The organism is Methanomassiliicoccales archaeon (assembly GCA_013415865.1).
Taxonomy (GTDB): Archaea; Thermoplasmatota; Thermoplasmata; order Methanomassiliicoccales; family UBA472; genus MVRC01.
Genome location: CP058896.1, coordinates 980415 through 1035655 on the forward strand (window position 1 = coordinate 980415; position 55241 = coordinate 1035655).

Consider the following 55241-nt stretch of genomic DNA (forward strand, 5'->3'; position numbering starts at 1 on the left):
AGACATCCATTGGGTTATTACAGGATAAGGTCCATGGAACAAAAAAGGAGGCCCCGTCCTGAAGAGAGCGAGCAGATAGCTGCTCAGAGACCGTCAGGGCATTGAAGAGCGCTACCTGCCCCCCAGCGCCCTCCATGTGTAAAGGGCCCTTTGGACCGCGGTGATGTTCCCGATGACCGCGAACCAGGCCATCATCAGCTCGAAGATCGATATTTCAGACCCCAGGAGCGAGAACGTCATATCTCCCGTGATGGCAGTGAACGATAATTGTAACATTGGGACAAAGAACATCAGGACTATCCGGTCGGCACGGCCCAGCAGGCCTCCGTACATACGACCGATGCCCAACGCTTGGGCCTGTGTGCCCATGTATGAGGTCATCAGTACGCCGAGGAGCGCCAGGATCCCTAGATGGATGTCACACCACCCGCTCAATGCGACACCGCCTATCATGAAGATGTCCGCATACCTGTCGAACACGTGGTCGATGAAGTCGCCGCGCTTGTTCGCCTTTCCAGATATCCTGGCGACCTTACCATCGACAGCATCGAGATATCCGCTGGTGATGACCAATACCGATGTTGATGGAAGAAGCAGCCTCCAATGTTCATAGCTGTAATAAGCAGAGATGCCTGTCAGAAATGCCAATATCAATGCCATCAGTGAGATGACGTTAGGGTCCACTTTCCTCAATGCCTTTGCCGCTGGCATCAGGAACCTCTCGGCCTTGTCCCTCTTCGCATCTAGTACCACTTCAGCACCTCGTCGCTCCAGTCGATATTTCCAGGCGCGTACTTGTCTGTTATCCCGTTTATGATGGACAACACGGCATCCACGATGTCCTTTCTCGGTCTGTCGGTCGTGTCTATCTCATAGACCTTTCCTGCAGTGCTCAATGATTCTATAAGGACCGCGTCGACCGCCTCTGCCTCGATGTTCTCACGGACCTTCCTATCGCTCCACCCACGTGATGCCAATCTCTTTCCGAGCACGCTTGGCCTACATCTCAGGACAATGGCCACTTCAGGACCGACCAGGTGGGCTAGGTGGCCAACCAAGATGACCACCCCCTCACCTCTCAATGAAATAGCGGCTGCTTTGAGCTCGCCCACATCGACGTTATAACTATTACGGTCTACATCCATCTCCCCGAGCATCCCATGTTCCTTTGCCAGATCTGATACTTCTACCACGCGCAGACCTCTTTCCCGAAGATCGGAGGCTATGGTGGATTTCCCTGTCCCGGGGGTACCTGTCAGAGCGATGAGCACACCATCTGAATGCACGTTGTGATTAAAATATAGGAGGTACGGAGGCACCTATGTGAGATGCCCCTCCCCCGTGGTCCTTCTCCCCAAACCTTACTAATGACTCAGAGCACGGGAACGATATTAAAATAATGATTGAGCATGCTACAGTCTGCTTTATATACTAGAATGTCGAGAAAGAGCATGCCACATTTCCAGGTCATTTGTCATCGTTACCGATATCTAGCAGAGAATCGTAAAAAAATAATTCGAGAAGGGCCTCTTCCCTTTTCTCACCTACCTTTCTTTTCATAGGCTCGGTGCTCTCCGCCTTGAAATCGATGTCATAAATAATGTCCATCAAGCACAGGCCATATGGGTCTGCAAGGCCGAAAGATATGTCCCTTCCCTCGAGCGCTTCCCTGATGTCCGCTACGGTGACCGTCCCCCTCCCGGCCTTTTCCATCGCCGCCACCATCCTTCTGACCATGTTCCTGAGGAACTCCCTGGCATATAGGTCGATGATGAACAGCCCACCTGCCTTGGTAACGACTATGTTGTTCACTGTTTTCACCGTTGCCCTGCCTTCAGGCTTGCAAAAGCGTCGAAAATCGTGCCTTCCGACGAATAGCCGAGAGGCAGATATCAGTAGGTCCATATCGATCCCGTCGTCCGCAAGGAAGTACCTGTACCATCGTTCCTTGGCCCTTCTAGGGGAGAATGATGGTGCCACTTCCCTGCAAGCGATGAAGTAAACGTCATCGCATACAGCGTTCAGGGCATGAAGGATCCTGTCCCTGCTGAACTCTGTGTCAAAGCATACAAGATTGCCCAACGCGCTCACACCTGCATCGGTCCTGCTCGCCACCTTGAACCTGGCCGTGACCGGGTCGTCCATAGCGCCTATCTTCTTGAGCCCCCTGATGACCTCGCCCTCGACCGTCCTTACCCCTGGTTGCCTCTGAGAGCCGTTGAAGTTCTTCCCTTCATATGCGAACTTGATGGCGGCGCGCCACATCCGCATCCAATCTCTGTCCTGCATTATAATCGTTTTCCGATGTTATGCGAAATAATGGTGAAAAGACAAATAATCCATCAGGCTCTCCTAGAAAAAGATGGTCTCCTTCAGAGTGGTCTTGGTAGAGCCGCAGAACGACGGGAATGTGGGTGCTGTCGCAAGGTCCATGGGTAATTTCGGTTTCAAGGAGCTGTGCATGGTCTCCCCATGTGAGATAACCGATGAGGCGTTCAAGCGCGCGAAGCACGCTGGCGACATACTCAGGAGCGCGAAGGTCGTGTCGAGCTTTGAGGAGGCGGTCAGGGACTGTTACCTTGTGGTCGGGACCTCAGGGATAATCACCTATGGCGATGCCCATTTTGTAAGGATACCGATAACACCAAAGGAATTCGCACAGAAGACCGTGGGCTTGGAGGAGAACATTGCCTTGGTCTTCGGTCGGGAGGACATAGGCCTTACCCAGGAACAGCTGCATAGATGTGACCTGTTGGTCAACATCCCGGCCCATGAAGAGTATCCCGTCCTCAACCTTTCACATGCGGTCACCATAATACTCTATGAGATCTTCGCCCTCCAAGGGAAACCGAGCAACACGAGGCCTTCGACCGACGAGCAGAAGGAGCTCATGTTCAAATTCTTCGCAGAGGTCCTTGAGGCCATCAACTATCCTAAGTTCAGAAGGGAGAAGACCGACGTCATGTTCCGAAGGATGATGGGACGTGCCGTCCCGTCCAGATGGGAGTTCTATACTATCATGGGGGTGCTTGGCGGGGCGGCCAAGAAGATCAGGAGGCTCGAGGCGGAGAATGAAAGGCTCCGACAGACGACCGGGAAAAAATGACCTAACGGCCATATTTCTTGAGCAATACTGAAAGGTCCCTTGTCATCTCAGGGCCGCTCGCCGGTTCATCAGGGATGTCGGTTATCCCCGTGATGACGGCTATCAGGCGGATCGTCGATTCGTTATCGTCCTCTATCCTCACACCAAATTTAATGTTCGCGTCTGGATCAAGATGTCCGGTTATGCCTTGGAAGACCTTGTAGGCCTTCCTGAGGGTCAGCGTGCTACCTCCTGACAGATGGACCAGCGCTCCCGTCCCTCCTTTGATGTCAATGTCAAGGAGGGGATTGTTGATCGCATCATTGACGACCCCATCAGGGTCAGCGTTCTCGGCATATAATATGGTAGATACCCCACCATGGGAAATGACCGTCTTCAGGTCGGCGAAATCGAGATTGATGAGCGATGGTTTGGTAAGCGCGTCCACTATGCCCCTAATAAGTTCGGCGATGAGCTGGTCCATGACCCCTAATGCCTGATTGAAGGGGATGTTCCCACATATTTCAATGAGCCTGTTATTGTCCAACACCAGTAACGTGTCGGATGATTCGCTCAGACGCCGCAGGCCCTTGAGAGCGTTGCTCTTCCTTACCCCCCCTTCGATATGGAAGGGCAAAGTGGCGATCGATATCACGACCGCCCCGTTACGCTTGGCCGTCTCAGCGACTATCGGTGCAGCGCCGGTACCGGTCCCCCCGCCCATCCCGACGATGATGAAGCAGAGGTCTACATCCCTTAGGGTCTGGTCGATGATCCCGCCTGCATTCATTGCGCATGTCTCTCCTACATCGACCCTTCCACCCGCGCCACGCCCCTTTGTGTACTCAGCACCTATGAGAAGGCGGTTCTTCGCGCAAGTTGCCTTAAGGCTGATGGCGTCTGTGTTAATTGCGAGCGTGTCGGCCCCTTCGATCCCTATCTTGTTGAGCCTGTGTATGCTGTTACAACCCGCCCCACCGCACCCCACTACGAGTATCTTTAACCGATGGATATCGTAATCTGATGCTTCGCCTCCGTAGCTGGACCCCATCCCTGTTCCTCCGGAGGGCTTGAGCGAGTCATTTCATCTCGTTCACGGCCCTTTCGAGACGCATGCGAACGTATTCCCGGACCGCGTTCCTGATCGCGTCATCGATCGATACCGAATCACCTTCTTTTACCAAGGCCTCCAGCTCAACAAGTTTACCTTTTGGGAGCTCCACCGTGACCCTTTCGATGTATTCTGGCGTAAAATGGGTCTCGATGAAGTTGTCGATGGCTGCTCGTATGGCGTCCGATATTGTCGGATATTTGCCATCATTGACGAGCCCCTGAAGGGCCTGCAGCTTGTCAGCAGGTAAGCGGATCGTGATTCTCTCGGTATCGCTCATGGCACAACTCTGGAACGATGTGTCTGACATATATAGTTATTTTGTCAGACAAATGCAAGATTATTTTGTAAATATATAAACATTACAACATAGGGATTAGAGATGCACCAGATTGTAGTAGCGATGGATTTTTATTCATCTGCCGAGACCGATGATCGTTCATAATGGTTCCTCATCTGGCGGATCGACCAGCATATACGTTCTGAAGAGGTCTGGCCAGGATGGCGCTGTATTAGATGTCGCGGCGAGGCGCTCAGCCTTCATATCGATGGGTACGTGCCTCCTTTCCTTCATGCCTGAACGTGTCTGCCCATGTGGCAAAATCCTTTATATAAGGTATTTAAATACCACGCAAAAAGGTGACCTTGTAATGGCCAAAATCAAGATAGAGAATGTTGTGGCATCGACCTCCCTCGGGGAGGAACTAGACCTTCAGTCCATCGCGTTGGCCCTCGATGATGCTGAGTACGAGCCCGAGCAGTTCCCTGGCCTCATATACAGATTGAAGGACCCAAAGACCGCGACCCTTCTATTCCGGAGCGGTAAGGTCGTATGTACTGGGGCAAAGTCCCTCGAGCACGTAAAGGTCGCGATCAATAAGGTCGCCAAGCAGATAGAGAAAGCCGGGATCAAGATAAAGATGGAGCCAAAGATCGAGGTCCAGAACATCGTTGCATCTTCAGACCTTGGACAGGAGATCAACCTGAACGCGATCGCGATATCCCTCGGCCTTGAGCGGGTCGAATACGAGCCCGAGCAGTTCCCTGGCCTTGTCTATCGGATCGATGAGCCGAAAGTGGTGGTCCTATTGTTCGGTTCCGGGAAACTTGTCTGCACCGGCGCCAGGAAGCCCCAGGACGTGGAGGCGGCGGTCAACAAGATCACCGAGGAACTAAAAGCAGCTGGTCTGCTAAGGTGAAATCTTTTCCATACATCCTCGACAACCACATTCATCTTCAGCCGAAAGGAAGGGGGGTCGAGGCGATCAAAGAATTCTCAAAGGCAGGAGGCACGCACGCCATCCTGAGCCATATGCCTTATGATGAGGTCTTCATAAAGACCTCCGCCGATTTCATGAGGTCCTATCAGATAACTCTGGAACAAATGGACCTTTGCAATAGAGAGACCCCTGTGAAGATGTTCTGTACCGTCGGGCCCTATCCTGTGCTTCTTATCGAGCTTGCCAAGGATCACGGTCTGGTCAAGGCCAAGGAGATGATGATGGAGGGCATGGACCAGGCAGCCCACCTTGTCGAAGAAGGGAGGGCGGTCGCGATAGGAGAGGTAGGAAGACCTCATTTCCCGGTCGGCGCGGACATGATGGAGGCCTCCAATGAGATCCTGGCCTATGGCATGAGACTTTGTAAAGAGCTTGGATGCGCCATCGTCGTCCATGCCGAGAGCGCTACGCCGTCATCGATGGGGGACCTTGGAAGGATCGCTGATGCAGTCGGTCTTCCCAGGGATAAGGTAGTAAAACATTTTTGTGCACCTTTAGTGCTTCCAGAGGAATCGAGGGGGTTGATGCCCTCGGTGCTGGCCAGCAAGAATGCTGTCCAGGAGGCCCTTTCCAAGGGTGACCGGTTCCTTTTGGAGACCGATTACATGGACGACCCGGCCAGGCCTGGAGCTGTCCTAGGCATCGCGACCGTCCCAAAAAGGATAAAGGGACTTTTGCTCTCGGGGGCGGAAGGGGGCCGGTTAGAAGATGCCTTATGGAAGATCAATAAGGATAATCCTGAGAGGACCTATGGCATCGACATCAGGTGATGATCAATGGATCTCGAAGGTCGAGAACTCATTCTTTGGGGGCAGCCAGATGATGTCTACATGGTCAACTCTGGCATTAGGGTGGTCCTCAGACAATAACCGTATGACCTCTTCGATCGCTTCGCTCTCCCCCTCGAACACAGCCTCCACAGACCCGTCTGGCATGTTCTTGACCCATCCTGTGACGCCCAGCCGCTTTGAGAACCTCCTGGTGAACTCCCGGAAATGCACACCCTGAACCCTTCCCCTGAACCTCACCTCGGCCCTCGAAGTCATTCGATCCCATTTTTAAGAAGGGACTGCATCAGACTTTAATATTCTCATACTTGATGGGGGCCATTGCCGTTGCTGCGAGCACGACCTCTACATGGTGAAAATAATGGGCGTTGGCGGTCGTCAAATCGACCGACCATTTACCAACATGGCCATAAGAAAGCCTATGGATCGATATGGGCCCAGACTGGCCTGGGGTTTACAGTTTCATATCGGCGTCAAATATGTTTATCAAAGGTTTTTTATTAATTCAAATGGATGAGGGTTCAATTTGTGTATTTCACACTAGGATGGGATTGGGATGATGAAATCGCTCGTAGAGGAAGCTTTGGCTAAAGATAATGATGTGCCGATGAGGCCCGAACCCAGGATGCAGATGGCCCCACCGCCGATGATGGACAACACCGATGCAGAGCTGATCGAGCTCTTGCAGAAACTAAGGACGAACATCAAGATAATCGGTGTGGGGGGCGGCGGGTCCAACACTGTCACCAGGATCTCTGAGGAGAACATCGCCGGGGCTGAGACCTACGCGGCGAACACTGACGCACAGCATCTTCTGGCATCCAAGGCACAGCATAAGATATTGCTCGGAAGGAGGAGCACCCGAGGTCTGGGTGCAGGTGCCATCCCGCAGATGGGCGAGGCTGCCGCCAAAGAGGCCGATGTAGAGCTGAAGAAGGCCTTGAGCGACGCAAATATAGTATTCGTCACTGCAGGAATGGGAGGGGGGACCGGTACCGGCGCTGCTGCGGTCGTGGCGGAGACCGCAAAGGAACTAGGGGCCCTGACGATCGCGGTCGTGACGACGCCGTTCAAGGGAGAGGGTAAGCTTCGTTTTGAGAATGCTGAGTGGGGACTACAGCGCCTCAGGAATGCTGCGGACACGGTCATCGTCATCCCGAACGATAAGCTCCTCCAGCTATATCCTAAACTTTCTCTCAATGCTGCCTTCAAGGTTGCCGATGACGTCCTTTACAGGGCCATCAAAGGCATCACCGAGCTCATAACCAAGCCTGGCCTGGTCAACCTGGACTTCAATGACCTAAAGACCATTATGAAGGGCGCAGGGGTCGCCATGATCGGGATGGGAGAGAGCGACGGGGACCCTGCGGACAGGGCCATGGAGGCCATAGAGATGGCTTTGAACTCCCCACTGCTCGAGGTCGACATATCGACCGCCACCGGTGCGCTCGTGAACGTCATGGGTGGGCCGGATATGACCATAGCAGACGCCCAGAAGGTCGCCGAAGAGGTACATAAGCGCATAAGTCCCAATGCCAGGATAATATGGGGAGCGGGCGTGGACCCATCTTTGGAACACAAGATCAGGGTCATGGTGGTGATGTCGGGTGTCAGATCGTCCCAGATCCTAGGAAGGTCAGAGGAAGCGCATAAGATCAAAGGGGCAGACCTCGACTTCATCAAGTGACTCTTGAGGGTTCAACAGACGGTCAAAAAGGCGGCCGGTCAGGCCGCCTTGTGAATTCTTTATCTTCTTCCCTAAACAGAACAGGGCATGATGCAGATGGACATCTGGTCTCGATCGCTCCATCTGACGGTCAGTCAGATGTGAACAATTCCTCGACCCTGACCTTGAACAGCCTTGCTATCCTAATGGCCAATTTCAAAGAAGGATCGGAGCGTTCATTCTCGATCGCGATTATCCGTTGCCTTGTGACCCCCACCTTTTTCGCCAGCTCTTCCTGGGTTATGTTCGTCATCGCCCTGTACATTCTTATCTTATTTTTCATGTCAGCCCAGAAGGAGATGATTGTGATATTAAATTAACATTTTGTTAATTATTATATACAAAATGTTTATCACAATAAACATAATGTTAATTATTATATACATTATTTATTGATTATTAATTATAATATAGCATATTAAATAAATCAATGCCAGTATTTATAATATATATTATAATAATATTATTTAACTGCAAACATGACGCTTGGGACCGAAACTCTTTTTTATATTCGAAACGGTAACCACCATAAGGAGTGATACCTTAGGGTATATCCTTTGTCAAGGGGAGTCTCATATGAAATCATTCATCACAGATGCGATGTCAAAGGCGGGGCCTTCTAGCGCCCCAGAGATGATGAGCAGCTATAGGAGCCCGACCGCGGACGATGAGGAGCTCGAGCGCATACTCATGAGCCTAAAGACCAATGTGAAGATCGTTGGATGTGGTGGCGGGGGATGCAACACCATAAACAGGCTTTATGAAGCGAACATCAGGGACGCGGAGCTGTTCGCGCTCAATACCGATGCACAACATCTGCTGATAGTCCGCGCCAACAAGAAGATACTGTTGGGCCGGAGGAGCACTCGTGGACTTGGTGCTGGCGCATTGCCTCAGGTAGGCGAGGAGGCCGCCCGTGAAGCTGAGGAGGACATACGCAAGGCGCTAACGGGGGCGGACATCGTCTTTGTGACGGCCGGTCTGGGAGGAGGTACTGGGACAGGGTCTGCCCCTTATGTTGCCCAGATTGCAAAGGACATGGGTGCATTGACCGTTGCAATAGTCACATCGCCGTTCAAAGCGGAAGGTGCGATAAGAACTGAGAACTTCGAGTGGGGCCTCGAAAGGTTACGCGGGATCGCTGATACGGTCATCGTTGTCCCGAACGAGAAGCTCCTAGAGCTGTGCCCCAGGTATTCCCTCAATGCGGCGTTCAAGGTCGCTGATGAGGTCCTGATGAGGGCCATCAAGGGCATCACCGAGCTCATAACCAAGCCAGGACTGGTAAACCTGGACTTCAATGACCTTAGGACGATCATGAAGGGCGCAGGGGTCGCCATGATCGGGATGGGCGAGGGCGAGGATGACGACAAGGTCGAACAGGCGGTCAGTGAAGCGATCAACTCCCCGCTCATCGACGTCGACATCACAGGAGCTAGCGGCGCCCTCATAAATGTCACCGGCGGCGAGGACATGACGGTCAGCGAGGCTGAGAAGGTCGCCGAGATAATTCAGTCCAAGATCAACCCGAACGCCAGGATCATCTGGGGGGCGTCCATCGATCCATCCCTTGAGAACAAGATGAGGGTGATGGTGGTCGTCACCGGTGTCAAATCCAAATATGTCCTTGGACATAAAGAAGGACAGGCCCAGAAGGTGATGGGGGTAGACTTCATTAAGTGAGCCCTGTCCGAAAGAAAATTTAATTAAATAGTATCTATTAGGGCCGCAGTCACAGAGCGTAGACCGATGGACATAATCGAGAAATCCCAGGAGGTCCAAGACGGGATCGAAGAGAGGGTCAGGAACCTCGGGAAGGGCAAGTATGGGCGCGTCCTGAAGATGGCGCGCAGGCCCACCAACGACGAGTATTCCAAGATCGTCCTGATAACTGGCATAGGCATAGTCCTGATTGGATTGCTAGGTTTCGCCATATATTGGATATGGAAGTCCGTCTCGCCTTGACATGGCGGAAGGATGTTACGCTCACAAACGAGGTTTGATCATGAATCAAGACGCGGACCAGCAGGCAGCCCCAATATCGACGCGCGGTGGAAGCGTGGTCATGAGCGGAGAGAGCGGAAGGCTCAACGTCACGGCCGGAAGCGTCGCTAACTGGAACATACAGATCAGAACAGAGGACGCTGCCAAGAAGAACGTTGTGGTGCGCGTGAACATCAACTACGAACCAGGCGCGCCCGAATGGGATGTAAAGCTCTCCGATAGGATGGACGTGCTTTACGACTCGGCCTCACTTGGTGAACCGGTAGTGAAGCTTCAGCTTGACAACCGCCCGAAGGACCTCAAGCTGAGCGCCGAGGCGCCACGCGGTGCCAGGATAGATGATGTCGTAAAGATATCATTGGAGGCCTTCCCTGAAGGGGACGCGTCATCGATTAGCAGGATGGAATTCTCGGCCTATGCTGTCCCTTCCGTCCTGATCCTAAAGACCTCGATAGGTCATGAGAGAAATGTTGCAGATGGCGTTGCAAGCAAGGCCAAGGCCGCGAAAGACCTTGGTAACAGCCTTGGCATATTCGCCATCTTGGCCCCTGAGAAGCTGGACGGGTATGTGATCGTTGAAGGGATGAACACAGACCTTGTTCGCGAGACGGTCCGAGGGGTACGGAAATCAAAGGGACTGGTAGAGGGAGAGACCAAGTTCAGCGAGATAGAGCACTTCCTGACGCCGAAGCCGCTGGTTTCTGGTATAATGGAGGGTGATGTCGTCGAGCTGGTGGCCGGACCGTTCAAGGGAGAGAAGGCCAGGGTCCAGAAGATCGATGAGAGTAAAGAGGAGATCACGGTGGAGCTCTTTGAGGCGCTGGTACCGATCCCAGTGACCGTCCGCGGAGACCATGTGAGGGTCCTCGAGAAGGAGAAGTGAGAAAATGCCAGAAACGATCGAGGTGCTGGTGGATGGCGGCAAGGCCACACCAGGTCCGCCGCTCGGGCCCGCATTGGGACCGACGGGGATCAACGTTGTACAAGTAGTGCAGAAGATCAACGAGAAGACAAAGGACTTCGCCGGCATGAAGGTCCCGGTCAAGGTCATCATCGACCCTAAGAACAAGTCGTTCGAGATCAAGGTCGGAACGCCACCGACCTCCGCCCTCCTCTTCAAGGAGCTTGGCATCGAGAAGGGCTCAGGGGCTCCCAAGGTGACCAAGGCAGGGAACATAACGATAGAGCAGGCCATCAAGGTCGCCGAGATGAAGAAGGACAGTCTCATGGGTAAGGACCTGAAGAACCGCGTCCTGGAGGTAATCGGCACTGCTGTCTCCTGCGGCATCACCATCGAGGGCAAGGACCCCAAGGAGATGCAGAAGGAGATAAAGGATGGAAAGTGGGATGCCAAGTTGGTCGGATAAACGCCATCCCATCCAATACCTTTATAAACGGTAGTCCCCTTAAGGGGGGCGCCGTACTGTAGGAGGGCCAAGGGCCCGCAAGGACTACAGGAGGGATAGAATTGGTAGAAAAGACGACACTTGCGGCCGTCAAGGAAGTGCTGGAGAAATCTCCTAAGCGCAATTTTCGTGAGACGGTCGACCTATCGATAAACCTGAAGGACGTTGACCTGTCCATCCCAAAGAACAGGATACAGGAGGACGTCATTCTGCCCCACGGTAGGGGCCGCGACATCAAGGTCTGCGTCATCGGTGGCGGAGAGCTCGCCATGAAGGCACGCGGGGTCGCGGACAAGGTCATAATGCCCGAGGAGCTCGGGACGCTCGCCGACGATAAAAAGGCGGCAAAGAAGATCGCCAATGAGATGGATTTCTTCATTGCGGAGGCGACTTTGATGCCCACTGTCGGTAAGAGGCTAGGTATCGTTCTCGCCCCGAGGGGCAAGATGCCCAAGCCTATCGCACCAGGTGCTGACCCAAGACCTTTGGTCGAGAACCTGCGCAAGAGCGTCACGGTGCGAAGCAAGGACAAGATGACCTTCCACACCACGGTAGGGACGACAGCCATGACGCCGGAGGAACTGGCCGAGAACATCGAGCTGGTGCTCAAGCGCATTTCCGCAAAGCTAGAGAAAGGAACGATGAACATCAGATCGGTCTACGTCAAGACGACGATGGGACCTTCGAGGAAGATAATGTGAGGTGAGCTGAATGGCACACGTTGCAACTTGGAAGAAGGACGTCGTCAAGGACCTGACCGAACAAATGACCTCGCACCAGGTGGTGGCGGTCGTCAACTTGAGAGGCATCCCGTCCGCACAGCTGCAGAAGATGCGCGCCGACCTGAGGAAGGATGCGAACCTCGTGATGACGAGGAACACCCTCATGGACATCGCGATCACCGAGGCTGCAAAGAAGAGGCCTGGCCTGGAGGCCCTGAAGGAGGTCGTCGACGGGCAATGCGCCATCGTGACCACCGACATGAACCCGTTCAAGCTGTTCAGGGCCATGGAGGCCACCAAGAGCCCCGCGCCAGCAAAGCCCGGTGATATCGCCCCCGAGGACATCACCATAAAGGCCGGAGAGACGCCCTTCAAGCCGGGCCCGATCGTTGGCGAACTTCAGAAGGTCGGCATTCCGGCCGGTATCGAGAACGGTAAGGTCGTGTTCAAGAAGGACAAGGTCTTGGTGGAGAAAGGAAAGCCGGTACCTGACGATATCGCCAAGGTACTGCCACGCCTGGAGATATTCCCAATGACCGTTGGTCTTGACCTGATGGCGGCCTTCGAGGACGGTCTCTTGTACCGCAGGGACGTGCTGAACATCCCGGCGGACTACTACACGACGATGCTGTCCACCGCTAGCAGGAACGCGCTCGCTCTGAGCATGCATATCGCATATGTCACGCCGCAGACGATCACACCGCTGCTCGCCAAGGCGTACCGCGAAGCGATGGCCCTGAGCGTAGAGGCCGCGTACCCGACAAAAGATAACATCAAGATCCTCCTGGCCAAGGCCGATGCACAAATGGCAGCTCTGGCCCGAAAGACCGATGGGTTGGAGGATGAACGCCTCAAGAAGAGGATCTAAGGATAGAGCAGAATAATAAGGAGGTAAAAAAATGGAGTACATATACAGCGCCCTGGTTCTTCACGCCGCTGGTAAGCAGATTTCCGAGGACGCCGTCGCTGCCGTATTGAAGGCCGCCGGCGTCGAGGCCGATGCCGCTAAGGTAAAGGCCTTGACCGCATCCCTCGAGGGTGTCAACATCGATGAGGCGATCGCCTCCGCGATGGTTGCCGCCGCCCCTGCCGCAGCCCCGGCCGCCGCCGGTGCAGCACCTGCCGCTGAGCCAAAGAAGGAAGAGAAGAAGGAGGAGGCCGTTTCCGAGGAAGAGGCCGCCGCTGGACTCTCTGCCCTCTTCGGCTGAAGCCTATCAGGCGACGCGCCGACCTTGGGGCATCATGCCCCGGAAAACCATTTACCATTCTTTGTTTTGACTCCACAGATGCATTGAACCGATCAAATGATTACACCTTTTGCTGCTGAAACGACGTATCAAGCCTGTTAGGGCCTCCGCTTTGGGCCAGCTCATATTGGTGAGGCCCTATGGTCCGAACAAGAGGGCCCAATGATTCCTTCTATTTCGAGCTCGGACGCCCGCCTGATATCGTTTCCTTGACGACCTACTTTATTACCAGATGAGTGTTGCCGCCCTTGTCCAAGAAGACATTATATAATCACATGGTTTTTTCAAGGGCATGTCCCTCAAACTCGGGGAGATCTATCGCTTGGCCATTGAAAAGGGGATGGAGAACGACGTCCGCACCAAGGAGGAGATCGCTTCTGACCTCGCACGGGTCCAGAAGAGATATGAAAAGATGGACGTCAAGGAAAAGGACCGTTTTGACACGGACGCGCTATGGAACCCCTATGCGGACTGCCGGGTCCTCTTTGGGGACCTTGAGAAGGAGGTCAGGACCGTCCTTTGGGGCATCGACATCGCGACCCCGGAGGTCCTTCTGGCCGACCGCCTGAGGGAGAAGGGAAGAAGGATAGACGCTCTGATAAGCCATCATCCCATCGGAAGGGCAAGGGCCAGGTTGCATGAGGCGATGCCGGTGCTCGAATACCTTATGCGCTCTGCTGGGGTCCCGATCACTACGGCCGAGGACATCCTCGGGCCGAGGATGAGGGAGATCCGCAATCTTACGGCCGTTGACAATCATATGCAGACGATAGATGCGGCTAGACTGTTGGACATACCATTGATGTGCCTGCACTCTTGCACCGACAATCTTGTGCAGAGGTTCATAGAGAAGCTGGTGGAAGAAAGAAGGCCAGAAAGGATCGAGGATATCCTCGAGCTTCTGCTGGAGCTTCCAGAGTTCGATCGCATGGCACGGAACGGGAACGGCCCTGAGGTCTATGTCGGGGACAGAGGAAGGCGTGCTGGGAAGATCATGGTCAAGATGTGCGGCGGGACCTCTGGCCCTAAGGAGATGTTCGAAGAGCTCTCGGACGCTGGCGTCGGAACCTACATGTGCATGCACCTCCCTGAGAACCAGCTCGAGGAGGCAAAGAAACATCATATCAATATCATCATTACAGGTCATGAGGCCTCGGACTCGCTAGGAGTCAATCTTCTGGCGGACGAGGTCGAGGCCAGAGGGGTGGAGGTCGTCCCGTTCTCAGGGTTGATCAGGGTGAAGAGGAATTGAGCTCAAAACTTAAGCGGCATGGTAGGGTCTTCAAGGACCAGTCGAAGCTTTCCTTCGATTATGTACCTGAAAGGCTGGTCCATCGTGAAAAGCAATTGGAGATATTGAGCTCCATCTTCAGACCGGTCCTGGAGGGACAGATGTCCCAGACCGCCATGCTCGTGGGCAGCGTCGGGACGGGCAAGACGGCGACGACGAAAAGGTTCTGCCTTGATGCGCAGAGGGCATCTGAGGGGTCGGGGCGCGCCATCGATTTCATCATCGTGAACTGCAGACAAAGGAGCTCTGAGAATGCCGTCCTCCAGAGGTTGATCGCTCATTTCGACGACCGCTACCCCGACAGGGGCTTCTCGACCGCTGAGATGCTCAGGGCGATCGCGAAACACATCGAAAAGAGAAAGATACACCTGATAGTCGTCCTGGACGAGGCGGACGTCCTTGTGAGAAGGGGTGCCTCGGACCTCATCTACCAATTGTCGCGGTTCGATGAGGAGAAGATCTGCCCAAGGCCATCGCTCTCCCTGATCCTGATCTCCCAAAAATATGTGCTTGACATGCTGGACCAGGCGGCGGTCTCGACTTTCCGCCGAGCGAACGCCATCCGCTTTGAGAGATACAGCTCTCAGGAGCTGAAGGACATTGTGAGCTCCAGGGCGGAACTGGCCCTGTTCCCAGGTTCGATCGATGATGGCCCCGTCCAACTTATCGCCGATATCGCCTCAGAGTTCGGTGATGCAAGGTTCGCCATCGAGCTCCTGGAAAAAGCTGGGATGATTGCCGAGGAGGGGGGGCATGATTCCATATTGGCCGAGCACGTACGTGCAGCGAAGGCGCTCACATATTCCGTGGTCACCGAATCGAAAATAGAAGACCTGGACAGACAAAGAAAGCTGGTCCTTTTGGCCATATGCCGGTCCATGAAGGACCAGGCCTATGTGACGACCGGGGAGGTCGAGAGGGCATATAAGGTAGTAGCTGAGGAACATGGGGAGAAGGCAAGGGCCCACACGCAGTTCTGGGAATATGTACAGGACCTTTCCAACAATGGGCTGATCAGCACGAAGGTCACGGGAGACCCGTCGGGAGGTAGGACGACATACATCTCATTGCCAGATATTCCTGCGAAGGTCCTCGCCGAAAAATTGGAGTCCGTGCTGCGGCCGTGAGTAAGAAAACTATACATGGACCGTCGTGCCATCGGTCAGTGTGATGATATGAGGAGGACCCCGCTCTACGAGGAGCATCTGGCATCAGGGGCCAGGATGGTCGATTTCGCAGGTTGGGAGATGCCGATACAGTACCAAGGCATAATCGACGAACATCTGGCCATCAGGTCAAGGGCCGGTATTTTCGATGTGTCCCACATGGGGGACGTCCTTATCTCGGGTCCCAACGCAAAGGACCTCCTTCTCAGGCTCCTCACCAACGATATTTCGAAGCTCCCGGTCTGGAAGGCTCTCTATTCACATATATTGAATGAAAGGGGGAAGATAATTGACGACACCATCGTCTATCGGTTGGGCGAGGAAGAGTACCTGCTCATCCCTAACGCTGCCACGACCGACCGGGTGGTCGAATGGATCGAGGAGCACAGAAGCTCGGAGGTCGTTGAGAACATCTCGTCCAGGGTCGCATGCATTGCCCTCCAAGGACCGATGGCGGTCAACATATTGCAGAGGCTGACGTCAGAGGATGTCCCCTCCATCTATCATTTCACATGCAGGTTCCTCGACCTTGGTACGAAGGTGAGCGGGGATGTGATCTGGAACGGAAAGGCCCTGGTCGCCCGGACCGGATACACAGGTGAGGACGGTTTCGAGATAATGCTCGACAGCTCTCTCGCAGTGGAGGTCTGGAGGAAACTTCTCTCGGCTGGAAGGCAGGACGGGCTTGTGCCAGCAGGCCTTGGGGCCAGGGACACCCTGAGACTGGAGATGGGGTATCTCCTGTCGGGAACGGACTTCGACGGCTCACAGAGCTCTGTCCAGACGGGACCGTCGTGGGTCATCAAATGGGACCATGACTTCATAGGGCGCGAGGCCCTGAGGGCAGATGCCGCCAATGGGTCCCTTCCCCGATTGGCCTGCATTCAGCTCGAGTCAAAGGGCATACCTAGACATGGATACTACATCATGCATGATGGGAAGGTCGTGGGGCATGTGACGTCCGGCACATTCTCTCCATCATTGAGAAGGGGGATTGCGATGGGCTATCTGCCCCCTGAGCTGGCGAAGGAAGGGCAGGAGGTGGGGATCGCCATCAGGAACGAGAGGGTGCCCGCCAAGGTGGTCAGGCCGCCCTTCCTGAAGAGGTGATCGTATGGACAAGAACGTCATGGAGACCCTCATAGACCTGTTATTGATAGAGAGCGACCACACCAAGGACAAGAAGGAAATGGTGGATTATGTTGTAGGTTGGCTCCGCAATCTGGGTCTGGAGGTGGATATTGTCGGTGACCCCGCCGTCCCTGCCATCAGCGCCTATAATGGCTACAACGGTATAGCATTGGCGGGGCATCTGGACACTGTCCCGATAGGTATGAACTGGACCTATGAGCAGGGAGAGGTGGAGGGCAACAGGGTCTACGGTCGGGGAGCTGCCGACATGAAGGGCGCCTGTGCCTGCATGCTGCACGCGGCCAAGGCCCTGATGAAAGAGGACGTGGATTTCTATGTCCTGTTCACGACCGACGAGGAGATGAGGATGAGCGGGGCCAAGGCTCTCCTGCACTCGCATGCCGTCAAGAACGCCTGTGGAATGGTCATCGGTGAGCCTACCGACCTGAGGGTGGCATATAAGGAGAAAGGGGTCTCCCAGATAGAGCTGACCACAAAAGGAAGGACCGCCCATGCAAGCATGCCGAAGCTAGGTGACAATGCGATCATCAAGATGAACCGTCTTCTGAGCAGGGTCGAGGCCTATGCTGAAGAGGTGAACGCGGACGGGAGCGGGCTGACCGTCGGTGTGAACGTGATAAGGGGTGGGGAGAAGAGCAACGTGGTACCAGACCTCTGCAGAGCGGAATTGGATGTAAGGACACCCTATCCCATGAAGGCCGAGGATGTCGTAGAGGAGCTGAGGAGCAGGTTGAATGGACTGGAATTTGAAGTGAGGATAGCTCATGAAGTGCCTTCTTTCCAGACCAGCCCTGACTCCCCCCTGTTGAGGGCCGCTCTCGAGATGCTCGGCACCGAGGCGATAGAAGTGCCTTATGCAACTGAGGCTGCGATCTACAGCAAGGAGGTAAAGGACATATTGATCTGCGGCCCTGGGGACCTCAGACTAGCCCATTCTCCTGATGAATATGTCGAAAAAGAGCAGTTGGGGCGCACTGTCGATCTATATGTCCATCTTGCAAAGATCATGGCTCAGGGATAGACCCTTGCCACCGTCCTCGGGAACGGTATGGCATCCCTGATGTGCTCGAGCTTGCAGACCCATCTGACCACGCGCTCTATGCCAAGGCCGAAGCCGGAGTGCGGGACGGACCCGAACCTCCTCAGGTCAAGATACCATTGATATGCTTCAACAGGTACCTGATGCTCCTCCAACCTGGCAAGAAGTTTGTTAAGGTCGGTCTCCCTCTCGCTGCCCCCGATTATCTCCCCGTAGCCTTCAGGCGCAAGAAGGTCCGCGCACTTCACGGTCCTTGGGTCCTCAGGGTCTTCTTTCATGTAGAAGGCCTTGCACTCCTTCGGGAAGTTCATGACAAAGGTGGGTACCTTCTCATCCTCTGTCACGGCCCTCTCCTCCGGTGCCCCAAGGTCCGAGCCCCATTCGATCTCGAAGTTCTTTTTCTTCAACCTGTCGATCATCTGGGAGTAGGTCACCCTTTTGAAAGGGGGCGCTATCTCCTTGAGGTCCTCGATGTCCCGCCCGAGAAGTCTGAGCTCCTCGGGGCGCTCCTGGACGGCCTTATCTACCATCGCCGATACCAGCTTCTCCTGTATCTCCATGTTCTGAGCGTTGTCCGTCCAGGCCTCCTCCAGCTCGAGGTGCCAAAATTCGGTCAGATGTCTGGTCGTCCGGGACTTCTCGGCCCTGAATGAGGGCGTTATTGCGTATACCCTCTCCAACGAGAATATCATGGCCTCCAGATACATCTGCGCGCTCTGGCTCAGGAATGCCTGGTCATCGAAGTATTTCAGCTTGAAGAGGGTCACCCCGCCCTCGCAGGCATTTTTTGTAAGTATAGGCGGTGTCACCTCGTAGAACTCGTTCGAGTTGAGCCATTCCCTTGCCCCCTTCATCAAGGATGCTTTGACCTTCATCACCGCGGTCTGTTCCCTGGACCTGATCCAAAGGTGCCTGTTGTCAAGAAGGAGCTCCTCGCTCTGATATTCGGTTATGGGGAACGGTGCTGCAGCACCGATAAGATGGAAGGATGTGGCCCTTATCTCATAGCCACCGGGGGCCCTTTCGTCCTTGAACATCCTGCCCTTGACGACCACGGATGATTCTATCTGGGAGCGCTGAGCGTCCTCGAACTCCTTGTCTGGAAGATTCCCCTTCTTTATTGTGACCTGTATAACACCTGTCGAGTCCCTGAGGACATCGAACACGATCTTCCCACTGCTCCTGGTGCGGTAGACCCAGCCACGGACCTCGACGTCGGAGTCGAAGACTGGCTGTTTCAGAAGGTCGCTGATGTGGGATGCTGGGCACATTTTGAACACGCTCCCGTCCAATCAATGTACGGATATCTCATGATTTCGATTGCGCAACGGTGCCGTGTTGCCTGACAAGCGTTATCAATTGGCTTGAGGATGGTCCATCGATGAACATCCGCCCTGCCTCGATGGACGACCTAGACGGCCTTCTGGAAATAGAGGTCTCCTGCTTTGGGAGCGAAAGGTTCGATTCCAAGATGCTGACGAGCATCATGCTGGATGAGCGCAACGAGACGTTCGTCGCGGAGGAGGGGCATGTCATCATAGGGTCTGCCATGGTCCATCATGATCCTGCATTAGGACGTTCCAGGATCCTGTCCATCGCCATCCTTCCTTCTGAGAGGGAGAGGGGGAAAGGAAGGGCGCTTTTGGAGCATCTCGAGGAAATGGCGAGATCTAAGGGCTCCAAGATAATGGAGCTTGAGGTCAGGATCGTCAATGTTGCGGCCATAGGGCTCTATCTCTCATCGGGATATCGTCCCCAAGGGATCATACCGAACTACTTTGGTCGAGGAGAGGATGCCCTCTATATGGAGAAATCCCTCTAAGATGGCCCCATCTCTGACCGAGCATTTCCATCATCTGGATGCCTCTCAGTTCATCCGATGGTTGACAAAAATGATTTATATAGAGGGTTGTATTCCGCTTTTTGTCATGCCCTCATATGGGTGTTGGCTCGAGGTAGGTTTCCATGGAAGAGTCTCTGTGCAACGTCGAGTTCCTCAAGAACAACAACACATTCATAGCCCGCGTGCAAAGCGAGCTCGGTGGCCTTAGGGAATACCAGAGCTCGAGCCTCGAAGAGGTTCTGGAACAGGTCATCATCGATCTGCAGGAAGAGTTCGAAACCTCGATGTGAGCGTCAGTACCCTTTGTAACCGCCCTGAGAAGGATCGTCAAGCGGGGGTTTAGCTGTGCCGGAAGAGGAAAAGAACGGTATCGATAAGGTCATGTCATCCTATTATGGAGATGACCAAGTGACCGCTATCATCAACCTAAAGGTCGACACCAAAGAGGCCGACAAGATCGCGCAGAAGGTCTCAGAGATCGACATAGTCGAAGATGTGTTCCTGGTCACTGGCGACACCGACATCGTCGTCAAGACCAAGTTCAAGAACTATAACCAGCTCAAAAGGTTCTTAGTTGAGGACATTTCCGTCATCAACGGTGTGAAGGACACCAAGACGCTAATGGTCGTGACCACGTTCAAAGAGAATGGCGAGGTCAAAGAAGAGGGCCAAGAAAGCTAGGTTCATAATTACGATACAAAGGAGGTAATAAAATGGCAGTCGATCCAAAGATTAAGCTTGGCCAGATCATCGAGGTCCTTGACCAGCTTGCCGAGGACACTTCGGTCCCAAGGAACATCCGCCGCGGGGCCACTGAGGCTAAGACCAGGCTCGAACATCCGACCGAGCCCATGGACGTCAAGATCGCAGGAGCGATAGGCAAGCTTGATGACCTGGCGAATGACCCGAACATACCGATGCACGGAAGAACGGTCATTTACAGGATAATCACCGAGCTAGAGAACGTCCTGAAGATCGTCAGCAAATGATGATCTCGGGGCCTCTTACCCGACAAGCACATCTATTGAAACGTACATCCGAGAAAACATGCGGGTATAGTCTAGTGGTCAGGACAGAAGCTTCCCAAGCTTCGAGCCCGGGTTCGAATCCCGGTACCCGCACTCCATATCATCGAACCTTGATCATATCTGTAGGGCCTTCTGTCCGACCGGAAGATAGATGTTGAACACCGAGCCCTTACCTATCTCGCTCTTTACCTCGATCCAACCACCATGACCTTTGACCACACCATATGCTATCGACAGCCCGAGCCCGGTCCCTTTGCCCTCAGGTTTGGTGGTGAAGAAAGGGTCGAACATTCTCGACATGACCTCTGGCGTCATGCCGATTCCCGAGTCGGACACAGTTAGGACCACGTAACACCCGGGAGAGGCGCCATTATTGACGGCCGCCTCACTGACGACCTCATTCCTGAGGGAGATGAGCAATGTGCCTCCAGAGGGCATGGCATCCCTTGCGTTGGTGACCAGGTTCACCAACATCTGTTCCAGCATCCCCTGGTCCCCTTCGACCGGCCACAATCCTTCCTCCTTTTCGTACCTGACCTCAATGCCGGCGGGTAAGAGGCTCTCTATAAGCTGAAGTGTCCCGTATGCGACCGAGCCTAGGTCCACTGTCGACCTGTTCATTGGTTGTCTCCTGCTCACCAATAGCAGTTTGTTCACAAGTTCGGACGCTCTCATCGAGGCCTCATTGATGTTGTCGGCATACCTCTCCGTCTTGCTCCCCTTTTCGGAATGGGCCTTGATCAGGTCCGAGTTGCCCTTTATGACTGTAAGAAGGTTCTTGAGGTCATGCGCCAGTCCGGCCGCCATGCTTCCGATCGCTTCCATCTTTTGTGAATGGAACACTTGTTCCTGCAATTTTCTGTTGAGCTCCTCCGTCCTTTTCATGTCGTCTATGTCGATGACGGTGCCGATATACCCCATGAATGTGCCGTCCTCCGTGATGATCGGTTTCGCTGAGTCCAGGACCCATCTGTATGTACCATCATGACGTCTGATCCTGTATTCCATCCTGAGAGGGAGCCTCTCATCGAAGGACCGGTTATAGGTCTGGATGCACATCTCTTTGTCCTCCGGATGGAGCCCCTCCGTCCATCCGTCGCCAAGCTCCTCCTCCATTCTCCTTCCTCTGAACTCTAACCATGGCCTGTTGAAAAAGATGCACTGCTTGTCGGCCCCTGAGACCCAGATCATGACCGGTGCCAGATCGGCCATCAACCTTGCACTTACCCGTTCCACCCTCAGTAAGGGAGCGTTTGATGATAACACGTTTTCAGCCTTTCAAGAAACCGATGCTTGAACTAATAAATTCTATCCCGTGAATGAAATATTCGAAGATTGACGGGGCGGGATGGCCGCGCCGCCTTTTTTTAAGTTCACTCCGTCGGTTTCCCGTCGTACTCTTCCGGCTCGGCCAATGCCTGCGCCTTGGTGTGACGGACGGTCTTGTCCATGTGCTCCGGCGGCGAGTATATCGTATAGAGCTTGAGGTCCTTCTTCTTGGAGGTATTGACCACGTTGTGCTTCGCCCCCGATGGTACAATGACGGCCATGCCGTCCTTCACTTTATGCACCACATCATTGATTATGACCTCTCCCTCTCCCTCCTCGAACCTGAAGAACTGGTCTACTGTATCGTGTACCTCAGAGCCTATCTCCTCGCCGGGCCTCAGGGTCATGAGCACCAGCTGGCTATACTTACCTGTATACAGCACACGGCGGAAATCGGTGTTCTTGACAGTCTCCTTCTCGATGTCAGTGATAAATCCCTTCTTTGCCATTTCATCCCTCTCCTTAGAACAACCTTCCATCTTTCAATATTAAATTGTGATAAGCATTCACAGACCCCATGATATTAATTTTTTATGCGCCCCTACATCAATGCCTACGGGCGTTGCAAAATGACCTATGCCCGACCCTCATCCAGATCTTTGTTTCACAGCCCGTGCGAGCTCCTTTGTCTGCTTGAAGGCGTCCTCTATGAGCTTTAAGGAGCAGCTCCTGCTCTCATGCCTCAGCTCAAGGCGGTCGGCGAACTCCTTCGAGCGCTTCTCCCAATGGTCCCTATCACCCACGTTGGTATCTATGAACAGACACCTCTGGTATCCCTCGAACATCATCTTCATGAAGTACATCGGGTCATAACCTTCATCCATCATCGAATCCAGATGGAGCTCCCTGATCGCGCCTTCGATCCCCACCTCGGCCCAGCCAGGGGTATTGAACCACGTGCCTGTGCACTGCCTCTTCTCCTCGGCATAGCCCTGAGGTGTGAGCACCGCGGCAATGCAATCGTCCACCTCCAGCATAACCGTGGGGACCCTTATCTCCTGGGTCACCCCTTTCAGGGACTGGCATATGGCATATCCGAGGAATACCGCGTCGACCTTTCCCTCGAGAGCGTTGACCTTGTCCAGAACAGTGAACCTCAGCTTCGGCGGGTCTATGTGCAGGGCATACTCAAGATACTCCTTGTGTACCACATCTGGGTCGTCACCGACCACCTTGTCTATCTCCCTTTTTATGACATCGCAACCGATGACGCCGATCCTGACCCCTTCGGACATCAGTATGGTTAAGGGAACATAGTATTATAATAGATTTCCACCCCGGTGGTGGTAGAAGCTGGCGCTACTCTTTTCTCATATCGTCCTCGGTTCCTTGACCTTCTATTTTCATATGGTCTGGTCCATCGACATTATTCAAGGAAACCTCCGCGCTCAAGCTTGCTCTGTCATAAGGGCCGGTCACATCGACCTTTCTCTGCTTCTTTACGATGGATCCGAAGGCCGCCCTTCTTTGGGCCTTGTCCTTGATGTTCTTTGTTTTCAGGGGGGAGGGGGCTCTCTGAATGCTCTTAACATTGAGCGCATGACCTTCTCCATGTGCCCTTACAGCACGTGAGGTCGTATGCATCATGACGATAAGAGATACGAGATATCCAAGGAGCACAAGGAGGCTGGACCACCAGATGATCGTGAACATGAACGTGGCCAGGACGATCGCGGCCATGGCCGCGGTGATGAAGGCGGATATGAACCTGCTTATCTGCCTAGGGTCCCTGACAGCGACACCGAGATTGTCGTAATTGCAGGTCCTCACGATCCCAAGGAACTCCTTTTCAGCGAGCGGGTACATCCAGGCCGTCACGGTAAGCACGGCCGTCAAGACCATTAGCTGGGGGGGGCCGTTGGTTATCATGAGGAGGATGAGGAGGATGAAGTAGCTTACAAGAAGTGCGTCCATACGTCTCGTCCTTTGGAACAGCTTCAATGATGACGGAAGTATCACCTTCCCTACTGTCCTGTTGATAAGCGCCGCGGAAAGGCGAACTGATGATGGCAATATCTTTCTAAAGAAGTCCGCTATAGAGCCGCTTGCCCTCATCAAAGCAGGGGTCATCATGCTCATTGAAAAACAGAAGGCCCCAGCAAAGGGGTGGATGACCGATGCTTTTGTCACGCCCACCGAGTTCGACCCTATGGTGGCGAACATCACCGATTCGGCCCCTCTCCCGCACATCGAGGAGCCCATGAACGCGGCCCCTTTTGGCCCGAAACCTAGGAAATATGCAAGGGCTCCGGTAAGAAGGAGGTCGCTGAGAATGACGAGAGGTATGGCCAGGACCACTATCGGAAGGACGGTCCCGAACATCGCCGGGTCTATCATCATGCCGAAGGAGACAAAGAAGACGGCCACGAAGGCGTCCTTGAAGGGGGAGATCCTTTCCTCCAACCGTTTTGACAGTCTCGACTCTGCAAAGACCATGCCCAGGAAGAACGCCCCGATTATCGCTGGGACGCCCGCCGCCTCGGCCAGTGCCGCCGACAGCAGCAACATCCCCAGGGCAAAGAGGACGAACAGCTCATCGTTCTTGATCCGTTCGATCTGCTTTATCGTCCGCGGTATCACCAACAGGGCAAGAAAAATGAAGAATGCATAGAACGCGACAATGCCTACGATCATCTGGGTAAGGCTGAACGGGTCCACCGCATTGGACTTGAAGATAAGGCCGCCGGCGATGGTCATCAGCACCATCGATACGAAGTCCTCAACGACAAGTATCCCAAGGAGAAACTCTGTCTCTGGAGCGGACATCTTCTGCATCTCGAGAAGGGATTTCCCTGTTATGGCCGCCGAGCCCATGGCGAAGACGCCGGCGAGGAACACCGTGTCGATGATGGGCCATCCAAGTATGTACCCGATGGTCACCCCCATGAACATGTCCAGGCCAGTGTTGAGCAGGGCCACGATCAATGCGGGCGACCTCGTCCGTCTTAGCTTGCTGAAAGAGAACTCCAGCCCGACGAAGAACATGAGGAGGGTGAGCCCGAACATGGACAATGCGGAGATTAGGTCAGTATCGTGGACGAGACCGTCGTACCTCCAACCGAACAGCTCGAGGGCCATATGAGGCCCGATGAGCATCCCGGCCAGGATATAGCCTATGATGACGCTCTGCTTGGCCTTCATGGCCAAGGCTGCGCCTATGAAAGACACTATCATGATCGCCCCGATCTCGAATATCAGGTTGCTCGTCTCCATCGAAATCCGGGGCCGAGGCCCCGATGCAAACCACTGGCCCGGACGATGTCGCGTATGATCGCTGGCCGGAGCAGGGGTGTCCCTGGACCTATTTCACCATCCTCTCGCGCCCATCCGCATCTGAACGGGCCTTGTGCATCCCGAAGGCCGCATTCCGTTCCGAAGATATTAATGATTCGTGACCACCACACCTCTGTTGACCAGTAGGAGAACATATCGTTATGTTCTTCCTATACTGCCTATGATGGCATCGGTCAAGGAGGGAAAAGAGGTCGTCATCGACGGCTCGATGGGCGAAGGGGGCGGACAGGTCGTCAGGACCTCGGTTGCGCTTTCAGCTGTGACTGGTAAGGCCGTCCGGATCAAAAATATACGGGCAGGGAGATCGAGGCCTGGCCTTATGGCCCAGCATTTGACCGCTATCAGGGCGGTCGGCCAGCTATGCGATGCGGAGGTGGCCGGGGACAAGGTGGGAAGCTCAGAGGTCATGTTCTCGCCCTCCTGTGTCCGGCCAGGCAGGATAGATGTCGAAGTTGGCACGGCCGGGAGCGTGAGCTTGGTCCTGCAGTCATGCATCCTTGCGCTTGCCAGGACCGACGGTGAGAGCCTTCTCATCATCAAGGGTGGGACCGATGTGAAGATGGCCCCTCCCCTGTCATATTACGATCTGGTCCTGTTCCCATTATTGAAGATGATGGGCATCGATGCTGTGATCGAAGAGTTTAAAAGGGGCTTCTATCCCGAGGGAGGGGGGATGTGCCAGGTCAGGGTCGGCCCGAAAGGCATCGTCGGGCTGGACCTTGATGTCAGGGGCGGGTTTAAAGGCACGAAGGGTGTGGCGTACTCCCAGAACCTCCCCGAACACGTGGTCTCGAGGATGGCTTCCACGGCCAAAAGGGAGCTGGTCGACCATCAGCCGGTGACGATCCTACAGGAACGAAGTTACGGACCGTCTACGGGGGCGGGGGTCGTCCTTTCAGCCATCTATGAGAGGACGGTCATCGGGTCCTCCTGCCTTGGGGAGAAGGGGATGAGCTCCGAGAGGGTGGCACAGATGGCATCGGAGGAGCTGAGAACGTACCTCAGGTCCATATGCACCCTTGACGTACATGCGAGCGACCAATTGCTGCCATATATGGCATTGGCGGATTCCCCTTCGGTCTTCATCGTGGACAGGGTCACATCGCACCTCGAGACCCAGATAGAGCTGGTCAGGAAATTCCTAGACATGGATGTCTCCATCGAGGGCCAAGGCCCTTTCAAGATCAGGATAACGCCTATCCGAACATGACCTCTCTGGAGCGCTTCTTCGCCATCTCCTCTGAGTCCGTGGTCTTCTTCGCTATGTCCTTTAGGGCCTGTTCTATCATCGCTGCCTCCTCCAGCAGGGGTTTTGTGTCCAGCTGTGTGTGCAATAGTAGCTTATCGATGACCTCCACCGCTGTCGCGGCGGCCCTGGCGTCAGGATAGTCCGCGTGGGCCTCGGACAATATCGATATCACGTCGAAGTCCCTGTTCACGCCCTCGTTGAGCAGGACCCCTGCCAGACCAACGACCACGCCGTTCTCGAATATCGGGATGTTATTGGCCTGAAGAAGCTCCCTGGCCCTTGGGGTCGACGCGACGCCATAGAATGTCACTTCCGGTTCGTCCCCCTTTTTCTCGACCTTGGTCTGGGGACCGTTACCTTGATTCTCACTGGCCTTGCTCGCGATGCCTTCCGGCGAGATGACCATCCTGCACCTCTTGTCCTCCACCCAGTCCATGAGCGTCAACGCCAGTGATTTGAGGATCTCCTGTGGTGGCTCGAACTCGGATACCACCACCACGATCTTGTCCTTCTTGTCCTGACCGATCTGGCCAGCATATATGCGGACCGGGCTGTGGGGAACACCGTCCCTGACTATCGAGACAGAAGGCAGGTATGCTGAGTCGAGGATGGCGATCTGCTGCAGGTCCAGCAGCGTGACGATGTAATTTGCGGCGATCGAGCCTACGAGGCCGATGCTAGAGAAACCTTCGATCACGTAAGCTCCCTTGATGTTGTTCGGCCTGATCTCAATGATGTCGAAATCGTTCATCGCCAGTGTATTGCTGAATCGGCCATATTAATTGATTGACATTTACCGCAAAGTATTATGAGCGGACCGAGGGATGGGTGGGACATGAGGCCCAGGGTCATTGTGAACTGTGCCATGTCCGCAGATGGTAAGATAGCCAGCAAAGAAAGGAGACAGTTAAGGATATCTTCGGACGAGGACCTTGCCCGGGTCAAAGCGCTGCGCCTCGATTGCGATGCCGTCTGTGTGGGCGTAGGGACGGTCATCGCCGACGACCCTCACCTGACCGTCAAAGGCCGGCCAAGGGAGGAGCAGCCGCTCCGCATCGTGATCGACCCCAACGGTCGTACCCCTGACGGGGCCAAGGTCCTTAATGATTGGGCCGATACCCTCATCGTCACCAACATCAGATGCAGGAGGAGATGGCCAGGTGCAGAGGTGTTGAGGTCCGGGGAGGACCGTGTCAACCTCCGATCTCTCATGGCACATCTGGAGGCGAGCTGGGTCAAGAAGCTCCTGGTCGAGGGGGGCGGAGAGACGATATGGTCCTTCTTCGAGGCCGGCCTGGTGGACGAATATCATGTCTATATCGGGCCGATGGTAATAGGAGGGAGGGACGCGCCGACCCCTGTCGACGGCGCTGGTTTCACTGGCAGTTCTGCCGTAAAGCTCAGACTGACCGGCCATGATAGGATGGGAGAAGGTGTGCTGTTGAGCTTCGAGGTCGTCAAAGATGTCTAGGCCACGGTTCGCCGCGGATGAGATGCTCGGGAGCCTTGCAAAGTGGTTGAGGATACTTGGTTATGACACTACCTACGAGAAGGACAAGAAAGATGATGAGATCCTAAAGCTCGCGATCGAGGAGGGAAGGGTGCTTCTGACCAGGGACAAGGGGCTTGCCAGGTCTGCCGAGGATAATGCTCTCTACATTGAGAGCGATGACATCGATGAGCAGCTGAGGCAGGTCGTTTCAAGGTACCGTCTTGTGTTCAACGAGGGGTTCACGAGATGCGCTTCCTGCGGAGGGGACCTTATGAGGGTCTCGAGGGAAGAGGCCTCAAAGGAGGTGCCTGCACGCTCGCTTGCCATGACCGATGAGTTCTTCCGATGCGTATCGTGCGGGCAGTATTATTGGAAAGGCACGCATTGGAAGAGCATGACCGAGAGGATCGATTCACTTGGTATCCCTCACGAGAGGTCTTTAGAGTAGTAGTCTTCGCTGATGATCTTCCCCGTCCCAGCGTTCAGGACCATCACGCCCTTTACACCTTCGACGCACCAGACTGGAAGATAATGGATGCCAAGGCTCTCTAGCACTATCTCGTCCCTTTTCGGCGACACCTTCTTACGTTCTGTGACGGTGACGTTCCCTGACTCCCTCACCACGTCCCTCTCGGCCGTGTGGCGGGCCATTATCTCGTCGAGGGCAAAGGCCTTGGACTCGTCGATGTCTATCCTCGGTTCAAGCCGCTGATGGCTCTGGTCGATGGTGAGCACGAGCTCCATGTTCTCAGGCCATTCGACCGTCTCGTTCGTCAGCGCATTGATCGCGAGCGTCCCTTCCTGCATGCCCAGCCTATGATGGTCGATATAGAGGGCGCAAGCATAGCGGAAAAGATAATGAGGCACCAGCTCGAGCCTGAAACGGAACCCCTCGACCGTTCTGGCCCCTATCTCCTTTGCGGCGTCCACGTTGACTATCGGTTTGACGATGCGCTCCCCGACCTCTAGAACATCGAACTTATCAAGGTCCTCGGCCGATACCGTTCTGGGATAGTCGTCAGCGACGAACTCATCCACCAGCCCTGCCTCCCTGTTGCCGACTATCCTCTCGATATGGACCCGACCGATCTCGTGCTCTATGGCCTCCCTGTCCCAAACAATTATACCAGAAGGGACCTTGTTCATGAAACCTTCCGGTAGACGGGAAAGCGTGGCGATGACCTTCCTTCCAGCGAGCCCTTTTGTCCTGGACACGAATTCGTCGAGCTTCCTTTCGTCAGGCATTTCCATGATAAAGAAGACCACCTCGACGTCTCCTTTCTTGCAATGGATGAGCCCGTCCCTTTCGACGACGCCGAAATCACGCGAGTGCATGATATCGTAAACCAACGCCTTCAAGGAGGACATGGAAGTTCCGGAGACCTCAATCATGCTCGGATATTAAAAGGATTATCCAGCCGCTCTGAAGATGGCTTCCGGTCATCCAAGGGTTCATTGCTCAAGGTCCGCCCATAGGTCCCTGCCTAGACATGCATCGTTGCTCATCATCTCCAGGAACTCATCAGGGAACGGTTGCAGGAACCTCTGTTGCCTCAGATAGGGGATGTCGAACCTCGCGACCCAGGCCTTTATAATCCCGATAGGGACGGTCATCGGGACCTTTCCATCATTGAACTTCTTGAGGGTGTCGAGGAAGAGCGCCTTCTCCTCTGTATTGAGCTTGTCCGACAGATAGCCGAAAGCATGGAGCAGGACGTTCGTCCCAGAACCGCATCGGGGGGGCCTTGACAATGCCGCGTAGAAATGAGGAGAATAGGCCTCTATGACCTCATCGAATCTTCTCTTCTCTCTGTTCGCCACGATGTTCCCCAGAGTTCGAAGTTCCTTATGGCTATAGCTCATGAGCAGCAGCTTGTACCTGCTATGCATGTCAACAAGTTTTGACAATTTCCTCGACCCCTTGACATCCCGCAGCTCGGCGAAAGCGAATATCTGAGTAAGAAAGTGCTCGCCGATCCTCATGTTCAAAAGCCTGGCCTCGTCCTCGATGGCCAGATGGCCGAACTTTGCGAGCACTGCCCTGCCGAAGAACCCCCTCTCCTTGGCCGTGAGGGCGGCAACCTTCTCTCCTGGCGGGTAGACCTTGACATCCTTGATGCCACAGGAGGGGGACCTGCTCTTGAGAAGGAACCCGTCCACCTCGCCGATATGGGAAAGGTATCTGTCACAGAACTCGTTGGCCAGGTCCGTAACGTCCCTCCCCGTGGCAGGTTGCACCATCCTCAGCCCTTCCTTTTCCTTGACCACCCTTACCGGGTCCCTAGGAACGCCCAGGCCGATCTCGACCTCCATGCATACCGGGAGCATGTCACAATAAGGCATCAATCGCTTGACAATGTCGCTGTTGATCATCTCCCCGTTCCATCTGCATCTTTCGAACTCGATGCACTTGCTGATGACCAACCTCGGTCGGCAAAAGGAAGACATCTGCGATGCTCTCCAGGAAATAGATATATTACGACGTTCTTAGGTTGTATGCTCAAATTATAATTTCCCCTCCTGGTGACACGATGAACTACCTGAGAACCGTCGGTAAGGTCATGTTCTTTTTCGGGATGGTGTGCATGGCCATAGCTCTCCTGGGAGGGGAGTTCGAGATAGGGCTCTTCATGATGTTCCTTCCTGTGCTCATAGCCAAGACGTTCCTTTCCACACTGGCGGTGCTTCTGATATTCTTCGGTATGATGACCTGGATCTTCGGGATGCTGGATGACGCGAGGACAAGGGAGGAGGTCTCCCATCTGCTCGAGAAGGGGCTGGACGGTAGCTGTCAGAACGGCGAGGACAAGATAAAATGTGCAACATCCGGTGTCGTCCTGATAGGCCCGATATTGATCGTCTGGGACTCGGACTACAGGATGATACTTCTTGCGGTCGTGATCGTGATGGTGATGCTCTCCTCGATGCTCCTTCTATACTTCAGATGATCTTGCTAGTAACTTCGCGGCCTTGTCCAGCGATACATCGTCCTTTTTTGCCCTGCCTCTGACGATCCCGATCAGCCGGACATAATCATCGTAGCCCAGTCCTTCCCGTCTCATGCATCTGCCAAGGACCTGTTCGAAGACCTCGCCCTTGTCCTTGAAGGCCCTTGCCGCCTCTTTCAACGCCCGGACCTCGGCTTCGCTCAGCTCTTCTTCGCGCGCTCGACCACCCTCAGGAAGTTCTTGAAGATGTCATAACCATGCTCGGTGTTCTCGACCTCGGGATGGAACTGCAGGCCGTAGATCGGCCTGGACACGTGCCTGATTGCCTCGATCTCACAGGAGTCCGTACGGGCCAATACCTCAAATCCTGGAGGGAGGGTCTTGACCTCATCGTTGTGCGACTCCCATACGGTGAACTCCCTTGGCAGGCCGTCGAACAGGTCGCCGTCCTTCTCGACACGGAGCGTCGCCTTCCCGAACTCGGGCCTCTCCGCCGGTCCTATCGTGCCACCGAAGTGCGTGCTCATGAACTGCATGCCAGCACATATGCCCAAGATGGGGAACGTCGCCCTGTCCAGATATTCACCGTTCCTGCCCATCCGTCCCGCCTCCGAGGCCACGCTGGGGGACCCTCCTGACAGGATGAGCCCATCTACCTCGGCTATTTCCTCGAACGGGGTACTGTTCGGGACTATCTTGGTGTCCACCTTCAGATACTTCAGGACCCTCCATTCCCTATGCGTCCACTGGCCACCGTTGTCGATCACGTAGACCTTCATCTGCTGACGAAAATGACCGAATTATTATTAAACCGATGGGGTGGCGTGTTCCGCCATGAACGAGAACCTTCTGAGAAAAAGGTTAAATCAAGGGCGACAATGGTCAACCTGAGATGAAAGCCGTCCTCTTCGACCTGGGCCATACGCTCATCGATTATTATTACGATTGGGAAGGGCCAGAGGACCGTTCCATAAGGAAGTTCTATGGAATGGTGATCGATGCTGGCGGGGATGCTGAGGAGATGGAGTTCACCAGGTTCGTCAAGGCCCTATTGAACGAGGGGAGGAGAAGGAGATCGGCCGAGATGGTCGAGATACCTCTCGAGAAGGTGCTGATGGCCGTGCTGGAGCATTATGAGATGGAGGATGATGACCACCTTGTCAAGCTGGGCTGCGATGCGTTCTATGGTTCCCTCATGGAGGAGAGGGAGCTGGTCCCAGGGACCATAGAGATGCTTGAGAGGGTGAAGGCCAAGGGTTACAAGGTCGGCCTGGTGTCGGACGTTGCCTGGGGCCTTCCTGTGGAGTATCCCATGCAGGACATAGAGCTCTATGGCCTGGATGCCTACTTCGACGACCTCGTCTTCAGCACCGATGTCGGGCTCAGGAAGCCTCACCCCAGGTTGTTCAAGCTTGCGCTATATAACCTTGGCGTCAAGGCGGAGGACTCTTTCTTCATAGGCAATTCGATAAGATGCGATATCAAGGGGGCGAACGACGTTGGAATGACGTCTGTGCTCAAGGAATCGGTGCACCCGGAGCCTGTGGACGGCGTGGTTCCGAAGCACAGGATCAAGGACTGGGATGAGCTGGATGACATACTATGACACGGCCCTGGTATTAATGGTTCACTCCCATTCGATCGTCGCGGGCGGCTTGTGCGTTATGTCGTAGACCACACGATTGACGTCCGCCTTCATCTCGCTCGTTATCCTGAGCGATATCCTCTCAAGGACGTCGTGCGGGACCTTCGAATAGGCGGCGCTCATGCCATCTATCGACTCCACCGCCCTGACGGCGATCGTGCGGCCGTAGGCGCGCCTGTCCCCTTGTACCCCTACGGACTGGCAAGGAAGAAGGACCGCGAAATATTGCCAAGGTCTCTCCATCTTTCCTTCGGCCGAGGCCTTTTCGAGCTCTTCTTCCACTATCGCGCACGCCTCACGGACGATCTCGACCGACTCCCGCGTAGCCTCCCCTATCACCCTTATGGCCAATGCCGGGCCTGGGAAGGGCTGCCTCTCCGACACCTCGATCCCGAGGTATCTTGCAACGACGCGCACCTCGTCCTTGTAGAGGTCCCTTAACGGCTCGACTACCTTCAGATGCATGTCCTCAGGCAGCCCACCAACGTTGTGATGGCTCTTGATAGTGTCCCTGACACCGTCCCCCGACTCTATCCAATCAGGCGCTATGGTGCCCTGCACGAGATATTCAGCGTGATATGCCTTGGCCTCGCGCTCAAATACACGTATGAACTTCTCCCCGATGATCTTCCTCTTCTTCTCTGGCTCGGTCACGCCTTTCATCGCGCTGAAGAACTCGTCCGACGCGTCGACTATCTTATAATGAATGTTCAGCTTGCTGAACATCCTGTCAACATACTCTGTCTCCCCCTTCCTCATGAAGCCGTTGTTGACATATACTGTCAGCAATTTGTCGCCGATGGCCTTGGAGACCAGAACGGCCGCGACCGTGCTGTCTACCCCGCCAGAGCAGGCGATCACCGCCCTCCCCTTTATCGTGCTTTTCAGCTCTTCGACCTTCTCGCTCACGAAAGACCCTGCGTCGAACATCAGTTCAGCTCCTGAGAGTCCTTCTCGATCTTTTCGGCCATCTCCTTCCTATAGGCCTCGAGCTCTCCCTGCAGCCTCTTGTCCTTCAGGCTGAGGATGGAGACCGCCAGCAGCGCCGCGTTGTCCCCGCGGTCAAGACCGACGCATGCCACCGGTATGCCTGGTGGCATCTGAACGATGGATAATATGGAATCGAGGTTGACGTTCCCGCTTATGGGCACACCTATCACCGGTCTCGTCGTGAGCGAGGCGACGACCCCCGGAAGGGCGGCCGATAGGCCTGCCATAGCTATGAAGACCTCTGCATCGCTCGTTGTGACGAGCGATTTCACCCTCTCAGGGGTGCGGTGGGCGGACGCCACCTTGATCTCGCTTGTCACTTTGAACCTGTCCAGCATGGCCTTGGCCTTTTTACCTGTCTCAGCATCGCTCTTACTTCCTAGCAGAATGAGGACTTGGGGCATCATGTCCACTGACCGATTACAAATAAAAATATCTTTTCTTGATAAAATGAAAAAGGGATTGTGAGGGGGCATCCCCTTCGTTCAGCTCTTCATTATCGCCAAAAGGAACGCACCGATCGCGATCAGGGCGCCGATCACCGCGGCGATGATGTACACGAACGCGTTCCAGATCACATCACTGATGTGAACATCCTCTGGCAGTGGGATGTAGTCTCCCCCGCCCCACATCGCGCCATATACCCAGATAACGCCGACAACGAGGCCGACTACGAGCAGCACGATACCGATCATCCTGCTCTTTCCACTTCCGAAGTAGGCGGTGAAGACGCCGGCCACGAGCATGAACAGAGCAAACGTCAGCACGAGCACTGTCAGGAACTCCCAAAGATCCATTTAGGTCACCTTTCTGTCGTTGACATGAACATTTTTATATTGATGACTTTCGGGTCCTCTCGAACAGAGTTCAGCCCAATATAGGACCGGACAACGTTCCAGTGGTCCCACCGCCACCCGTTCACTTGCCGCCCGTTACGATTTTTTAGTTATTAAACGTTTCTACTTTGGCCGTGCATGGGTTGATTGGAAATCCATAGGTCCAGAGATTTATTCTTCCTCATGCTTGAAAATCGCTCATAGGTATGGGGCCGCCCTTTCCATCACCATGTCCCAGGTAGGGATGAAGGTCAAGGAGCCTCTGCTCTCTATGACGAAAGAGGCGGCCGAGCTTCCTAGTACCCCGCACTCGAACAGACTGAGATCTCTGTAGAGGCCCGCATAGAACCCGGCCCTGTAGGCATCTCCACAACCGGTCGTGTCAACGATGCTGCGCGGATGGACCACGGGTATCTCCACCCTCGATTCCTTGGTTAGTATGACGCTGCCCTTGGCCCCCCTCGTGCTGACCACCATCGGTACGAGGTCGAGAAGTTCCTCTTCTTTGGTCGTTCCCGTATAACGCAAGGCCGTGGAGAGCTCGCTCTCGTTGCAGAACAGGATGTCGCTGAGCGCGAGCGCCTTACTGAAACGCCCAGGGTCCCAGACGTGATGGACCTCCTGCGCGGGGTCGAAGCCGACCTTCTTCCCTTTGCTCCTGAGCTTTTCCATGACCTTCAGATAATAATCAGGGCGCCCGGTCATGATGTGCGCCCTTTGGGACCTCTCGGCCATGTCCGTGATGGGATGGATGGTGTCCATGGCCCCCATGGGGCCTTGGTAGACGAACGCTATCTGGTTGTGCTCTTTGTCTGAGACTATCCAGACCGTAGGGGTCTCATAGCCTTCCACGACCTTAAGGTCTGTAAGGTCCACGCCGAAGCGTTCCATCATCCTGCGGAACTCGATGGGCATGTCCGTTCCGACGAAGGATGCCAATGCGGTCGGGACGCCAAGGGCGGAGGCCATGGTCGCGACGTTCGCGGCGGTACCTCCAAAATACCTCTTTTTCTCAATGATATCGACCGAGGTGTTCTTCGGGGGAAGCCTCTCCAGGCTCATGATGAAGTCTAGATTCGTGTGACCATAGACACATAGGAACGGGTCCGGCATCAGGTCCCCTCTTTCCACTCCTCAAGATACTTCCTCTGCCCAGGGGTCAGCACGTCGATCTTTGACCCCAGGGAGCGGAGCGCCAGATGAGCAACTTCCTCATCGATCTCCCTCGGAACGTCGTATACCTTGTTCTCCAACCTCGGATGCTCCTTTACAAGATGTTCAAGGCACAGTGCCTGGATGGCAAAGCTCATATCCATTATCTCCACGGGATGCCCCTGCCCGGCGGCCAGGTTCATCAACCTGCCCTCCGCGATAAGGTAGACCTTCCTTCCATCTCTCAGTACGTACTCGTCCACGAACTCCCTGACCTTCCTCGGCCTCGACGCCGCTTCCGCGAGCGCGACCTTGCTGATCTCATTGTCGAAATGTCCTGAGTTCCCCATGACGCAACCGTCCTTGATCACCTCGAGGTGCTCCTTCCTGATGATGTCCTTGCATCCTGTGGCCGAGATTATGATGTCCGCCCGGGACGCTGCCTCCATCATCGGCATCACCTGGTGCCCGTCCATCCTCGCCTCGATCGCCCGGACGGGGTCCACCTCCGTCACGATAACATTAGCACCAAGCCCCTTCGCCCTCATGGCTATGCCCCTTCCACACCAGCCATAACCGGCAACGACCAAGGTCTTCCCTGCGACCAACAGGTTGGTCGCGTTCATCCACCCATCGAACGTGCTCTGTCCGGTCCCATACCTGTTGTCAAAAAGATGTTTCATCTGTGCATCGTTGACCGAGATCACAGGAAAGCACAGGCGGCCCTCCTTGGCCATGGCCCTTAATCTGATGACGCCCGTGGTGGTCTCTTCGTTGCCGCCCTTGACGTTGGCGAGAAGGTCCCTTCTCGTGGTGTGCAGGAGGGTGATGAGGTCCGCGCCATCGTCGACGACGTAATCAGGCCTCATGTCAAGGACCGCGCCCAGGTTGGCATAGTACTCCTCGGTGCTCTCCCATTTTTTGGCATATACCTTGACCCCATAGTCCTCCCTCAGGGAGGTTGCTACAGAATCGTCCGTGGACAATGGGTTGCAGCTGGCCAGCCTTACCTCGGCACCCGCCCTGGCAAGCCATACCGCCAACATGCCGGTCTTCGCCTCCACATGAAGGGCCATACCGACCTTCACACCTGTCAACGTCTGCTCCTGGACCATCCTGTTGCCTATCTCTTTCATCACCCTCATATGGGTCTCTGCCCATTCCAGCCTTCTCTTGCCCTTGGCCCTGAGCTCATCGTCCATCCAGGATCACCTTCTTAGGCAGGCCTCGCCCCTCCCCCTCATTAGATTAGAGCATATGATGACCATCATCTCCTCCAGGCATCTCCTGTTATCATGACCCGCGATGGCGTTCTTTCTTGCGACCGCATCCTCCTTCATACGCTCCGCCGCCGTGATCATGTTTGCCACCGCCCTTGTGAGCTCGTCGACTATGGTCACGTGAGCGGTCTGTGCCGTCCTTGACAATGGGTTAAGGTCGATGGCTATGACCTTCTTCCCTGCCTTTACCAACGCCTCGGCCCGGTCGCCGTCCTCCAATGGTATGAGCACCACGTCTGCGGCCATAATGCCCTCCTTCGTGCACTTGGCCCTGTCGGAGGCTATACCTGGTAAAACCGCATCAGGCTCCCTTCCCAGGACCTTCATCCCACCTTCTTTCTCAACGTAAGCGCAGACCTTTTCGACCCTTTCGTCGGTGCGGTGGAATAAGTTCACCTCGACCTTTGCCCCTACTAGCTTGGCCAGTTCAACGAGCTCTTTTGCGGCAAGGCCCGCCGCGTTACCGTTGACCGTTATGACGGGCGATCTCGCCTCGAGCAAAAGAGCGGCAGCGGCCTCTTCCGCTCCAAGAGCTGGGGGATTTGTCCTCTCTCCGATAAGATAGTCGAACGCCTCGCCTCTCCCATGAGCGATGAGGCCGGTCGGGGCGACGATCCCCAGCGAGACCAGCTCGCTCATCCTTTCCCGCGTCACCAAAGACCTATAGCGGGGATGGTCCTTCGATATTTCCACATAAAGGGGAACGCTCTATGCAATAAAGATATTGAGGGCGGAAGGGACAAGGACCGCTCCGTTCCTGAAAAAAGAGGTACTTCTTATCTACGTGGAATTTTTATATATGCCGCATGCAAAAGCAAATATATGTTTGGGTAAGGTTTAAATATTTGTTTCTTATTTGGTTCCCTAACGCCGGTTAATATCGGCAAGACCCTGGTGAAGTATGCGGTTTCTTGGGAATGTCCAAGAAGTGAGTTTTGATGGCAAGCTTATCGTTCGCGGTTCCTTCGCCCCACAGTCTCATTCCAGAGTTGTGGACAACAGACAGAGGCCTGTGGGCAAGGTCGCGAGGGTCTTCGGGCCAGTAGAAGCACCTTACGTCACTGTGGAGCCAACAGGCGGATCTTCGCTGCTCTCCGCCATAGGGAAGCAGCTATATGTGGAGGAGGTCGGAACAACTGCCAAAACCAAGGGAAGGGACAGACGAGATAGAAAGATGTCCTGAGTGCAACAGCGGTCACCTGGTCAGGGACTATGAGAGAGGTGAGTTGATCTGCGAGGAGTGCGGCCTGGTCATAGACGACCAGTTCATCGACCTTGGTCCTGAGTGGAGGGCTTTCGATGTCGAGCAGGGCGAGAAGCGGGCCCGCACCGGTGCCCCCATGACATATACCATACACGACAAGGGGCTATCGACCGAGATCTCCTGGAAGAACAAGGACTCCTACGGAAAGAGCATCCCGACAAGGAACCGCGCGCAGCTCTACCGTCTCCGCAAGTGGCAGAGAAGGATCCGCGTGTCCAACGCCACCGAGAGGAACCTTGCGTTCGCCCTGAGCGAGCTGGACAGGATGGCCTCCGCCATGGGCCTCCCGCGGAACGTGAGGGAGACCGCCGCCATGGTCTATAGGAAAGCGGTCAACAAGAACCTCATAAGAGGAAGGAGCATCGAGGGTGTCGTTGCCGCATCGCTCTACGCCGCGTGCAGGCAGTGCAACGTCCCAAGGACCCTCGATGAGGTCGCAAACTCCTCAAGGGTAGGGAGAAAGGAGATTGGGCGCACGTACCGTTTCATGACGAGGGAATTGAAGCTCAAGCTCATGCCCACCCGCCCACAGGACTATGTCCAGAGGTTCTGCTCCGAACTGAAACTGAGCGGAGAGGTCCAGGCCAAGGCCGCGGACATACTGAAGGACGCGGCAAAAAAAGAGCTGACATCTGGACGAGGCCCTACGGGGGTTGCGGCCGCTGCCATCTACATCGCCTCGATATTGTGCAATGAGCGCAGGACGCAGCGCGAGGTAGCGGACATAGCCGGGGTGACGGAGGTCACCATCCGTAACCGTTACAAGGAGCTGACGGAGAAGCTGGGGATAGAGATCCAGCTCTGAAAACCTTTCTTTTCCAGCCCGGGCCCGATGGTCCTGGGCCTAAAACGTATTATATAGCTCGGTCGTTTTTCAAAAAAAGGACTTGAGGTGCATCGAATGGACAAGAAATTCCTATTGTTGAGGCCCTTGGCCGTTTGGATGATATTTGCTGGACTGCTCACCCTGATAACTACGGTGGCTGTCACCTTCATCTTCGGGGTCCTCAGCTCTATTGTGGGTTTCATATCGCTCCTGTTCCTTGTCTTCCTCGCGGCCTATGAGATGGCGACCTTCCGTTCCATCTGGATAGCCCAGGTGGGGGAATGGGCCAACATAATCAAGGCCTTGGGCGTGAGCGTGGTCGTCAGGGCGGTCTTATTGTCTTTGACCTTCTCAGCATACGGCGATGGCTTCACCGGGAGCGACCGGGTGCTCCTCGATGCGCTCTTCCTTCTCAACGTCGCTTCGATCCTGATAGAGGCTGGAGGATTGGCATTCATATTCATGAAGAAACAATACTTCCTCCCTTCCCAAGAGGAGATAGATGCGGTCATGCGCCGCCTCAGGGCGGTTGGCACTACCACGGTCGCCGAATGCCCTACCTGCAGACAGTTGGTCGAAGCGGATTGGCGCTGCTGTCCCACCTGCGGGACTGGCCTCCCGAAGTTCTGTGCGTCCTGCAAGGCCGAGGTAGGGGGCGAAGATGTAAAATGCCCCAAGTGCGGGGCAGATGTCGTTCCGACAGAGGCCATCGAGAGCCTCATCAGGACGATGAAGGAGACGGCCGAACAGCCGGCCATGCCGGAAACGAGGTCGGTCCGTTACGCGAGATATGCCGAGGCGCTGCTGAAGGGAGGCCGTGTGGAGGAGGCGATCGAGGCCTACAGGCAGGCCATCCACTACACCAAGTTCGTAAGGAAACAGACGAACTTCCTCGTCAAGATGGCCACCATCTACAAGAACACTGGAAAGCAGAAGGAGGCCGCCGAGCTGTTGAATGCGGCGATCGAGCTTGACTCTGAGGACATCGCAGGTGCCAGAAAGGCATTGGAGGACCTTATGGCCCCTGTTGCCGGGGACGGGACGAAGACCGTCAAGGCCTGACCCGCTTCAGCTTTGCATATTGCACCCTGTCTTCTCCAACCCGCCCGAAAAGTACCTCTTTTTTGACCCCGTGGGCCAGACGGATGGCCCTCGATACCTCGGCCCAGATGGTCACATAGTCCTCAGGTACCGCGTGAACAAGATATTTCGAGTGGTGATTTCCTGGATCGCCCTCGTAGACGCGGAAATGGGTCCCATACTTGAACCCTGTCTTTACCACCAGGCCTCTGGACCTTAGGTCCGTGAAGGCCTTTAACCTCATATCGAAATCTGGCTGCACTGCCCTGGCCCTCTTGTTGAACGCTATCTCCCTGATGTTCCTACCAGACCTGCTGGAACGGACGGTGAGCCTTCCCAAGGACTGAAGATGGGCGGCCTCTATCAACGAGAGCTGGAGGAATCTTCCGACCTTCTTTCCATAGAACCCCTCCTTTATTAGGGCGTCCGCCTCGGCCTCGTCGATGACGAGCACGCTGTCCTCTACCAGAATCCCCTTTGCGTCCTCGATCATCGGTTCTTTCTCAAGCTCCCCATGAGGGTCGGCCCTTTCCGCCTCATAATACGTTATGTCGCCCTCCTCGTCGACGACGGCCAGAAGCAGCTCCTTCCTTGTCCGTTCGGATATTTCTGCCTGCGCTAACATATCCACGATGCTAAACGAGGATCTTTCAGACACTGCGAGCACCCACGCCTTTGTTTGGGATGTCGTCGGGGTCCCGCCCCTTGGGAATATCCTGAAATCGAAATCCCCCCCATCAAGCTTGACGATATACCCCCGCTGTCGGAGGTCCCGATAGACCAGGAAGCGCGTGTGGAAATCCTGCCTGCTCCCTACGCCGGCATGGACGAGCTCTTGCAGGCCTATCTCCTTTCCATCTGAGAACACCTTTAACCGGTCACTTTCTGTAAGATAGATGGCCTCCATTATGTCGAGCTCCAGGCTCCCACCCCGCTGCGGATATCCATAATAACCGCGGTTGTAGATCTGGCTCGCCTCGGACTGGTCCTCGATGATCACAAAGTCGCCACGGAGTTCGCCTGGCATCAGACCTTAAGAGGGATGCCGTAGTTAAATATTGTCTGGGGCTTGGTCTTCGATGATCGATCGTGTCCCGGACCGGGTAGAACGAGAATATTAAATAAGAGGATGTACAAGTAATGTATACAACTTGTAGTTGATATCTAAGGTGGCCCCTATGGACGAGCTCGACATGCTGCTCTCGGTGATAGAGAACCCTACGAGAAGGAAGATACTGGAGGCGCTGATGCGTGAACCGCATTATCCACTTCAGCTCTCCAGGGAGCTGGGCCTAAGCCAGCAAGGGATAATGAAGCACCTCAAGGTGTTGGAGGACTACGACCTTGTCAGGTCTTACAGCGAGGAGAGCGACCAGGGGGGCCCATCAAGGAAGATCTATGTTCCGACCACCGGGTTCACGATCACGGTGGACATCGGGCCAGGTCTTTTCAACACAGAGCTCGTGAAAAGGGTCCTTGAGATGGACGATGTCAATGAAAAGGAGATGTCCAGTTCAGATCTGAAAGAATTCAAGGACAAGCTCATGCAGGCGAGGGGCAAGATCAGGGACATCGACCGGGAACTGGAGGCGCTTGCGGAGAGGAGGGCCCGCCTGATACAGGAGAAGGAAAAGAGCCTGAACGACGCGTACAATCTGATCGAGGCGCTTATCGATGATTACCATGAAAGGCGCGTTCTTTATGCCTATATGCAAAGACCTGAGCTTGACGAGAAGGACCTGGCCCGTACGCTGGGCCTTAGGGACGAGTATGTGAAGGATACTCTAGAGAGATATGCCGGGGGTGTAAAAGATGACCGAAGGGGGCAGCGACAGGAGCGATAAATACGTCGAGGAACTGAAAAAGTTGCTGGATGATGCTCAGAAAGACTTTGAGAAGGGGATCAAGGAGATCGACCGATTAGGAAAGATCGTCTTTGAAGATGTCAGAAAGGGGATCAAGGAGACAAAGATGGATGTAAGAGAGACCACCGGAAAGGTTAGGGAAGACCTTGAAAAGGAGCTCCCGGGCATCAAGGCCGAGGTGAAAGAGTTCCAGAGAAAGATGGAGAGGCATCTGCGGGACCTTGAGGAGGAGCTTAAAAGGGTGTTAAAGTAAAATTTAAATAGAAGCGCAAACTATACTATACATTGTAAAGTATACAACTTAAGGTTGTAATCAGGAGGGATCGACATGGACGCGAAAAGAAGGACAGAACTGGTCCCGTTCCAGTGGGGACCTATGAGCATCTTCGAGGAGCTTGAGAGGTTCATAAATGACAGGACCATGGACCTTGACAGGTTCTGGTTCCCCCAGGTCGTCGCGGGAGGGTACAGGGTACCTGCCATCGACCTTAGAGAGGAAGGGGACAGGTATGTGCTCACAGCAGACCTGCCTGGTATGTCCAAGGAGGACGTGAACATCGAGATCGGCGATGGCGTTGTGGAGATCACCGCCAAGAAGGAGACCTCCAAGGATGAGGAGAAGGAGGGCTACATCCGCAAGGAGCGCGGGTCCATGTACTACCACCGGAGGCTGGCGATGCCCGAGAACGTCGACACGGAGGGCATCTCAGCAAAGCTTAACAACGGGGTGTTGGAGCTGACGCTCCCGAAGGTTAAGGAAGCGGAGAGGGCCAAGAGGAAGGTCGACATCCAATGATGTCGGCCATCAAAACCCTTTATTGATGAACGATAGGATGATAAATTGAAGATGGACAAGGAAAAGATATGGTAGCTACTGACAAAGTGCTAAAGGTCGCTGAGGCTAAGCCGAGGGACGCTGGCAAGGGGATCGCAAGGATAGACCCGGAGATAATGGAGATATTGGGCATACAACCCGGTGACGTTATTCAGATAGACGGCAAGAAGAAGACCGTTGCGGTCGTCTGGCCAGGCTACTCGGAGGACGAGAACCGCGGACTTATACGTATCGATGGACATATAAGGCGGAACGCCAACGTCGGTCTGGACGACAAGGTGGCCATAAGGAAGATCGTCGTTAAGAGCGCGCAGAAGATGACCTTCGCCCCTTTGGAGGAGATGAAGATAATGGGGGGCGAGGAATATCTGGGCCAGGCCCTGGAGGGCAGGGTCGTCACGAGAGGCGACGTGGTCGAGCTCAACGTCATGGGAAGGCGGATCGACCTGGCCGTGGTCTCATATCATCCAGCTGCGGATGCTGCGATGATCCAGCGTGATACGGAGATAAAGATCAGCGACAAGCCCGCTAAGGACACGCTGTCGAAGATACCGAAGGTCACGTACGAGGACATAGGTGGCCTGGGCGACGAGGTGAAGAAGGTCCGAGAGATGATCGAGCTGCCGCTGAGGCACCCAGAGCTGTTCGAGAGGCTGGGCGTCGAAGCCCCCAAGGGCGTTCTGCTGCATGGTCCTCCTGGGACAGGAAAGACGCTGTTGGCCAAGGCCGTCGCTGGCGAGACCAACGCCAATTTCGTCTCGATCGGCGGACCGGAGATCATGAGCAAGTTCTATGGCGAGTCCGAGGAGCGCCTCAGGGAGATATTCAAGCAGGCGGAGGAGAACGCGCCGACCATCATATTCATCGATGAGATAGACTCGATCGCCCCGAAGAGGGACGAGGTCACCGGTGAGACCGAGCGGCGCATCGTGGCGCAGCTGCTCGCGCTGATGGACGGTCTGGAGTCCCGTGGCAAGGTAGTTGTCATAGGGGCCACGAACCGCCCGAACGCGCTGGACCCGGCGCTCAGGAGGCCGGGCCGCTTCGACAGGGAGATAGAGATCAGCATACCGAACAAGGAAGGCAGGCTCGAGATCCTGCAGATCCACACGCGGGGCATGCCTCTGGACGAGGATGTTGACCTGGCGAGGCTCGCCGCCTTGACGCATGGGTATGCGGGTGCCGACCTGCAAGCGCTGGCCAAGGAGGCGGCGATGCGCTCCCTGAGACGGGTGCTTCCGGACCTGGACCTGGAGATGGACTCGATACCCGCCGAGGTGCTCAACAAGCTGATCGTCAAGAGGCAGGACTTCTTCGATGCCCTGAGGGAGATGCAGCCCTCGAGCCTGAGGGAGGTCCTGATCGAGTCCCCGGACGTCAAATGGGATGACATTGGCGGCCTGGAGGACGTAAAAAAGGAGCTGAAGGAGGCGGTCGAATGGCCCCTGAAGTACAACCTGGTCTTCGAGCGCATGGACGCAAGACCTCCGAAGGGGATACTGCTGTACGGGCCTCCTGGTACCGGAAAGACCATGCTGGCAAAGGCCGTTGCAACGGAGGCCGAGGCGAACTTCATCAACGTGAAGGGGCCAGAGTTCCTGAGCAAGTGGGTCGGAGAGTCGGAGAAGGCGGTCAGGGAGACCTTCAGGAAGGCACGTCAGGCCGCGCCGTGCATAATATTCATGGACGAGATCGATTCGATCGCCCCTGTCAGGGGAGGGAGCTCGGACTCTCACGTCACCGAGAGGGTGATATCTCAGCTCCTGACGGAGATGGACGGGCTGGAGTCGCTACATAACGTCGTGATCATCGCGGCGACGAACCGGCCAGACATGATCGACCCGGCCTTACTTAGGCCAGGAAGGTTCGACAGGCTCGTGTCTGTAGGCGTCCCGGACCTGGCGGCCAGGAAGGACATACTCAGGGTGCATACGAGGAAGAGGCCTCTTGACCCTGGCGTGGACCTGAACGAGCTTGCCGAGAAGATGGACGGATACACCGGTGCGGACATAGCGGCCGTCGTGAACGAGGCGGTCATGATGGCCATAAGGGAGTTCGTGGCGGAGGGCGGCGAGCTGACGAAGGAGCGTGTGGGCGAGATGAGGCTGATGAAGAAGCACTTCGACTCGGCGCTGGGGCATTACAAGCCCCGGACCAGGTCTGAAGTGTCGGAGTTCAACAAGCTCATCAAGGACTTTGAGTACGTGAGGTGATGATGATGGCGAAGATATCATTTGACATCGAGGACCCCTTCTCGGAATTCGACCGGATGTTCGAGGAGATGAGGAGGCGCATGGATGAGATGATCCGAGGCGCCGTTCCGATGTATGATGATGAGGAGCCTGTCTTCGTCTCCTACCGGAGGATCGAGGGGGCCGGCCGTGAACCCATTGAGGAGGTGAGGAGCAGCGTCCCGATGAGAAAGGCCTTGCCCGTCCACGATGAAGATGCTTTGATCGACGTAAGGGAGAAGGACGGAAAGGTGACGGTCCTGGTCGAGCTGCCTGGGATCGCGAAGGAGGATATCGACCTGGAGGTCGTCGACAAGAGCCTTGTCATCGATGTGGACGTGCCACAGAAAAGGTTCTCAAAGGAGGTGGAGCTGCCCTGTGCCGTGAAGGCGTCCTCGACGAGGGCAAGCTATAGGAACGGCGTCCTAGAGGTGGTGCTCGATAAGAATGTTCCACGCAAACGTAAGGGGACAAAGGTCAAGGTCGAGTGACCTGGCCTTTTTTAATTTCGGGCCGTGGGGTCCGGTCTATATAGTAATCCTTTTATAAACGTGCGGGACAATCATATTTTCGTGCAGCGTGACGATCTAATCAATGGAGTGAGAGAGGCCCTCATCCGTTCTGGGTTCACGGTCTCAAAGCCCCTCAACATGAGGAGCATAAGCTTTGACATCGTCGCGAGGCGGGACAAGTCCCTGCTGTTGATCAAGATATTGAGCAATGTCGATGCGTTCTCAAAAGAGACCGCGGACGAGCTGAAGATATTGTCCGAGGCGTTGGCGGCATCTCCCCTGCTCATAGGGGAGCGCTCTGGTTCGGGCGAGATCGAGGAGGGCATAGTCTATTCGAGGTTCTCGGTCCCGATAATATCCCTGAAGACCTTGTCCGACCTTCTTTGCGAGAACGTACCGCCTTTCATATTCGCTGCCCCAGGTGGGCTTTATGTAAAGCTCGACAGCGAGCTTCTCCATAAGATAAGGGAGGACAAGAACATAAGCCTCGGCACGCTCGCAGAGGTCGCGGGGGTCTCCAGGAGGACCATCCAGATGTATGAGGCGGGGATGGGCGCGATGATCGATGCGGCCATACGTCTTGAGGAGTTCCTTGACGCCCCGATACTCATTCCGGTGGACCCGCTATCGTTCAGGCCTGAAAGGACCGAGCGTCCGAAGGTCGATATCGAGAGCCTCGACCCCTTTACCCGTGAGATCTTCCGGGTCCTCATGAACATGGGATATTCGATCAGGCCGACACAACGGGCTCCCTTCGAGGCGCTGACAGTGGACGACGAGGTCCTGATCCTCACTGGCCTTGGTAAGGATGAATCGAAGGTCGTTGAGAAGGCAAGGGTCGTTCATGACATATCCAAGGTCACCGGGAAGGAATCGGTGATCTTCATAGAAAGGGTCCGCTCCAAGCAGTCGATAGGAGGTACGGCCCTCATCGGAAAAGATGAGCTTCGCAAGATTGATGAGGGCGTCAAGCTTCGCCGTCTCGTGATCGAGAGAAGTGAGACGGATGAGAAGTATTGAGCTGAACGGCTGCAAGGTGACCGTCCTGCCTGTGATAAAGGGACTTGTATCTGAGGAAAAGAAGGTCCAGGAAGCGTTCGATGCGGTCATGCCCGATGTCGTAGGGATATCGATCTCCAAGGAGGAGCTGGAAGGTCTTTCGCATAAAGAGGAATACGAGTTCATCGAGCCTTCCTATATAGAGAAGGTGTACCAGGCGAATCTTGAGACGTTCGGGGAGGTCAGATTGCCTCCCCCCTGCTATGTCAGGACCATGGACCTTTGCGCTGAAAGGGGCATCAGGCTCATACCGCTTGACATGAACGAGGAGCTGTTCAGCGAGACCTATTGCGAGAAGGTCGGTGGCATCGAACTTCTAAGGGAGGCGTTCTTTTCCAGCAGGGTCCATAGAATGAGGTTCGACCTCTCGTCTCCAGAGAAATTTGTTATTGATTGGGATAAAAGGATCAACAAGAGCAGGGGGCTCAGGGAGCTTGCTTCATTAAGGGAGCGGCATATGAGCGATGTCATAGAAAGGCTTTCGAAGGGCTGCAATAAACTTTTGGTGGTCGTAGAGCTGGAGAGGTCCGAAGGGGTCTTGGGGTTGATTACAGAATGATGTGTTGATAATAAGTTATATAAAGGGTGCTTTTGGCACCCTGAATTGATTTAAGGTGCGAACTTGCTCACATCCACATCGTTGACCATGCCAGCCCCGAGATTGTCAACGACATAAATCTGCCATCCAGAAGCGCTCTGTCTTCCTAGGTAGTTGGCATATACGAGCAGGTAGCCTGAATCTGTATAGGCTATGAGGTCGTCCCTGCCATTCCCATCAATGTCTGCACCGACCATCTTCATGAAATTCCCATACGTGTTCGAAAAGCTGAAGGACAGCAGCCCTGAATAGGTCCTTGTCGATTTTTCGGTCTGGTTGATGAAGAGTATCTTAGAGCTGGTGCAGACTGCGATATCGAGATATGCCTTTCCATATGGTGAGAAATATTTTCCACCTGTTATTGATCTGGCCGTATACAGTTGAGCATCGGCAGAGCTTACAGCGACTATATTAGAAGGCAGGAATATATCTCCTGGGCCATTGTAAAGCACATACGCCTGACCTCTATTGCCCGTCTTCATACCGACGGCCAATATGTCGAGGTCCCCATCTTGGTCCATGTCGGCCACGTTGATCGCCAGTATGCTGCTACCGATTGCCGTTGAAGAAACGGTCGTCAGGATCTTCATTTGACCTATCCTGATATAGTTTGGATCTGGGCTGGAGGTCGTTACTCCTCCTAGGTCCTTCACGCGTATATAGACTGTACCAGATACGGTCCCTGGTATCGACCCTGTATAAGGTTGCATCGGGAGGCTGGTCCCGATCGTGGCGGAAGTAATTTGCGTCCATGGACCGGCTATACTGGTCGAATAATAGAACACGAAATTGTCCCCATCGATGCTGGGTGACCTTAACGCATACACCTGGAACTGATGGTTCCCGCTCGAGGCCGGGTTCAATGTGAACTGCCATATATGCTCAAGGGAGTCACCAGTCTTCCAAGTTACATTGATCCACCAATAATCAAAATTGATGGCCGCCCCATTGGTGTTCGTGTTGGTTATATTCAGTTTGGCGGTCGTTAACGCAGATGCAAGTGTCCCTGCGTAGGGGGTCATATTGAACTCCCGTTCGACCCAGGCACCACTTGTGTTCTCGATCTGTATGGTATTTATAACCGCACCCGTTTTATTGGTCCATATGAGATAATCTCCAGTAGTTCCATAAGCTTCATCGGTCATGTATCTGACCTTGAGCGTGACCTTGAAAGGCACAAGGTCGTCCTGAAGACCGGTCGAGTCCCAAGCTATGACCTCTGCCGTGCTTCCAGCATTTACAGTGAAGGCGCTTTCTATTGGCACGATGTCGTCCCTATACCTCAATTGTACAAGCTCATCGCTCACCTCGTTATTTGGACCTTTCAATGTCGGGAATGTTTGCGCATAGCGATATGTGATGTTTTCTCTGATCTGCTCATAGACCCCATCATCTTGGATCGGGCTTGTCGTGCTCAAGTAGTTGTTCGTCACCGTACCTGTGACGTTATATTCTGCCTGTGCCCAGAAATCGATCAAGGCCGTTCCGGTGGAGCTAAGGCTTTGCTGTACCCAGGTCACACCATTTCCGAACTGGTTCTTAAGGACGGTTATTGTTCCCCCAGTTCTGCTGACTATGATGTCCTGGGACCTGCTCGGGTCATTCCCAGCCGTACCTGCTGGGTCCATATCCGCCAATATTACTTTCTGGACTCCCGACAATGAGACGGATGTTCTCGTCCATGCCCCATCGTTCCTATAGATGTGCAGAATACCGGTGGTTGCATAGCTGAGCACCACATCGGCATCATTGTCAAAATCTATGTTCCCGATGGCTATATCTGTTGGTATGCTAGACAAAATTGCAATCTGTGACTTTATCCATCCTCCACCAAAGGAACTCTGGAAGTTATAATACACATAGAGGTAGATTATGTCAGTGCTCCCATCTTGCAACACTGCCACCAGATCGGTCTTGTTATCTCCGTTCATGTCCCCTGCCCTCACCAAGAAGACGGTCGGGCTGTAGTACTTCTTGTCTGTGCTTCCGGTCTCAAGCAGCTGGGGTGGATACCATTGGTTCTCGTTCTCGTAATAATACAATGCATTTGCGGTGGCGAACCTGGCATTGCCGGTCGGTTGGCTTCCTATAGTGATGTCCAACTTGATGGATGGGGCCGTTATGTTGATTATCTTGCTCAAGAGGCTCTTTTCGGTGCCTGCCTTGAACATATCATATCTCAATGCATATGCGTTTTTCCCTGGTATCCACGATTTCCCATCGGTCACGTTGTTCAGGTTTATCGCAAAACGGTATTTCCCAGGAGGTGCTTGCTGAATTATCTGCCATAGGTTGCTCACGGGTCCATTCCACTTGCTCAATGGGGTGTTGGTAGCATCGTATGCTGGTGCTTTTTTCAATTGGGCATTCCAGAAGAAATCTCTGATCTCTACATCCCCTGTGTACGGGTCCCAAGCATTACCGTTGTAATTCAAAATCTCGACATATATCACGTTGTTGGTCGGGTCGTAGGTCGTGAAGTCTGAACATGGGATCGTGTATGCACTGTCCTTGTAGGTCCTGAATACAGGGTACGTAGGCGTCTGCGAACCTCCAGGGACGGCAACGAATATCATGTCATTCATGACGAACTGGTTGTTGGGGACCCAATTGTCCTTCAGGGATGCCGTCACGTAATAATATGACGACATGTAAGGCAGATTGGTCGTGTTGAAGGTGGCTAGGTACACATAATAACCAGAGACGTAAAGATAGGGCACGAACTTGACATTGGGCGTTGAGACCGCCGAATATGGCAATTTCGTGGTCCCGTTTATCACCTGGAAGAGATTCTCATTCTGTGTGTTGACCAGATACTTGCTCACGACGACGACCGCCACGCTCTCGGTGTATGCGAATATCCTTCTTGGTGTGGCATTAAATGCATTTTCAATCCAATCGTTGAGCTCAAAGATGTTGAATCCTTGGAGCGCGGAGTAGTCGATATTACCAGGAGGGCCTCCACCTCCACCGATTGTTCCATTTCCCTTCTCATCTTTGAAGACAACGACAGTATAATCTACAAATCCCTCTAGATTTGTCGTGTCGGTCGCATTGAACCTTACTGTCTTACCATTCCAATTAAGGTCCGCCTTTACAACGCCTGAGGCCGACCTGAACGTTCCATTCCCTGGGTCATAGGTCAATTTGTATTTTACCCCTGATAGCCCAAGCCCAGAAAGGTCCACGTACACACTGTTGAGGTTCAGATTTGAATTGAAATCAACGACCTTACAGTAGAATGTTATTAAAGAATTTTGATAAAGAGGGAACTGGACGATGCCTCTTTCTGTGATTATCGGAGCATATTCCTGATTTATCACCCCGGTCACAAGGCTGGTCTGCCAGACGATGTTGTTGTTTGTATTGTCGATTATGCTTATCTCCAATTTGTCATCAGGAAGCACGCCTGTGGCCTTATATCTCCAGGTCTCCCCTGTGACCCAAGAGGGGCCTACACCGCCCTGGAGCAACGTGAGCCGTAGCGGATTATCGTTGATGAAGAGGACCACGATGACATCCTCATTGTTCAATATCTGCCCCCCGCCCATGGTCACATTTATCATCACATATGGGGTCCCTCCATCGGCCCCATAGAACAATGGCTGCTCATATGAGAAGTCCGCATATGTCTGCTTCTGTGGCCCTGGGAGGTTCATCACCGAGATGAGCACACTTGAGAATAACACCACAGTTATGCCCAATATCAATAAATTGCCAATTATGTCGGAGACCGCGCTTTTTGATCTTTTATGTCTCCCTTTTGGACCACACCTCATGTTTTTGGACCTCCCGTATGAGCAGATATTGTAGACTAATCCTAAATTGTATTAATTCGAAATCTGACTATATAATCATTTGTTTTTATTTTTACAGCAGAGAATAAAAAATACCACGATGCCAGATGTTCTAACTTCTCGTCTTCGAAGTTTGAACTAGCAACCTTACACGGCCCTAATATTCTACTCCTTTTCTTGCGATCACGCCCTCATCGTATGGATGCTTCTCGGCCACCATCCTTGTCACAAGGTCTGCCTCGTCCAAGACCTCTTTGGGCGCGTTCCTTCCCGTCAGAACGACCTCTGTCCCTTCCTTTCTGGACCTTACAACGTCTATCACATCCCTAGGGGAGATGAGACCAAAGAACATGGCGACATTGACCTCATCAAGGATCACCACATCATAATCATTGGATGACAGCACGTTCCTGGCGAACTCCAGGGCATGCTCCGCCAATTCAATGTCCTCCTTTCTTACGGATTCCTTGGTTATGAGACGGTCGCTCCCGAACTGAAACACGTCGATGCCTTCCATCCTTCTCAGGGCGATTATCTCCCCATAATCCTCCCCGCTTTTCATGAACTGGATGACACAGACCCGCAGACCGTGCCCCCACGCACGTACCGCCAGTCCAAGGGCCGCCGTCGTCTTGCCCTTGCCCTCGCCAGTATAAACGTGAACCAGTCCCAGCTCTGACCTCATGGAATGCCCTCTTCTTTCTATCCCGGTCTTATGTGATATAATTTCCTACGCCTTCTGCTTTATCTATGCATTTGACGATCTCATCAGATGTGATGGAGATCGAGGTCAAGGTCCCGATAAGGGACCGGGAGGGGGTTCTATCGAGAATCCTTTCATTGGGAGGTAAAAAGACCAGTGAGAAGGTCCAGGAGGACCTTTACTTCAAACATCCATGTAGGGATCTCGGCAGGACTGACGAGGCGCTCAGGCTTCGCAGGGATGGAGCAGATGAGGTCCTGACCTATAAAGGTCCCAAGCTTGACGGCAGGTCAAAGACTAGAGAGGAGATAGAGTTCCATGTGCCCTTTGAGGAGTCACGCCGCCTGTTAGAAAAATTAGGCTTTGAGGGTTCCTTTAGGGTAAAGAAGTGGAGAGAGGAGTTCGACCTTCCTAATGTCAAGATCTGTCTCGACGACGTAGAGGGCCTTGGCTGCTTCCTGGAGCTGGAATATAAGGGGCAGGATGTGGAGGAGGGTCTTCGCATGATCGGGAATTTAAAAAAGGAGCTGGGCGTCGAGGGGAGCGAAACGCGCTCCTACCTTGAGATGTTGTACTTCAATGAAAAATAAAAGTTGGCCGTGATCTGCCAGATCACATCGACTTGATCTTCTCGATCACGAAGTTCTTTATCTGCGGGTCGTCCGGGATGGTCACGGACTTCTTGAACCGCTCCGTCCCATCAGGCAAATAATAGCCCCTGGACAACGAAATGAACTCGTTCTCACCACCGTCCGCCGTCTTGGCCCTCTTGCGGGCCACCTCTATGAAGTTGTTCCTTCCAAATGGGATTTTCTCAGCGCTGATGGTTACGAAGGTCACATTCTTGTCCTTGCTGTCCTCTTCCAAATCATTCTCCTCCCTTGGGACTTTATATTGGAACAACTGTATGAATATAAAAAGGTTCCATGCTCTGTTCTTCATTTGGTTATGTAAAAGTATTGGCCAGATGTCAAAGATCGCATTGTCCGTATCTCCCTTGTGATACCGACAACTAAAAATAATGCGCTCCGGATGATTGCGCTCATGGAGCAGACTGGTGGGGACGCGCCAAAATGGCCTTTCTGCGGTCACTGCGGGAGGGCCATCCCAAAAGATTCCCGTTTCTGTCCATATTGCGGGGCCAGTACGTCCCTTCCTCGATCGGTGCCGGCATATAGCCCGTACCTATACTCATCATTGCCAAAGGAGACGACCTGGCAGAAGACCAGAAGGTTTGCTGCCATCGTCGTTGCGTTCGTCACATTGGCGGTGCTCATCGAGGTCGCGTTGAACGTCGTCCTGCTCCTTTGGGGTGTAACAATAATCGCCCCTAACTCTGGCCTTCATTTTCCCATCTTCATAGTCACACCATTCATCGTGACGTTGTTCGAGGTGACCGGTCCAGCGTTCCTGCTGTACCTCGGTTTCATCGTGGTGTGCATCGTCGCGTCCTTCGCGTTCATGACATGGAAGAGCTGGAGGACCTTCAACGAGGAGCTTATGGGCATCCGTCCGAAAGGAGGGCACAGCCCGTTGTTCGTGATAGCTACGATCTTCTTCGCAGTCGTCTTCTTCAATGTCATCTTCGTTCTGTTGGTCCAGGCGTTCGGCGTCGAGCCCTCCTCGCCCGGTCTGGAGGACCAGGACCTATGGGAGATCATGTACGACCTTGCCAACGCCTCTATCTGGGAGGAGGTCATCACCAGGGTCCTTTACATCGGGGTCCCTCTTTTGTTATACGATCTTGTGACCGGCCATCGCAAGCCTGCCCGCCGATATCTACTTGGCGGGGGATTCGAGCTTAAGGGGGCGGCGATCTTCTTCCTCTTTTTCTCTGCAGGGATGTTCGGTGTTGCGCATGTCTTCAATTGGGACCTGTGGAAGATAGCGCCAACGTTCGTGTCGGGGCTTGGCCTTGGCTATCTCTTCCTGAGATACGGCCTCTACGCCTCCGTGATGATGCACTTCTTCGTGGACTACTTGGCCATGCCGACCTATGTCTTCGAGAGCGACCTTGCAGACGTGGCCGTAGGCCTTCTTACGCTGGCGATACTCGCCGCAGGGTTCATCTGCTTCGTTTACTACCTAGGAAAGGTCTATACGTTCTTGACCGGGAAGGAAATCATCTTAGAAAAGCCAGTGACGACCGGTGGGACCGTTGTTGTCGATCAATATAATGTATCCGTCCCGCCGCCCGTCCAATCATCCCTGCCCACCCCCCAGACCGGGTTCGGGTTCGTCTGCAGGTACTGCGGTAACACCGAGGCAAGATACCATGATGGTACGTTGACCTGCACGAGGTGCCAGAGGAAGAACTGACCTAATGATGGGATAGGAGGTCATTTAGCCTCTCCTTAGAGGTTGATGCGTCCTCGAGCCTCCTCGCCTCGATCACATACCTTCCTTTATATGACGAGAGCTTGGAGATTATCGGGGCGAAATCGATGTTCCCATCGCCTATCGGAAGATGTTGATCGTACTTGCCCATGTTGTCATGGATGTGTATATTGACTATCAGGTCTTTGAGCCCAAGGTACTCGTGTATATTCCTCGTTGTGTTCGCATGCCCGATATCAAGGCAGACCTTCATCTCCGTCCCTTCGATCATCGAGAGCAGTTCATCCGGCGTCTTGACCATCGAGATGGGCATGTCAGGCATATTCTCCAACGCCACCGTCACACTGTTCTCTTTTGCCACTTTATCGATCGCCTTTATAGAGGCGATGGTGACGTGCCTCGCCTCTTCTCGGTCGACCATTCCAAGAGGAGTGTAAAATCCTGGATGCAAGGTGAAGGGGCCGAACCCGAGCCTTCCTGCCACCTCTATCGAGCTGATGACCTCCTTCATCGCCTGGTCCCTCATCCTTGGGTTGAGGCTGCCGATGTTGACATCGCTCAGCGGCGTGTGCACCGAGACCTTGAGGTCATATGATGGCAGCAGCGCTCTGAGGGCGGGCTCTATGTCCGGAAGATGGTGCCCCCCTTCCCCGACGATCTCCCAGCCCTTGAACCTGGGGGCCACAAATGCGAGCGACTCCTCCACTGAGAACCTCGTCAGGGCATGTGATGATATGGCTATCCTGTCGTTCATTCTATCACCTCCCCGTCCACCGTCATGGGGGCGATCTGGCTTATAGATGCCTCTATGTCGTCATCCTCGATGGTGACGGTGATGTTGCCCAGGGGCGGTGACCCCTCGGCCATGCTCACCTTTCCAGCATATGCGGCCTGCTTGTTCAAATGGAACGTCGTCCTGTTCCCTTCAATGCCTGCGATCATCCTCCCCCTCACAGCATCCAGTATCCTATGCTGACGGATGAGCGTCATGAACGTCCCAAGTTCGGTGGGCCTCGCTGTGATCTCGTCCT

66 protein-coding genes and 1 tRNA gene (2 of these 67 cut by a window edge) are annotated in these 55241 nt (G+C 54.3%); 38 read left to right on the forward strand and 29 right to left on the reverse strand.

The genetic code is table 11. The features are described from left to right. Positions 1–105 carry the end of a DNA primase large subunit PriL gene (locus tag HPY73_04745; GenBank protein QLH74817.1) on the forward strand. It extends 972 nt beyond the left edge of the window, so 105 of the gene's 1077 nt are visible here — the last part of the coding sequence; the start codon falls outside the window, past its left edge; it ends in the stop codon at positions 103–105. A gap of 6 nt (positions 106–111) precedes the next feature. On the opposite strand, the gene HPY73_04750 is transcribed toward HPY73_04745, so the two are convergent. The 3 genes from HPY73_04750 to truA form a co-directional block, all read right to left on the reverse strand. Beyond that, positions 112–753 carry a CDP-alcohol phosphatidyltransferase family protein gene (locus tag HPY73_04750; protein QLH74818.1) on the reverse strand — a complete coding sequence of 214 codons (642 nt, stop codon included), beginning with the start codon at positions 751–753 and terminating at the stop codon, positions 112–114. Further along, positions 744–1271, reverse strand: coding sequence for an AAA family ATPase (locus tag HPY73_04755; protein ID QLH75671.1), 528 nt, complete (start codon positions 1269–1271; stop codon positions 744–746). The genes HPY73_04750 and HPY73_04755 overlap by 10 nt, the downstream gene beginning before the upstream one ends. Before the next feature lie 196 nt (positions 1272–1467). Further along, on the reverse strand, positions 1468–2271 hold the full coding sequence (gene truA / locus HPY73_04760) for a tRNA pseudouridine(38-40) synthase TruA (GenBank protein QLH74819.1): 804 nt from the start codon (positions 2269–2271) through the stop codon (positions 1468–1470). A gap of 91 nt (positions 2272–2362) precedes the next feature. Here truA and HPY73_04765 point away from each other — a divergent pair, with 91 nt between their 5' ends. Beyond that, on the forward strand, positions 2363–3106 hold the full coding sequence (locus HPY73_04765; GenBank protein QLH74820.1) for an RNA methyltransferase: 744 nt from the start codon (positions 2363–2365) through the stop codon (positions 3104–3106). 1 nt (position 3107) lies between these two features. Here the strand turns inward: HPY73_04765 and ftsZ (HPY73_04770) are convergent, their stop codons facing one another. Together ftsZ (HPY73_04770) and HPY73_04775 are read right to left on the reverse strand one after the other, a co-directional pair. Next, complete coding sequence (gene ftsZ / locus HPY73_04770; protein QLH74821.1) at positions 3108–4136, reverse strand: cell division protein FtsZ; 1029 nt, start codon at positions 4134–4136, stop codon at positions 3108–3110. Between the two features lie 28 nt (positions 4137–4164). Further along, positions 4165–4476, reverse strand: coding sequence for a ribbon-helix-helix protein, CopG family (locus HPY73_04775; protein ID QLH74822.1), 312 nt, complete (start codon positions 4474–4476; stop codon positions 4165–4167). Between the two features lie 370 nt (positions 4477–4846). On the opposite strand from HPY73_04775, the gene HPY73_04780 reads away from it, so the two are divergent. Further along, positions 4847–5395, forward strand: coding sequence for a TATA-box-binding protein (locus tag HPY73_04780; GenBank protein ID QLH74823.1), 549 nt, complete (start codon positions 4847–4849; stop codon positions 5393–5395). 14 nt (positions 5396–5409) lie between these two features. Continuing rightward, positions 5410–6246, forward strand: a complete 837-nt coding sequence (locus tag HPY73_04785; GenBank protein QLH75672.1) for a TatD family hydrolase — start codon at positions 5410–5412, stop codon at positions 6244–6246. Positions 6247–6249: 3 nt separating this feature from the next. Here the strand turns inward: HPY73_04785 and HPY73_04790 are convergent, their stop codons facing one another. Then, positions 6250–6522 (reverse strand): acylphosphatase, encoded by a 273-nt coding sequence (locus HPY73_04790; GenBank protein ID QLH74824.1) that lies wholly within the window; start codon positions 6520–6522, stop codon positions 6250–6252. A gap of 301 nt (positions 6523–6823) precedes the next feature. On the opposite strand from HPY73_04790, the gene ftsZ (HPY73_04795) reads away from it, so the two are divergent. Beyond that, positions 6824–7951 carry a cell division protein FtsZ gene (ftsZ, locus tag HPY73_04795; protein ID QLH75673.1) on the forward strand — a complete coding sequence of 376 codons (1128 nt, stop codon included), beginning with the start codon at positions 6824–6826 and terminating at the stop codon, positions 7949–7951. 130 nt (positions 7952–8081) lie between these two features. Here ftsZ (HPY73_04795) and HPY73_04800 read toward each other — a convergent pair whose 3' ends face one another. Beyond that, positions 8082–8273 carry a helix-turn-helix transcriptional regulator gene (locus tag HPY73_04800; GenBank protein ID QLH74825.1) on the reverse strand — a complete coding sequence of 64 codons (192 nt, stop codon included), beginning with the start codon at positions 8271–8273 and terminating at the stop codon, positions 8082–8084. A gap of 293 nt (positions 8274–8566) precedes the next feature. Between HPY73_04800 and ftsZ (HPY73_04805) the strand changes: the two genes are divergently transcribed. From ftsZ (HPY73_04805) to HPY73_04855, 11 genes are all read left to right on the forward strand, one after another. Then, positions 8567–9673, forward strand: a complete 1107-nt coding sequence (gene ftsZ, locus HPY73_04805) for a cell division protein FtsZ (protein ID QLH74826.1) — start codon at positions 8567–8569, stop codon at positions 9671–9673. Between the two features lie 66 nt (positions 9674–9739). Next, entirely contained in the window at positions 9740–9955 is a 216-nt protein-coding gene (locus tag HPY73_04810; protein QLH74827.1) for a protein translocase SEC61 complex subunit gamma, read from the forward strand. A gap of 439 nt (positions 9956–10394) precedes the next feature. Beyond that, positions 10395–10877: a transcription elongation factor Spt5 gene (locus HPY73_04815; protein QLH75674.1), complete on the forward strand. Its 483-nt coding sequence runs from the start codon at positions 10395–10397 to the stop codon at positions 10875–10877. Between the two features lie 4 nt (positions 10878–10881). Beyond that, positions 10882–11361: a 50S ribosomal protein L11 gene (locus HPY73_04820; GenBank protein ID QLH74828.1), complete on the forward strand. Its 480-nt coding sequence runs from the start codon at positions 10882–10884 to the stop codon at positions 11359–11361. Between the two features lie 101 nt (positions 11362–11462). After that, entirely contained in the window at positions 11463–12101 is a 639-nt protein-coding gene (locus HPY73_04825) for a 50S ribosomal protein L1 (GenBank protein QLH74829.1), read from the forward strand. Positions 12102–12111: 10 nt separating this feature from the next. Next, positions 12112–12990 (forward strand): 50S ribosomal protein L10, encoded by an 879-nt coding sequence (locus HPY73_04830; GenBank protein ID QLH74830.1) that lies wholly within the window; start codon positions 12112–12114, stop codon positions 12988–12990. A gap of 31 nt (positions 12991–13021) precedes the next feature. After that, positions 13022–13330: a 50S ribosomal protein P1 gene (locus HPY73_04835; GenBank protein QLH74831.1), complete on the forward strand. Its 309-nt coding sequence runs from the start codon at positions 13022–13024 to the stop codon at positions 13328–13330. A gap of 331 nt (positions 13331–13661) precedes the next feature. Continuing rightward, positions 13662–14621 (forward strand): NGG1p interacting factor NIF3, encoded by a 960-nt coding sequence (locus tag HPY73_04840; protein ID QLH74832.1) that lies wholly within the window; start codon positions 13662–13664, stop codon positions 14619–14621. Beyond that, a complete protein-coding gene (locus tag HPY73_04845; protein ID QLH74833.1) occupies positions 14618–15787 on the forward strand; it encodes an AAA family ATPase in 1170 nt (389 codons plus the stop codon). Before HPY73_04840 ends, HPY73_04845 begins: the two co-directional genes overlap by 4 nt. Positions 15788–15802: 15 nt before the next feature. Next, positions 15803–16936, forward strand: a complete 1134-nt coding sequence (gene gcvT / locus HPY73_04850; GenBank protein QLH74834.1) for a glycine cleavage system aminomethyltransferase GcvT — start codon at positions 15803–15805, stop codon at positions 16934–16936. Between the two features lie 4 nt (positions 16937–16940). Beyond that, positions 16941–17999, forward strand: a complete 1059-nt coding sequence (locus tag HPY73_04855; GenBank protein QLH74835.1) for a M20 family metallopeptidase — start codon at positions 16941–16943, stop codon at positions 17997–17999. Here HPY73_04855 and asnS read toward each other — a convergent pair. Further along, positions 17990–19288, reverse strand: coding sequence for an asparagine--tRNA ligase (gene asnS / locus HPY73_04860; GenBank protein ID QLH75675.1), 1299 nt, complete (start codon positions 19286–19288; stop codon positions 17990–17992). The two genes, HPY73_04855 and asnS, sit on opposite strands and share 10 nt — an antisense overlap. 110 nt (positions 19289–19398) lie before the next feature. Between asnS and HPY73_04865 the strand changes: the two genes are divergently transcribed. The 5 genes from HPY73_04865 (at position 19399) to HPY73_04885 (ending at position 20981) form a co-directional block, all read left to right on the forward strand. After that, positions 19399–19839, forward strand: a complete 441-nt coding sequence (locus HPY73_04865) for a GNAT family N-acetyltransferase (GenBank protein QLH74836.1) — start codon at positions 19399–19401, stop codon at positions 19837–19839. A gap of 143 nt (positions 19840–19982) precedes the next feature. Next, complete coding sequence (locus tag HPY73_04870) at positions 19983–20150, forward strand: hypothetical protein (protein ID QLH74837.1); 168 nt, start codon at positions 19983–19985, stop codon at positions 20148–20150. A 91-nt stretch (positions 20151–20241) separates the two neighbouring features. Next, positions 20242–20541 carry an Lrp/AsnC family transcriptional regulator gene (locus HPY73_04875; protein QLH75676.1) on the forward strand — a complete coding sequence of 100 codons (300 nt, stop codon included), beginning with the start codon at positions 20242–20244 and terminating at the stop codon, positions 20539–20541. 32 nt (positions 20542–20573) lie between these two features. Beyond that, positions 20574–20849 carry a UPF0147 family protein gene (locus HPY73_04880; protein ID QLH74838.1) on the forward strand — a complete coding sequence of 92 codons (276 nt, stop codon included), beginning with the start codon at positions 20574–20576 and terminating at the stop codon, positions 20847–20849. Between the two features lie 60 nt (positions 20850–20909). Next, positions 20910–20981: transfer RNA gene (locus tag HPY73_04885), tRNA-Gly, on the forward strand. 21 nt (positions 20982–21002) lie between these two features. On the opposite strand, the gene HPY73_04890 is transcribed toward HPY73_04885, so the two are convergent. From HPY73_04890 to HPY73_04905, 4 genes are all read right to left on the reverse strand, one after another. Then, entirely contained in the window at positions 21003–22124 is a 1122-nt protein-coding gene (locus HPY73_04890) for a PAS domain S-box protein (protein ID QLH74839.1), read from the reverse strand. Between the two features lie 137 nt (positions 22125–22261). Next, positions 22262–22666, reverse strand: a complete 405-nt coding sequence (locus HPY73_04895) for a cupin domain-containing protein (GenBank protein QLH74840.1) — start codon at positions 22664–22666, stop codon at positions 22262–22264. A gap of 138 nt (positions 22667–22804) precedes the next feature. After that, positions 22805–23452 (reverse strand): DUF1638 domain-containing protein, encoded by a 648-nt coding sequence (locus HPY73_04900; protein ID QLH74841.1) that lies wholly within the window; start codon positions 23450–23452, stop codon positions 22805–22807. Between the two features lie 64 nt (positions 23453–23516). Then, the gene (locus HPY73_04905; GenBank protein ID QLH74842.1) at positions 23517–25430 is read right to left on the reverse strand and encodes a cation:proton antiporter; all 1914 of its coding nucleotides are present in this window, start codon (positions 25428–25430) and stop codon (positions 23517–23519) included. A 196-nt stretch (positions 25431–25626) separates the two neighbouring features. Between HPY73_04905 and rtcA the strand changes: the two genes are divergently transcribed. Then, positions 25627–26721 carry an RNA 3'-phosphate cyclase gene (rtcA, locus tag HPY73_04910; protein QLH74843.1) on the forward strand — a complete coding sequence of 365 codons (1095 nt, stop codon included), beginning with the start codon at positions 25627–25629 and terminating at the stop codon, positions 26719–26721. Here rtcA and HPY73_04915 read toward each other — a convergent pair. Then, positions 26708–27511 (reverse strand): proteasome assembly chaperone family protein, encoded by an 804-nt coding sequence (locus tag HPY73_04915; GenBank protein ID QLH74844.1) that lies wholly within the window; start codon positions 27509–27511, stop codon positions 26708–26710. The two genes, rtcA and HPY73_04915, sit on opposite strands and share 14 nt — an antisense overlap. 84 nt (positions 27512–27595) lie before the next feature. Between HPY73_04915 and HPY73_04920 the strand changes: the two genes are divergently transcribed. Both HPY73_04920 and HPY73_04925 read left to right on the forward strand, forming a co-directional pair. Then, entirely contained in the window at positions 27596–28231 is a 636-nt protein-coding gene (locus HPY73_04920) for a 2,5-diamino-6-(ribosylamino)-4(3H)-pyrimidinone 5'-phosphate reductase (GenBank protein QLH75677.1), read from the forward strand. Continuing rightward, complete coding sequence (locus HPY73_04925) at positions 28224–28700, forward strand: Mut7-C RNAse domain-containing protein (protein QLH74845.1); 477 nt, start codon at positions 28224–28226, stop codon at positions 28698–28700. Before HPY73_04920 ends, HPY73_04925 begins: the two co-directional genes overlap by 8 nt. Here HPY73_04925 and HPY73_04930 read toward each other — a convergent pair. Together HPY73_04930 and HPY73_04935 are read right to left on the reverse strand one after the other, a co-directional pair. Then, entirely contained in the window at positions 28679–29620 is a 942-nt protein-coding gene (locus HPY73_04930) for a hypothetical protein (GenBank protein ID QLH74846.1), read from the reverse strand. The two genes, HPY73_04925 and HPY73_04930, sit on opposite strands and share 22 nt — an antisense overlap. 84 nt (positions 29621–29704) lie before the next feature. Then, on the reverse strand, positions 29705–30700 hold the full coding sequence (locus HPY73_04935) for a DUF1722 domain-containing protein (protein QLH74847.1): 996 nt from the start codon (positions 30698–30700) through the stop codon (positions 29705–29707). A gap of 83 nt (positions 30701–30783) precedes the next feature. Between HPY73_04935 and HPY73_04940 the strand changes: the two genes are divergently transcribed. Next, positions 30784–31200, forward strand: a complete 417-nt coding sequence (locus HPY73_04940; protein QLH74848.1) for a DUF131 domain-containing protein — start codon at positions 30784–30786, stop codon at positions 31198–31200. Here the strand turns inward: HPY73_04940 and HPY73_04945 are convergent. Both HPY73_04945 and HPY73_04950 read right to left on the reverse strand, forming a co-directional pair. Further along, entirely contained in the window at positions 31186–31380 is a 195-nt protein-coding gene (locus HPY73_04945) for a hypothetical protein (protein QLH74849.1), read from the reverse strand. The genes HPY73_04940 and HPY73_04945 overlap by 15 nt on opposite strands. A 20-nt stretch (positions 31381–31400) precedes the next feature. Next, positions 31401–31979 (reverse strand): GMP synthase subunit A, encoded by a 579-nt coding sequence (locus HPY73_04950; protein ID QLH74850.1) that lies wholly within the window; start codon positions 31977–31979, stop codon positions 31401–31403. Between the two features lie 113 nt (positions 31980–32092). Between HPY73_04950 and HPY73_04955 the strand changes: the two genes are divergently transcribed. Beyond that, entirely contained in the window at positions 32093–32806 is a 714-nt protein-coding gene (locus HPY73_04955) for an HAD family hydrolase (protein ID QLH74851.1), read from the forward strand. Positions 32807–32827: 21 nt separating this feature from the next. Here HPY73_04955 and guaA read toward each other — a convergent pair whose 3' ends face one another. The 6 genes from guaA to HPY73_04985 all read right to left on the reverse strand — a co-directional run bounded on the left by guaA (position 32828) and on the right by HPY73_04985 (position 37796). Then, a complete protein-coding gene (gene guaA / locus HPY73_04960; protein QLH74852.1) occupies positions 32828–33775 on the reverse strand; it encodes a glutamine-hydrolyzing GMP synthase subunit GuaA in 948 nt (315 codons plus the stop codon). Beyond that, the gene (gene purE / locus HPY73_04965; GenBank protein ID QLH75678.1) at positions 33775–34239 is read right to left on the reverse strand and encodes a 5-(carboxyamino)imidazole ribonucleotide mutase; all 465 of its coding nucleotides are present in this window, start codon (positions 34237–34239) and stop codon (positions 33775–33777) included. The genes guaA and purE overlap by 1 nt, the downstream gene beginning before the upstream one ends. Positions 34240–34320: 81 nt before the next feature. After that, positions 34321–34632 carry a hypothetical protein gene (locus HPY73_04970; GenBank protein QLH74853.1) on the reverse strand — a complete coding sequence of 104 codons (312 nt, stop codon included), beginning with the start codon at positions 34630–34632 and terminating at the stop codon, positions 34321–34323. A 237-nt stretch (positions 34633–34869) separates the two neighbouring features. Next, complete coding sequence (locus HPY73_04975) at positions 34870–35784, reverse strand: carbohydrate kinase family protein (GenBank protein ID QLH74854.1); 915 nt, start codon at positions 35782–35784, stop codon at positions 34870–34872. After that, positions 35784–37025, reverse strand: a complete 1242-nt coding sequence (locus tag HPY73_04980) for an adenosylhomocysteinase (protein ID QLH74855.1) — start codon at positions 37023–37025, stop codon at positions 35784–35786. Before HPY73_04980 ends, HPY73_04975 begins: the two co-directional genes overlap by 1 nt. A 6-nt stretch (positions 37026–37031) precedes the next feature. Next, positions 37032–37796 (reverse strand): phosphopantothenate/pantothenate synthetase, encoded by a 765-nt coding sequence (locus HPY73_04985; protein QLH74856.1) that lies wholly within the window; start codon positions 37794–37796, stop codon positions 37032–37034. A 208-nt stretch (positions 37797–38004) separates the two neighbouring features. Here HPY73_04985 and HPY73_04990 point away from each other — a divergent pair, with 208 nt between their 5' ends. The 3 genes from HPY73_04990 (at position 38005) to HPY73_05000 (ending at position 40255) form a co-directional block, all read left to right on the forward strand. Next, positions 38005–38286 (forward strand): H/ACA RNA-protein complex protein Gar1, encoded by a 282-nt coding sequence (locus HPY73_04990; GenBank protein QLH74857.1) that lies wholly within the window; start codon positions 38005–38007, stop codon positions 38284–38286. Next, positions 38240–39172, forward strand: a complete 933-nt coding sequence (locus HPY73_04995) for a transcription initiation factor IIB (GenBank protein QLH75679.1) — start codon at positions 38240–38242, stop codon at positions 39170–39172. The genes HPY73_04990 and HPY73_04995 overlap by 47 nt, the downstream gene beginning before the upstream one ends. Before the next feature lie 96 nt (positions 39173–39268). Next, positions 39269–40255 (forward strand): hypothetical protein, encoded by a 987-nt coding sequence (locus tag HPY73_05000; GenBank protein ID QLH74858.1) that lies wholly within the window; start codon positions 39269–39271, stop codon positions 40253–40255. On the opposite strand, the gene endA is transcribed toward HPY73_05000, so the two are convergent. Further along, a complete protein-coding gene (gene endA / locus HPY73_05005) occupies positions 40245–41300 on the reverse strand; it encodes a tRNA-intron lyase (protein QLH74859.1) in 1056 nt (351 codons plus the stop codon). The two genes, HPY73_05000 and endA, sit on opposite strands and share 11 nt — an antisense overlap. Positions 41301–41451: 151 nt before the next feature. On the opposite strand from endA, the gene HPY73_05010 reads away from it, so the two are divergent. The 7 genes from HPY73_05010 to HPY73_05040 all read left to right on the forward strand — a co-directional run bounded on the left by HPY73_05010 (position 41452) and on the right by HPY73_05040 (position 47334). Then, complete coding sequence (locus HPY73_05010) at positions 41452–42117, forward strand: helix-turn-helix domain-containing protein (protein QLH74860.1); 666 nt, start codon at positions 41452–41454, stop codon at positions 42115–42117. Then, positions 42086–42391 (forward strand): hypothetical protein, encoded by a 306-nt coding sequence (locus HPY73_05015; protein QLH74861.1) that lies wholly within the window; start codon positions 42086–42088, stop codon positions 42389–42391. Before HPY73_05010 ends, HPY73_05015 begins: the two co-directional genes overlap by 32 nt. A gap of 75 nt (positions 42392–42466) precedes the next feature. Next, on the forward strand, positions 42467–42934 hold the full coding sequence (locus HPY73_05020) for an Hsp20/alpha crystallin family protein (protein ID QLH74862.1): 468 nt from the start codon (positions 42467–42469) through the stop codon (positions 42932–42934). A 68-nt stretch (positions 42935–43002) separates the two neighbouring features. Next, positions 43003–45186, forward strand: a complete 2184-nt coding sequence (locus HPY73_05025) for a CDC48 family AAA ATPase (protein QLH74863.1) — start codon at positions 43003–43005, stop codon at positions 45184–45186. Further along, positions 45186–45695 carry an Hsp20/alpha crystallin family protein gene (locus HPY73_05030; GenBank protein QLH74864.1) on the forward strand — a complete coding sequence of 170 codons (510 nt, stop codon included), beginning with the start codon at positions 45186–45188 and terminating at the stop codon, positions 45693–45695. Before HPY73_05025 ends, HPY73_05030 begins: the two co-directional genes overlap by 1 nt. Positions 45696–45776: 81 nt before the next feature. After that, positions 45777–46736, forward strand: coding sequence for a transcriptional regulator (locus HPY73_05035; GenBank protein ID QLH74865.1), 960 nt, complete (start codon positions 45777–45779; stop codon positions 46734–46736). Beyond that, a complete protein-coding gene (locus HPY73_05040; GenBank protein ID QLH74866.1) occupies positions 46723–47334 on the forward strand; it encodes a hypothetical protein in 612 nt (203 codons plus the stop codon). Before HPY73_05035 ends, HPY73_05040 begins: the two co-directional genes overlap by 14 nt. Positions 47335–47384: 50 nt before the next feature. Here HPY73_05040 and HPY73_05045 read toward each other — a convergent pair whose 3' ends face one another. Together HPY73_05045 and cobO are read right to left on the reverse strand one after the other, a co-directional pair. Then, positions 47385–51152: a type IV pilin N-terminal domain-containing protein gene (locus tag HPY73_05045; protein QLH74867.1), complete on the reverse strand. Its 3768-nt coding sequence runs from the start codon at positions 51150–51152 to the stop codon at positions 47385–47387. Positions 51153–51327: 175 nt separating this feature from the next. Next, positions 51328–51855, reverse strand: coding sequence for a cob(I)yrinic acid a,c-diamide adenosyltransferase (cobO, locus tag HPY73_05050; protein ID QLH74868.1), 528 nt, complete (start codon positions 51853–51855; stop codon positions 51328–51330). A gap of 65 nt (positions 51856–51920) precedes the next feature. On the opposite strand from cobO, the gene cyaB reads away from it, so the two are divergent. Continuing rightward, positions 51921–52463: a class IV adenylate cyclase gene (gene cyaB / locus HPY73_05055; GenBank protein QLH74869.1), complete on the forward strand. Its 543-nt coding sequence runs from the start codon at positions 51921–51923 to the stop codon at positions 52461–52463. Between the two features lie 22 nt (positions 52464–52485). Here the strand turns inward: cyaB and HPY73_05060 are convergent, their stop codons facing one another. Beyond that, a complete protein-coding gene (locus HPY73_05060) occupies positions 52486–52740 on the reverse strand; it encodes a hypothetical protein (GenBank protein ID QLH74870.1) in 255 nt (84 codons plus the stop codon). Between the two features lie 177 nt (positions 52741–52917). Between HPY73_05060 and HPY73_05065 the strand changes: the two genes are divergently transcribed. Next, entirely contained in the window at positions 52918–54192 is a 1275-nt protein-coding gene (locus HPY73_05065; GenBank protein QLH74871.1) for a CPBP family intramembrane metalloprotease, read from the forward strand. 1 nt (position 54193) lies between these two features. On the opposite strand, the gene HPY73_05070 is transcribed toward HPY73_05065, so the two are convergent. Both HPY73_05070 and HPY73_05075 read right to left on the reverse strand, forming a co-directional pair. Beyond that, positions 54194–54964 carry a sugar phosphate isomerase/epimerase gene (locus HPY73_05070; protein QLH74872.1) on the reverse strand — a complete coding sequence of 257 codons (771 nt, stop codon included), beginning with the start codon at positions 54962–54964 and terminating at the stop codon, positions 54194–54196. After that, positions 54961–55241, reverse strand: partial view of a hypothetical protein gene (locus tag HPY73_05075; GenBank protein ID QLH74873.1) — the 3' portion only. The gene runs 103 nt beyond the window's last position; only the last 281 of its 384 coding nucleotides appear in the window; its start codon lies beyond the right edge, outside the window — the gene reads right to left on this strand; its stop codon occupies positions 54961–54963. Before HPY73_05075 ends, HPY73_05070 begins: the two co-directional genes overlap by 4 nt.

Excerpts from the sequence above, each read along its gene's own strand:
- HPY73_04900 (QLH74841.1), bottom strand. The coding sequence starts at position 23,452 with ATGTCCGAAGGGGTCAGGATCGGCGTCATCGGTTGCGATGTCATAAAA.
- HPY73_04835 (QLH74831.1), top strand. The coding sequence starts at position 13,022 with ATGGAGTACATATACAGCGCCCTGGTTCTTCACGCCGCTGGTAAGCAG.
- HPY73_04925 (QLH74845.1), top strand. The coding sequence starts at position 28,224 with ATGTCTAGGCCACGGTTCGCCGCGGATGAGATGCTCGGGAGCCTTGCA.
- HPY73_04975 (QLH74854.1), bottom strand. The coding sequence starts at position 35,784 with ATGCCGGACCCGTTCCTATGTGTCTATGGTCACACGAATCTAGACTTC.
- HPY73_04905 (QLH74842.1), bottom strand. The coding sequence starts at position 25,430 with ATGGAGACGAGCAACCTGATATTCGAGATCGGGGCGATCATGATAGTG.
- HPY73_05045 (QLH74867.1), bottom strand. The coding sequence starts at position 51,152 with ATGAGGTGTGGTCCAAAAGGGAGACATAAAAGATCAAAAAGCGCGGTC.
- HPY73_04940 (QLH74848.1), top strand. The coding sequence starts at position 30,784 with ATGAACTACCTGAGAACCGTCGGTAAGGTCATGTTCTTTTTCGGGATG.
- ftsZ (QLH75673.1), top strand. The coding sequence starts at position 6,824 with ATGAAATCGCTCGTAGAGGAAGCTTTGGCTAAAGATAATGATGTGCCG.
- HPY73_04840 (QLH74832.1), top strand. The coding sequence starts at position 13,662 with ATGTCCCTCAAACTCGGGGAGATCTATCGCTTGGCCATTGAAAAGGGG.
- HPY73_04875 (QLH75676.1), top strand. The coding sequence starts at position 20,242 with ATGTCATCCTATTATGGAGATGACCAAGTGACCGCTATCATCAACCTA.
- gcvT (QLH74834.1), top strand. The coding sequence starts at position 15,803 with ATGGACCGTCGTGCCATCGGTCAGTGTGATGATATGAGGAGGACCCCG.
- HPY73_05010 (QLH74860.1), top strand. The coding sequence starts at position 41,452 with ATGGACGAGCTCGACATGCTGCTCTCGGTGATAGAGAACCCTACGAGA.
- cyaB (QLH74869.1), top strand. The coding sequence starts at position 51,921 with ATGCATTTGACGATCTCATCAGATGTGATGGAGATCGAGGTCAAGGTC.
- HPY73_05030 (QLH74864.1), top strand. The coding sequence starts at position 45,186 with ATGATGATGGCGAAGATATCATTTGACATCGAGGACCCCTTCTCGGAA.
- HPY73_04810 (QLH74827.1), top strand. The coding sequence starts at position 9,740 with ATGGACATAATCGAGAAATCCCAGGAGGTCCAAGACGGGATCGAAGAG.
- cobO (QLH74868.1), bottom strand. The coding sequence starts at position 51,855 with ATGAGGTCAGAGCTGGGACTGGTTCACGTTTATACTGGCGAGGGCAAG.
- HPY73_04865 (QLH74836.1), top strand. The coding sequence starts at position 19,399 with ATGAACATCCGCCCTGCCTCGATGGACGACCTAGACGGCCTTCTGGAA.
- HPY73_05070 (QLH74872.1), bottom strand. The coding sequence starts at position 54,964 with ATGAACGACAGGATAGCCATATCATCACATGCCCTGACGAGGTTCTCA.
- HPY73_04815 (QLH75674.1), top strand. The coding sequence starts at position 10,395 with ATGGAATTCTCGGCCTATGCTGTCCCTTCCGTCCTGATCCTAAAGACC.
- HPY73_04950 (QLH74850.1), bottom strand. The coding sequence starts at position 31,979 with ATGAAGGTCTACGTGATCGACAACGGTGGCCAGTGGACGCATAGGGAA.
- HPY73_05020 (QLH74862.1), top strand. The coding sequence starts at position 42,467 with ATGGACGCGAAAAGAAGGACAGAACTGGTCCCGTTCCAGTGGGGACCT.
- guaA (QLH74852.1), bottom strand. The coding sequence starts at position 33,775 with ATGTTCGACGCAGGGTCTTTCGTGAGCGAGAAGGTCGAAGAGCTGAAA.
- ftsZ (QLH74826.1), top strand. The coding sequence starts at position 8,567 with ATGAAATCATTCATCACAGATGCGATGTCAAAGGCGGGGCCTTCTAGC.
- HPY73_04880 (QLH74838.1), top strand. The coding sequence starts at position 20,574 with ATGGCAGTCGATCCAAAGATTAAGCTTGGCCAGATCATCGAGGTCCTT.
- HPY73_04980 (QLH74855.1), bottom strand. The coding sequence starts at position 37,025 with ATGGACGATGAGCTCAGGGCCAAGGGCAAGAGAAGGCTGGAATGGGCA.
- HPY73_04895 (QLH74840.1), bottom strand. The coding sequence starts at position 22,666 with ATGGCAAAGAAGGGATTTATCACTGACATCGAGAAGGAGACTGTCAAG.
- HPY73_04790 (QLH74824.1), bottom strand. The coding sequence starts at position 6,522 with ATGACTTCGAGGGCCGAGGTGAGGTTCAGGGGAAGGGTTCAGGGTGTG.
- HPY73_04920 (QLH75677.1), top strand. The coding sequence starts at position 27,596 with ATGAGGCCCAGGGTCATTGTGAACTGTGCCATGTCCGCAGATGGTAAG.
- HPY73_05025 (QLH74863.1), top strand. The coding sequence starts at position 43,003 with ATGGTAGCTACTGACAAAGTGCTAAAGGTCGCTGAGGCTAAGCCGAGG.
- asnS (QLH75675.1), bottom strand. The coding sequence starts at position 19,288 with ATGTGCCCAGCATCCCACATCAGCGACCTTCTGAAACAGCCAGTCTTC.
- purE (QLH75678.1), bottom strand. The coding sequence starts at position 34,239 with ATGCCCCAAGTCCTCATTCTGCTAGGAAGTAAGAGCGATGCTGAGACA.
- HPY73_04970 (QLH74853.1), bottom strand. The coding sequence starts at position 34,632 with ATGGATCTTTGGGAGTTCCTGACAGTGCTCGTGCTGACGTTTGCTCTG.
- HPY73_04870 (QLH74837.1), top strand. The coding sequence starts at position 19,983 with ATGGAAGAGTCTCTGTGCAACGTCGAGTTCCTCAAGAACAACAACACA.
- HPY73_04820 (QLH74828.1), top strand. The coding sequence starts at position 10,882 with ATGCCAGAAACGATCGAGGTGCTGGTGGATGGCGGCAAGGCCACACCA.
- HPY73_04765 (QLH74820.1), top strand. The coding sequence starts at position 2,363 with ATGGTCTCCTTCAGAGTGGTCTTGGTAGAGCCGCAGAACGACGGGAAT.
- truA (QLH74819.1), bottom strand. The coding sequence starts at position 2,271 with ATGCGGATGTGGCGCGCCGCCATCAAGTTCGCATATGAAGGGAAGAAC.
- HPY73_04935 (QLH74847.1), bottom strand. The coding sequence starts at position 30,700 with ATGTCTTCCTTTTGCCGACCGAGGTTGGTCATCAGCAAGTGCATCGAG.
- HPY73_04915 (QLH74844.1), bottom strand. The coding sequence starts at position 27,511 with ATGAACGATTTCGACATCATTGAGATCAGGCCGAACAACATCAAGGGA.
- HPY73_04830 (QLH74830.1), top strand. The coding sequence starts at position 12,112 with ATGGCACACGTTGCAACTTGGAAGAAGGACGTCGTCAAGGACCTGACC.
- HPY73_04800 (QLH74825.1), bottom strand. The coding sequence starts at position 8,273 with ATGAAAAATAAGATAAGAATGTACAGGGCGATGACGAACATAACCCAG.
- HPY73_05015 (QLH74861.1), top strand. The coding sequence starts at position 42,086 with ATGACCGAAGGGGGCAGCGACAGGAGCGATAAATACGTCGAGGAACTG.
- HPY73_05000 (QLH74858.1), top strand. The coding sequence starts at position 39,269 with ATGGACAAGAAATTCCTATTGTTGAGGCCCTTGGCCGTTTGGATGATA.
- HPY73_04855 (QLH74835.1), top strand. The coding sequence starts at position 16,941 with ATGGACAAGAACGTCATGGAGACCCTCATAGACCTGTTATTGATAGAG.
- endA (QLH74859.1), bottom strand. The coding sequence starts at position 41,300 with ATGCCAGGCGAACTCCGTGGCGACTTTGTGATCATCGAGGACCAGTCC.
- HPY73_04775 (QLH74822.1), bottom strand. The coding sequence starts at position 4,476 with ATGAGCGATACCGAGAGAATCACGATCCGCTTACCTGCTGACAAGCTG.
- ftsZ (QLH74821.1), bottom strand. The coding sequence starts at position 4,136 with ATGGGGTCCAGCTACGGAGGCGAAGCATCAGATTACGATATCCATCGG.
- HPY73_04930 (QLH74846.1), bottom strand. The coding sequence starts at position 29,620 with ATGTCCTCCTTGAAGGCGTTGGTTTACGATATCATGCACTCGCGTGAT.
- HPY73_04955 (QLH74851.1), top strand. The coding sequence starts at position 32,093 with ATGAAAGCCGTCCTCTTCGACCTGGGCCATACGCTCATCGATTATTAT.
- HPY73_05065 (QLH74871.1), top strand. The coding sequence starts at position 52,918 with ATGGAGCAGACTGGTGGGGACGCGCCAAAATGGCCTTTCTGCGGTCAC.
- HPY73_04780 (QLH74823.1), top strand. The coding sequence starts at position 4,847 with ATGGCCAAAATCAAGATAGAGAATGTTGTGGCATCGACCTCCCTCGGG.
- HPY73_05040 (QLH74866.1), top strand. The coding sequence starts at position 46,723 with ATGAGAAGTATTGAGCTGAACGGCTGCAAGGTGACCGTCCTGCCTGTG.
- HPY73_04990 (QLH74857.1), top strand. The coding sequence starts at position 38,005 with ATGCGGTTTCTTGGGAATGTCCAAGAAGTGAGTTTTGATGGCAAGCTT.